54 protein-coding genes, 1 riboswitch and 1 other annotated feature (2 of these 56 cut by a window edge) are annotated in these 57671 nt (G+C 41.7%); of the genes, 9 read left to right on the top strand and 45 right to left on the bottom strand.

All coding sequences use genetic code 11. The features are described 5' to 3' along the window. Positions 1–1028, bottom strand: partial view of a stage IV sporulation protein A gene (spoIVA, locus tag PG418_RS03000; RefSeq protein ID WP_498837037.1) — the 5' portion only. It extends 445 nt beyond the left edge of the window; 1028 of the gene's 1473 nt are visible here — the first part of the coding sequence; the start codon lies at positions 1026–1028; its stop codon lies beyond the left edge, outside the window. Positions 1029–1240: 212 nt separating this feature from the next. Between spoIVA and PG418_RS02995 the strand changes: the two genes are divergently transcribed. Continuing rightward, entirely contained in the window at positions 1241–2224 is a 984-nt protein-coding gene (locus tag PG418_RS02995; protein ID WP_055155642.1) for a cation diffusion facilitator family transporter, read from the top strand. Positions 2225–2275: 51 nt separating this feature from the next. Here the strand turns inward: PG418_RS02995 and PG418_RS02990 are convergent, their stop codons facing one another. The 4 genes from PG418_RS02990 to der all read right to left on the bottom strand — a co-directional run bounded on the left by PG418_RS02990 (position 2276) and on the right by der (position 7808). Continuing rightward, complete coding sequence (locus PG418_RS02990) at positions 2276–4726, bottom strand: cation-translocating P-type ATPase (protein WP_349123048.1); 2451 nt, start codon at positions 4724–4726, stop codon at positions 2276–2278. Between the two features lie 84 nt (positions 4727–4810). After that, positions 4811–5821, bottom strand: coding sequence for an NAD(P)H-dependent glycerol-3-phosphate dehydrogenase (locus PG418_RS02985; protein ID WP_173689841.1), 1011 nt, complete (start codon positions 5819–5821; stop codon positions 4811–4813). 6 nt (positions 5822–5827) lie between these two features. Beyond that, complete coding sequence (gene plsY, locus PG418_RS02980) at positions 5828–6478, bottom strand: glycerol-3-phosphate 1-O-acyltransferase PlsY (RefSeq protein ID WP_055155645.1); 651 nt, start codon at positions 6476–6478, stop codon at positions 5828–5830. Between the two features lies 1 nt (position 6479). After that, positions 6480–7808 (bottom strand): ribosome biogenesis GTPase Der, encoded by a 1329-nt coding sequence (der, locus tag PG418_RS02975; protein ID WP_498837036.1) that lies wholly within the window; start codon positions 7806–7808, stop codon positions 6480–6482. A gap of 172 nt (positions 7809–7980) precedes the next feature. On the opposite strand from der, the gene PG418_RS02970 reads away from it, so the two are divergent. Next, positions 7981–9153, top strand: coding sequence for a ribose-phosphate pyrophosphokinase (locus PG418_RS02970; protein ID WP_008374954.1), 1173 nt, complete (start codon positions 7981–7983; stop codon positions 9151–9153). Between the two features lie 259 nt (positions 9154–9412). On the opposite strand, the gene PG418_RS02965 is transcribed toward PG418_RS02970, so the two are convergent. The 18 genes from PG418_RS02965 to PG418_RS02880 all read right to left on the bottom strand — a co-directional run bounded on the left by PG418_RS02965 (position 9413) and on the right by PG418_RS02880 (position 32039). Beyond that, complete coding sequence (locus PG418_RS02965) at positions 9413–9775, bottom strand: type II toxin-antitoxin system HicB family antitoxin (protein ID WP_055155646.1); 363 nt, start codon at positions 9773–9775, stop codon at positions 9413–9415. Next, positions 9759–10016 carry a toxin HicA gene (locus PG418_RS02960; protein WP_055155647.1) on the bottom strand — a complete coding sequence of 86 codons (258 nt, stop codon included), beginning with the start codon at positions 10014–10016 and terminating at the stop codon, positions 9759–9761. The genes PG418_RS02965 and PG418_RS02960 overlap by 17 nt, the downstream gene beginning before the upstream one ends. Before the next feature lie 136 nt (positions 10017–10152). Next, positions 10153–11211 carry a 3-dehydroquinate synthase gene (gene aroB / locus PG418_RS02955; RefSeq protein WP_498837035.1) on the bottom strand — a complete coding sequence of 353 codons (1059 nt, stop codon included), beginning with the start codon at positions 11209–11211 and terminating at the stop codon, positions 10153–10155. A 28-nt stretch (positions 11212–11239) separates the two neighbouring features. After that, entirely contained in the window at positions 11240–12253 is a 1014-nt protein-coding gene (gene aroF / locus PG418_RS02950; protein ID WP_008374949.1) for a 3-deoxy-7-phosphoheptulonate synthase, read from the bottom strand. Between the two features lie 102 nt (positions 12254–12355). Further along, positions 12356–12626 (bottom strand) — a binding site (T-box leader). A 78-nt stretch (positions 12627–12704) separates the two neighbouring features. Further along, positions 12705–13574, bottom strand: coding sequence for a shikimate dehydrogenase (locus PG418_RS02945; RefSeq protein WP_008374948.1), 870 nt, complete (start codon positions 13572–13574; stop codon positions 12705–12707). 278 nt (positions 13575–13852) lie between these two features. After that, positions 13853–14878, bottom strand: a complete 1026-nt coding sequence (gene gap / locus PG418_RS02940; RefSeq protein WP_498837034.1) for a type I glyceraldehyde-3-phosphate dehydrogenase — start codon at positions 14876–14878, stop codon at positions 13853–13855. A gap of 221 nt (positions 14879–15099) precedes the next feature. After that, entirely contained in the window at positions 15100–16260 is a 1161-nt protein-coding gene (locus tag PG418_RS02935) for a phosphoglycerate dehydrogenase (RefSeq protein WP_498837033.1), read from the bottom strand. A 1-nt stretch (position 16261) separates the two neighbouring features. Beyond that, positions 16262–17344: a 3-phosphoserine/phosphohydroxythreonine transaminase gene (gene serC, locus PG418_RS02930; protein ID WP_022220362.1), complete on the bottom strand. Its 1083-nt coding sequence runs from the start codon at positions 17342–17344 to the stop codon at positions 16262–16264. 47 nt (positions 17345–17391) lie between these two features. Then, the gene (gene ilvB, locus PG418_RS02925) at positions 17392–19083 is read right to left on the bottom strand and encodes a biosynthetic-type acetolactate synthase large subunit (protein WP_022220361.1); all 1692 of its coding nucleotides are present in this window, start codon (positions 19081–19083) and stop codon (positions 17392–17394) included. 28 nt (positions 19084–19111) lie between these two features. Continuing rightward, positions 19112–20782, bottom strand: coding sequence for a dihydroxy-acid dehydratase (gene ilvD / locus PG418_RS02920; protein ID WP_008374941.1), 1671 nt, complete (start codon positions 20780–20782; stop codon positions 19112–19114). Positions 20783–20885: 103 nt separating this feature from the next. Beyond that, on the bottom strand, positions 20886–21971 hold the full coding sequence (leuB, locus tag PG418_RS02915) for a 3-isopropylmalate dehydrogenase (RefSeq protein WP_342999655.1): 1086 nt from the start codon (positions 21969–21971) through the stop codon (positions 20886–20888). Between the two features lie 142 nt (positions 21972–22113). Continuing rightward, the gene (locus PG418_RS02910; RefSeq protein ID WP_498837032.1) at positions 22114–23430 is read right to left on the bottom strand and encodes a Na+/H+ antiporter NhaC family protein; all 1317 of its coding nucleotides are present in this window, start codon (positions 23428–23430) and stop codon (positions 22114–22116) included. A 232-nt stretch (positions 23431–23662) separates the two neighbouring features. Further along, a complete protein-coding gene (locus tag PG418_RS02905; RefSeq protein WP_498837031.1) occupies positions 23663–25921 on the bottom strand; it encodes a glycogen/starch/alpha-glucan phosphorylase in 2259 nt (752 codons plus the stop codon). Continuing rightward, positions 25906–26952, bottom strand: a complete 1047-nt coding sequence (locus PG418_RS02900; protein WP_022220358.1) for a LacI family DNA-binding transcriptional regulator — start codon at positions 26950–26952, stop codon at positions 25906–25908. The genes PG418_RS02905 and PG418_RS02900 overlap by 16 nt, the downstream gene beginning before the upstream one ends. Before the next feature lies 1 nt (position 26953). Next, positions 26954–28498, bottom strand: a complete 1545-nt coding sequence (gene malQ / locus PG418_RS02895) for a 4-alpha-glucanotransferase (protein ID WP_055246970.1) — start codon at positions 28496–28498, stop codon at positions 26954–26956. A 130-nt stretch (positions 28499–28628) separates the two neighbouring features. Then, entirely contained in the window at positions 28629–28907 is a 279-nt protein-coding gene (yajC, locus tag PG418_RS02890) for a preprotein translocase subunit YajC (RefSeq protein WP_008374927.1), read from the bottom strand. 86 nt (positions 28908–28993) lie between these two features. Further along, complete coding sequence (tgt, locus tag PG418_RS02885) at positions 28994–30127, bottom strand: tRNA guanosine(34) transglycosylase Tgt (protein WP_022220357.1); 1134 nt, start codon at positions 30125–30127, stop codon at positions 28994–28996. Between the two features lie 22 nt (positions 30128–30149). Further along, complete coding sequence (locus PG418_RS02880; RefSeq protein WP_349123041.1) at positions 30150–32039, bottom strand: L,D-transpeptidase family protein; 1890 nt, start codon at positions 32037–32039, stop codon at positions 30150–30152. A 305-nt stretch (positions 32040–32344) separates the two neighbouring features. On the opposite strand from PG418_RS02880, the gene aroC reads away from it, so the two are divergent. Then, complete coding sequence (aroC, locus tag PG418_RS02875) at positions 32345–33463, top strand: chorismate synthase (RefSeq protein WP_498837030.1); 1119 nt, start codon at positions 32345–32347, stop codon at positions 33461–33463. Positions 33464–33769: 306 nt separating this feature from the next. On the opposite strand, the gene PG418_RS02870 is transcribed toward aroC, so the two are convergent. From PG418_RS02870 to PG418_RS02795, 16 genes are all read right to left on the bottom strand, one after another. Next, positions 33770–36637: a transporter substrate-binding domain-containing protein gene (locus PG418_RS02870; protein WP_498837029.1), complete on the bottom strand. Its 2868-nt coding sequence runs from the start codon at positions 36635–36637 to the stop codon at positions 33770–33772. A 36-nt stretch (positions 36638–36673) separates the two neighbouring features. Next, entirely contained in the window at positions 36674–38698 is a 2025-nt protein-coding gene (locus tag PG418_RS02865) for an ATP-binding protein (protein WP_498837028.1), read from the bottom strand. 30 nt (positions 38699–38728) lie between these two features. Continuing rightward, positions 38729–38932, bottom strand: coding sequence for a hypothetical protein (locus tag PG418_RS02860; RefSeq protein WP_175305276.1), 204 nt, complete (start codon positions 38930–38932; stop codon positions 38729–38731). Between the two features lie 57 nt (positions 38933–38989). Further along, complete coding sequence (locus PG418_RS02855) at positions 38990–41146, bottom strand: response regulator (RefSeq protein ID WP_498837027.1); 2157 nt, start codon at positions 41144–41146, stop codon at positions 38990–38992. Then, on the bottom strand, positions 41130–41945 hold the full coding sequence (locus tag PG418_RS02850) for a substrate-binding periplasmic protein (RefSeq protein ID WP_195479739.1): 816 nt from the start codon (positions 41943–41945) through the stop codon (positions 41130–41132). Before PG418_RS02850 ends, PG418_RS02855 begins: the two co-directional genes overlap by 17 nt. A gap of 87 nt (positions 41946–42032) precedes the next feature. After that, a riboswitch (cyclic di-GMP riboswitch) is annotated at positions 42033–42108 on the bottom strand. 134 nt (positions 42109–42242) lie between these two features. Beyond that, positions 42243–42419: a hypothetical protein gene (locus PG418_RS02845; RefSeq protein WP_175305286.1), complete on the bottom strand. Its 177-nt coding sequence runs from the start codon at positions 42417–42419 to the stop codon at positions 42243–42245. Positions 42420–42801: 382 nt separating this feature from the next. Continuing rightward, positions 42802–42915: a zinc ribbon domain-containing protein gene (locus tag PG418_RS02840; protein WP_498837082.1), complete on the bottom strand. Its 114-nt coding sequence runs from the start codon at positions 42913–42915 to the stop codon at positions 42802–42804. 8 nt (positions 42916–42923) lie between these two features. Then, positions 42924–43907, bottom strand: coding sequence for an RNA-guided endonuclease TnpB family protein (locus PG418_RS02835; protein ID WP_498837026.1), 984 nt, complete (start codon positions 43905–43907; stop codon positions 42924–42926). Next, entirely contained in the window at positions 43904–44311 is a 408-nt protein-coding gene (tnpA, locus tag PG418_RS02830; RefSeq protein WP_175305288.1) for an IS200/IS605 family transposase, read from the bottom strand. The genes PG418_RS02835 and tnpA overlap by 4 nt, the downstream gene beginning before the upstream one ends. A gap of 122 nt (positions 44312–44433) precedes the next feature. Further along, entirely contained in the window at positions 44434–44796 is a 363-nt protein-coding gene (locus PG418_RS02825; protein ID WP_175305289.1) for a flavodoxin domain-containing protein, read from the bottom strand. Then, the gene (locus PG418_RS02820) at positions 44793–45290 is read right to left on the bottom strand and encodes a YaiI/YqxD family protein (RefSeq protein ID WP_117556194.1); all 498 of its coding nucleotides are present in this window, start codon (positions 45288–45290) and stop codon (positions 44793–44795) included. The genes PG418_RS02825 and PG418_RS02820 overlap by 4 nt, the downstream gene beginning before the upstream one ends. 55 nt (positions 45291–45345) lie before the next feature. Continuing rightward, positions 45346–45639, bottom strand: coding sequence for an ADP-ribosylglycohydrolase family protein (locus PG418_RS02815; protein WP_498837025.1), 294 nt, complete (start codon positions 45637–45639; stop codon positions 45346–45348). Between the two features lie 320 nt (positions 45640–45959). Continuing rightward, on the bottom strand, positions 45960–47084 hold the full coding sequence (locus tag PG418_RS02810; RefSeq protein WP_498837024.1) for a tyrosine-type recombinase/integrase: 1125 nt from the start codon (positions 47082–47084) through the stop codon (positions 45960–45962). A 14-nt stretch (positions 47085–47098) separates the two neighbouring features. Continuing rightward, a complete protein-coding gene (locus PG418_RS02805; protein ID WP_349095870.1) occupies positions 47099–47491 on the bottom strand; it encodes a hypothetical protein in 393 nt (130 codons plus the stop codon). A 3-nt stretch (positions 47492–47494) separates the two neighbouring features. After that, a complete protein-coding gene (locus tag PG418_RS02800) occupies positions 47495–47701 on the bottom strand; it encodes a hypothetical protein (RefSeq protein WP_349095871.1) in 207 nt (68 codons plus the stop codon). A 4-nt stretch (positions 47702–47705) separates the two neighbouring features. Continuing rightward, on the bottom strand, positions 47706–47987 hold the full coding sequence (locus tag PG418_RS02795; RefSeq protein ID WP_498837023.1) for a hypothetical protein: 282 nt from the start codon (positions 47985–47987) through the stop codon (positions 47706–47708). Between the two features lie 141 nt (positions 47988–48128). On the opposite strand from PG418_RS02795, the gene PG418_RS02790 reads away from it, so the two are divergent. Then, positions 48129–48275, top strand: a complete 147-nt coding sequence (locus PG418_RS02790; protein ID WP_173686461.1) for a ribbon-helix-helix domain-containing protein — start codon at positions 48129–48131, stop codon at positions 48273–48275. Between the two features lie 261 nt (positions 48276–48536). Here PG418_RS02790 and PG418_RS02785 read toward each other — a convergent pair whose 3' ends face one another. From PG418_RS02785 to PG418_RS02760, 6 genes are all read right to left on the bottom strand, one after another. Further along, positions 48537–49004 carry a hypothetical protein gene (locus PG418_RS02785; RefSeq protein WP_173686460.1) on the bottom strand — a complete coding sequence of 156 codons (468 nt, stop codon included), beginning with the start codon at positions 49002–49004 and terminating at the stop codon, positions 48537–48539. 16 nt (positions 49005–49020) lie between these two features. Next, on the bottom strand, positions 49021–49764 hold the full coding sequence (locus PG418_RS02780) for a sigma-70 family RNA polymerase sigma factor (RefSeq protein WP_498837022.1): 744 nt from the start codon (positions 49762–49764) through the stop codon (positions 49021–49023). A 1-nt stretch (position 49765) separates the two neighbouring features. Continuing rightward, positions 49766–50566 (bottom strand): hypothetical protein, encoded by an 801-nt coding sequence (locus tag PG418_RS02775; protein WP_215686014.1) that lies wholly within the window; start codon positions 50564–50566, stop codon positions 49766–49768. Between the two features lie 526 nt (positions 50567–51092). After that, positions 51093–51359, bottom strand: coding sequence for an HNH endonuclease (locus PG418_RS02770; RefSeq protein ID WP_498837021.1), 267 nt, complete (start codon positions 51357–51359; stop codon positions 51093–51095). A 183-nt stretch (positions 51360–51542) separates the two neighbouring features. Continuing rightward, positions 51543–51944, bottom strand: a complete 402-nt coding sequence (locus tag PG418_RS02765; RefSeq protein WP_498837020.1) for a hypothetical protein — start codon at positions 51942–51944, stop codon at positions 51543–51545. A 17-nt stretch (positions 51945–51961) separates the two neighbouring features. Beyond that, positions 51962–52135, bottom strand: a complete 174-nt coding sequence (locus PG418_RS02760) for a hypothetical protein (protein ID WP_498837019.1) — start codon at positions 52133–52135, stop codon at positions 51962–51964. A 157-nt stretch (positions 52136–52292) separates the two neighbouring features. Between PG418_RS02760 and PG418_RS02755 the strand changes: the two genes are divergently transcribed. From PG418_RS02755 to PG418_RS02735, 5 genes are all read left to right on the top strand, one after another. Beyond that, positions 52293–53036, top strand: coding sequence for a helix-turn-helix domain-containing protein (locus PG418_RS02755; protein ID WP_498837018.1), 744 nt, complete (start codon positions 52293–52295; stop codon positions 53034–53036). 335 nt (positions 53037–53371) lie between these two features. Continuing rightward, positions 53372–53911, top strand: coding sequence for a helix-turn-helix domain-containing protein (locus tag PG418_RS02750; RefSeq protein ID WP_008374904.1), 540 nt, complete (start codon positions 53372–53374; stop codon positions 53909–53911). 21 nt (positions 53912–53932) lie between these two features. Continuing rightward, positions 53933–55006 carry an ABC transporter ATP-binding protein gene (locus PG418_RS02745; protein ID WP_117556198.1) on the top strand — a complete coding sequence of 358 codons (1074 nt, stop codon included), beginning with the start codon at positions 53933–53935 and terminating at the stop codon, positions 55004–55006. Further along, complete coding sequence (locus PG418_RS02740) at positions 54996–55814, top strand: ABC transporter permease (protein WP_022220522.1); 819 nt, start codon at positions 54996–54998, stop codon at positions 55812–55814. Before PG418_RS02745 ends, PG418_RS02740 begins: the two co-directional genes overlap by 11 nt. After that, positions 55814–57671 carry the 5' portion of an extracellular solute-binding protein gene (locus PG418_RS02735; protein ID WP_055297068.1) on the top strand. Its footprint extends 26 nt past the window's final position, so 1858 of the gene's 1884 nt are visible here — the first part of the coding sequence; the start codon lies at positions 55814–55816; its stop codon lies off the right edge, out of view. The genes PG418_RS02740 and PG418_RS02735 overlap by 1 nt, the downstream gene beginning before the upstream one ends.

The raw sequence follows: 57671 nt of genomic DNA, 5'->3' as shown, positions 1-57671 counted from the left end.
GCAAGATTACGCACTGTATGGATCAGATCATATTCCCCGCTGATCTGCGTTCCGGTCAGATCACTTAACATTTCATAATAACAGCCATCTTCTACCTTGATTTCAACCGAGATCTCACCGGTATCCATGGACACACCTGTTACATTTACTGCATTTATGTAGGTACTCTGCTCCGGCTTCCGGATCTCCATCGCATCCCGGATTTCTCCGATTCTGCCCATGACTTCTCTTGCATAAGATACCAGTTCTTCCCGGACCTTGTGATCTGCTGTAAGTATTTCCACCCATTTTGGAAGGAAAAATTTTACTTCTGTGACCGGAAATGCAAAGAGCACATTTTCCATGATCCGGTGGATATCTTCTTCCCGGAGCTGTTCACAGTTGACCGGAAGTGCCGTTACCTGATATTCTTTCTGGATTTCTTCTGCCACGTTTTTTGCCTCTGCGCTGTACGGTTTCCGGGTATTGACCAAGACCACGAACGGCTTGCCAATGCTTTTCAGCTCCTGGATCGTTTTCTTTTCTGCCGCCCGGTAGCTGTTTCTGGGAAGCTCTCCGATACTTCCGTCTGTCGTCACAACAATCCCGATCGTGGAGTGGTCATGGATTACCTTTTTCGTCCCGATTTCTGCCGCCTTTGTAAACGGAATTTCTTTTTCGTTCCACGGCGTTTTCACCAGACGTTCTGCTCCATTTTCCATGTAACCGGCGGCTCCCTCCACCATATAACCCACACAATCGATCAGACGCACCAGCACACTCACATCCTTTGCGAGCTGGATTTTGGCAGCTTCTTTTGGCACAAATTTCGGCTCCGTTGTCATGATGCTCTTCCCTGACGCAGACTGCGGAAGCTCATCCACCGTCCGCTCTTTTGCATGCTCATCGGTCATTTTCGGCAGCACCAGCACATCCATAAAACGCTTGATAAAGGTTGATTTGCCACTCCGTACCGGTCCTACCACACCCAGATAAATCTCTCCATTCGTCCGGCACTGTATATCCTTGTATAAATCAAATGTATCCATACACTGTCCCCCTTTGATTGCTGATACAGTGTATGCGGGCTTTCCCCGGTTTAGAACAACTATACTGCCAGTTCACTTTTACTTTCTTGCCATCAATTTCAAAATCGGGTATGATAAATGGTAACAAAAAAGCGTATTACAGGCACGTAATGCCTTTCATTTATCAGAAAATCCTATCGGGATTTTCTTACAGTCAAAAAAGGAGGTATCCTATGCACGTAGGAAGAAAAGCACAAAAAAGAGAAAAAAAAGCCATGTCTGTCTCCCTGTACGGGAATCTGTTTTTCGTTATCGTTGAGATCGTCATGGCAATCTACACCAGTTCCCAGGCAGTTCTTCTGGACGCAATCTATGACGGAGTCGAGTTCTGCATGCTCCTGCCGTCGCTTTTTCTGATTCCGCTACTTTACAAGCCATCCAATGAAAAGCACCCGTTCGGTTATATGCAGATTGAATCTATGTTTGTCGTTGTCAAGGGCATTACCATGACTGGCGTTACCGTCGGGCTGATCCTGAACAATATCGAAATCATGATCCATGGTGGCAGAAAAGTCGCTTTTGATACCATTGCCTGGTTTGAATTATTTGCATTTTTTCTGGGAATTACCGTATCCATTTATCTCAAATATAAGAATCGTCTGATGGATTCCCCACTGATCACAATGGAAATGGAAGGCTGGGAGATCGACAGTATTGCCTCTTTCGGTATGGCAATTGCCTTCTTTCTTCCGGTTCTGCTGCCTTTTCCATGGTTCAGACCCATAACACCTTATCTTGACCAGATCATTACCGTCACCCTGTCCATCTTTATGCTGCCGACGCCGATAAAGACGGTAATAACCGGACTTCGGGATCTGTTCCTGATCCCGCCGGAGGAAGAGACTGTTGATGAAATTAAAGAAACGATCGAACCTGTCCTAAATGCCTATGGTTACAAAAAACTCTACTATGACATTCTCCGTACCGGAAGAAAGCTCTGGATCAGTGTTTACATCACCTTTGACAAAGATCTGGTTTCCATTACCCGGTTTAAGATTGTACAGAATTTCTGTATCCAGGCTCTTGCGAAAAAATATACGGATTTTTATTTTGAACTTCTGCCGGATATTGTGTTTACCACGGATGATGAGGCATTGACCAATCATATCGTAAACCAGTCGGAAGAAGTGGATCAGAATGCAAAATTTGCAGACTGAATTATCTGATCCTTATTCTTTAAAAATACTCATTTTCCAAGAAAAGCTGCCTTAAACGGCAGCTTTTCCTTTAAATTCTTTGATTGGATTCTTGATAAATTTTATGTACTGCTTTCTCAGCCATTCGATCAGCTTCGTCAGATACCGAAGTACCGGCTCGGTCGCAATAGAGAATATTACAAAAAGCATAATGCATTTTCTGGACATTCCCGTAATCGCAAATAACTGTGGCAGGAAGATACTGCATCCTAACAGTCCGATCACGCATCCGATCCAGACGATCATACGCAGTGCATTCATCGGCTGGCAGATCCGGTAAAGGATCATGAATCCGACAATTGCAAGCAGCATCGTCGCCGCCGTAGAAATATCTTTGGATGCAACTCCGAACGTCTGTCCAAATACAACCAGCGCACCAACCGCAAATACATCCGTAAGTCCTGCCGGAAGTGCCTTTAAGAACACATTGGTCAGGAAGTGTCCCTTAATGATATCCCGGTTCGGCTGCAGTGCCAGGAAGAATGCCGGAATACCGATCGTATACATGCTGATCAGCGATACCTGGGATGGCTCCAGCGGATAGGTAATCATAAAGACTGCCGAGAAAATTGCAAGCAGGAAGGAAAAAATATTCTTCACCAGGAACAGACTTGCTGAACGCTGAATGTTATTGACAACTCTTCTTCCTTCCAGAACAACCTCCGGCATCCTTGAAAAATCGGATTCCAGAAGTACCACCTGGGACGCCTGGACCGCCGCATCGCTTCCTGATGCCATCGCCACCGAACAGTCTGCATCCTTCAGGGCAAGTACATCATTAACACCATCACCGGTCATAGCGACCGTCATTCCCTGCTTTTTCAGTGCCTGCACAAACTGTCTTTTCTGTTCCGGGATTACCCTTCCGAAGACCGTATATTTGCTCACCGCAAGGGCAATATCTTCTTCGGTCTTTAATGTTCCCGCATCCACGTAATTCTCTGCGCCTTCAATTCCGGCCTGCTTCGCAGTCTCCGATACGGTGATCGGATTATCACCCGAAATAACTTTTATCGCAACACCCTGGTCCGCAAAATATTTGAAAGTCGCAGGCGCTTCTTCCCTGACTTTATTGAGAAGGAGGACATAACCAAGCGGCGTTACCGTTCCAGTCAGCGGCTTACCATCCGGCTCTCCATCATAGCTTCCAAATACCAGTACACGGAACCCCCTGGACGTATACTGTTCTATTCTTCCCTGATACTTTGTATAATCCTCACGCAGGACAAATTCCGGTGCACCAAGAACATATGCCTGATCTTTGAAAATTACTCCGCTGTATTTGACCGTGGAAGAAAAAGGAATCACTTTTTCCGGCACTTTATCTGAATGCTCTGTAAAATGTTCTTGCATCGCATGCATCGTGCTGTTATCCGCGTCCATTCCTTTGACAAAATCGCCGATCATCCGGTTCAGATCCGGCATCTTTTCTTCGTCATAGGCCTTGGCTTTCACCACTTCACTGACACACATACTGTCTTCTGTGATCGTACCTGTCTTGTCAACACAAAGCACATTTACCCGCGCCAGAGTCTCGATACTCTTCATATCATGGAGCAATACCTTTTTCGATGCAAGACGCATTGCACTTACCGCAAGTGCCACGCTTGCAAGAAGATATAATCCTTCCGGGATCATGCCGATCACTGCAGCAACCATGGAGATAATACTCTGCCGGAAGCTGTCGTGATTATAGAAATAACTCTGCACAAACAAAATGATTCCTATCGGGATCAGTGCGATTCCGACCATTTTTACCAGCTTATCCAGGGAACGGATCATCTCCGACTGTTCCCCCTGCTGCATGGATTTTGCTTCCAGAGTCAGCTGTGAAATATAGGAATCCGCTCCAACCTTGTCCAGGCGTGCATGACAGCTTCCTGATACCACAAAACTACCTGACATCAGACGGTCTCCACGCTTTTTCGTGATCTCATCAGATTCACCGGTAAGTAAAGATTCATTGACCTGAACCTCTCCAGCCTCAACAACCGCATCTGCACAGATCTGGTTCCCTGCACGAAATACAACAATGTCGTCCACAACCAGCTGATCCGCCTCCAGATTCAGCGATACCCCTCCACGGATTACTTCCGCGTGCGGTGCATTCAGCATGGTCAGCCTATCCAGTACTTTCTTGGAACGGATCTCCTGAATGATCCCGATCAGTGTATTGCAGATGATGACTGGCAGGAATGTCAGATTTCGAAAAGAACCTACCAGGCACAGCAGAATCGCCAGAATCAGAAAAATCAGGTTGAAATAGGTAAATATATTATTATGAACAATCTCTTTTGTCGTAAGTCCCGGTGGAGCAACCTCATCATTAGTCCAGCCATTCTCTTCCCTTATCCGGATCTGCTCGGGATTAAGACCTACCCGGTAGTCCGGAACCACACGCTGGATCTCGCCTCGAACGACTTCTTCCTCTTGTGTTTCTTTTTCTTTTTTTCCGAATTTCATACAAAAAATCCTCCTGTATACACGCCATTATACGCCTATACGGAAGGATTTTCCATTAAGACTTTATGAAATTTCTTTGAAACTTTAATCCCACGGAAGGTTACTGTATTCGCTGCGCCCGTCACGCATCATCAGTTCACTTACCGCATCCTTTGCGGGTTTGCCTTCAAAAAGTACCTGATTGACCTTTTCCACGATCGGCATGGATACCTCATATTTTTCAGCCAGCTCTCTTGCCGCTTTTGCTGAATACACACCCTCAACTACCATCTTGACCTCAGCCATCGCTTCTTCCATCGTCATTCCCTCACCGATCAGAACACCTGCCTTACGGTTACGACTGTGCTTACTTGCACAGGTGACGATCAGATCACCGATTCCGGTAAGTCCGGTAAAGGATTCCAGCTTTCCGCCCATCTTTACACCAAGTCTTGTGATCTCCGCAATTCCTCTGGTGATCAGTGCAGCTTTGGTGTTATCCCCGTATCCTAGTCCATCTGCAACTCCGGCTGCAAGTGCAATTACATTTTTCAGAGAACCACCAAGCTCAATTCCTTTAATATCCGGGCTTGTGTAGACACGGAATACATCATTCATGAAAATTTTCTGCAGATAAATGGCGGTTTCTTCTGTCTCTGCTCCGACTACAACCGTTGTCGGAAGTTCGCGGCTTACTTCTTCTGCGTGACTTGGACCAGAAAGAACAGCTACATTTGCCTGCGGAATCTCTTCTTCAATCTGCTCAGAAAGTGTCTTTAAAGTACCCTCTTCAATTCCTTTTGCCACATTGACCAGAATTTGCTCTTCCTTTACATACGGGCACATTTTCTTCGCCGTAGCTCTGGTTGCCATAGACGGAACTGCAAGAACGACCACATCTTTTCCTTCCACACTTCCCTGCAGATCTGTTGTGATCTCGATCTCCTCCGGAATATGAACGCCCGGAAGCTTACTTGGATTTTCCCGCTTTTCTCTGATCTCATCTGCTTCTTCTTTTAAATAAGACCAGATGGTTACATGATGTCCGTTTTTATTCAGTACCAGGGCCAGAGCCGTTCCCCAGCTTCCTGAACCGATAACTCCGATTTCTGCCATAAATTATTACCTCTTATTTTTCTTTTTTGAAAAACTGATCTTGCTCTCTGTACCATTTCTCAGACGTCCGATATTCGCACGGTGACGGATAAATGCAGAGAGGACAAAAAGTGCTCCGATTCCATACATTTCAAACAGATACTTCTGCGCCATTCCAAACATTCCCATCTGTCCGTCAACAACGAGTCCGACAAGGAACAGTACGGAAATCACCAGCGATCCCAGTGATACATAACGTGTCACGGCAACAATTACGATAAACACGATCAAACATACTGCCGCAATCCGAATATCTGTAGATAAGATCATACCTGCCGTAACTGCAATTCCCTTTCCGCCCTTGAACTTCAGATAGAATGGAAAATTATGTCCGAGCACTGCCCCAAAACCTGTATACAGCGAAAGGAGCGGTAAAATATCTGCGTGAGACTGTCCGTAAATTCCGCGGACCACCAGAACTGCGATCACGCATTTGAAGCAGTCACCTAGCAGGGTGATCATTCCGGCTTTGATTCCCATGGTGCGAAGTGCATTGGTAGAACCTGCATTTCCGCTTCCCATCTTGCGGATATCTACCCCCTGAGTTTTTCCATAGAAATAGCCGGTCTGAAACAGACCAAATATATAGCCGATCAGCAAACATACAAGACGTTCCATCTTATTTGTCCTTCTCCTTTCTCTCCCTGATAAAGAATTTAAGAGACGTTCCACGGAAGCCAAACGCTTCACGGATCTTATTCTCCAGATATCTCGTATAAGAGAAATGCATCAGTTCTTTATCATTTACAAAGATGACAAATGTCGGCGGTTTGACCGCTACCTGGGTAATATAGTAAAGTTTCAGCCGTTTTCCCTTATCTGACGGTGGCTGCTGCATTGCAACAGCTTCGGTCATGATCTCGTTAAGGACACCCGTAGCCACACGGAGTGTCTGGTTCTCAATAACGGTGTCGATCATGTCAAAGAGCTTCGGAAGTCTCTGGCCTGTCAGTGCAGACACATACATGATCTCTGCGTAAGGCAGGAAAGACAGCACCATCCTGATCTGATGCTCATATTCCCTCGTGGTCTTATCGTTCTTTTCAATGGCATCCCATTTATTTACAACGATGATGACACCTTTTCCACGCTCATGTGCGATTCCTGCGATCTTGGCATCCTGCTCGGTTACTCCTTCTGCCGCATCGATCACAACCAGGACCACATCCGCTCTTTCTACTGCCGTAACTGTACGGATAATACTGTAGCGCTCCAGTTCCTCTTTGATCTTATTCTTACGGCGAAGTCCTGCTGTATCAATGAATACATACTCTGTTCCATTGTGCACTACTTCCGTGTCAATGGCATCTCTTGTAGTTCCGGCAATATCGGATACGATCACACGGTCTTTTCCGATCAGACGGTTGATGATCGAAGACTTCCCAACGTTCGGCTTCCCAACGATTGCAACTCTCGGACGGTCATCTTCCTCTTCCTGGCCTGCCCCTTCCGGAAAATGTGCCAGAACCTTATCCAGCATATCTCCGATTCCAATTCGTTCCGATGCTGAGATCGGAACCGGATCTCCGATTCCCAGATTATAAAATTCATACACATCCGGCATCATCTTGTTAAAATTGTCCACTTTATTGACAACAAGGATGACTGGCTTGTGGGAGCGGCGGAGCATATCTGCCACTTTTGAATCGGAATCTACAAGTCCCTGCTTTACATCTGTCATAAACAGGATCACATCTGCAGTGTCAATGGCGATCTGTGCCTGCTCTCTCATCTGGGAGAGGATCACATCACGGCTGTCCGGCTCGATTCCACCGGTATCGATCAACGTAAATTCTTTATCGAGCCAATTCACTTCTGCATAAATTCTGTCGCGGGTAACACCCGGCGTATCTTTAACGATTGCTATCTTTTCTCCTGCCAGTGCATTAAAAAGCGTCGACTTTCCAACGTTCGGCCGCCCTACAATGGCAACAACTGGTTTACTCATATTTTCTTCCTCCTGATATTTATTCGGAATTCTGCTTCTATATCATACTAGATTTCTTCAAAAAATGCAATTTTTTAACGCCTCTTTCTTGTCATTGCTTTTAAATAATGGTATAAAAGATAAGTAAGATTAGATAAAAAGCACTTAAAACGCTTATTATAAGGAGGCACTCATGACAAATATCGAACTTATGGAAAAAGCTCTTCCGACAGCACCACTTAAAATTGCTGCCCTGGAAAGCTGCAAGGATCTGGCAGAAAAAGTGGATCAGTACATCGTATCGTTCCGCAAAAATTCTCTGCATGATTTTCTGGATCCTGCAATCTATTCATCTTATGAAGCAGATTCTTATCTTGCAAAGAACAGTTGCCCACGTTTTGGTTCGGGGGAAGCAAAGGGAATGTTTGGCGAAAGTATCCGCGGAAAAGATCTCTTTATTATGGTGGATGTCTGCAACTACAGCCTGACATACACAGTAAACGGACATATCAATCATATGTCACCGGATGATCACTATCAGGATCTGAAGCGTATCATCTCCGCTTCTACAGGAAAGGCACACCGTGTAAATGTAATTATGCCATTCCTTTACGAAAGCCGCCAGCACAAGAGAACCAAACGCGAATCTCTAGACTGTGCAATGGCTCTGGAAGAATTAACCGCAATGGGTGTATCTAACATTCTTACATTTGACGCACATGATCCGCGTGTACAGAATGCGATCCCACTCAATGGTTTCGACAGCTTCAACCCTCTGTATCAGTTCATCAAAGCTCTGTTTAAAGCAGAACCGGATCTGAAAGCAGACAAAGACCATCTGATGATCATCAGCCCGGATGAAGGTGCAATGCAAAGAGCCGTATACTTCTCCAACGTACTCGGTGTTGATATGGGTATGTTCTACAAACGCCGTGATTATTCTACCATCGTAAATGGTAAAAATCCGATCGTTGCACATGAATTCTTAGGTGACGATGTACATGGAAAGACCGTTATCATCATCGATGACATGATTTCTTCCGGTGAAAGTATGCTGGATGTTACCAGGCAGTTAAAAGACCGCGGTGCTGAGCGTGTATTTGTATGTACTACTTTTGGTCTCTTCACAGAAGGTCTTGACAAGTTCGATGAATATTATGAAAAGGGCTATCTGGACAGACTGATCACAACTAATCTGACCTATCTGCCTCCTCAGCTTCATGATAAACCGTATTTCATTGAAGCAGATATGAGTAAGTTCCTTGCACTGATCATTGATTCGATGAATCATTCTACATCTATTAGTGCGGTTATGAATCCGACGGATAAGATTCATGATTTGCTTGCGAAGAGAAATATGAGATAAATTTTGTTGGCGGGATAGTAAGGATATATTAGCGAACAGACGCCGCAAAAGAACCATAAAACAGGACAGCTTCCTTTGTGCAAACCATTCCGATGAGCCTCTGAAAGCGAAAATCGTGTTCAGCAATGGCTTCCACGATTTTTGAGTCTCATCTCCATTGCACAAAAATGGAATCTGTCCTGTTTTATGGTTCTCTTGCGGCTGTTTGTTAGTATATTTTTACTTTTCCGGCAAACAACAAGCTCTTTTTTATATCATATTATTTTGAAAATACTGCATCATTTTTTGTAAGAAGATATATACAGTATTGATTCATACTAATTCCTTCTTTTTGAGAGTGTTCTGCTAGAGATCTATGGAGACTTCTTGGAATCCTTAATTTGAACTGTCCAGAATAATTTTCCAAGCTGTCTGGTTCATATATCTCAATTCTTTCTTCTAATGCTGCTTCAATCCAAATTCTTTTTGCATCTAATGCATTTTGCACTGCACTTTCTATTGTCTCGCCACAGGTAATACACCCTGGCAAATCTGGATATGAAACTACAAATCCACCTTCCTCTTCATCCTCTACAATTTCCATTCGATAAGGCATTTTCATATATTCATTCAGCGTTTTCATCTTTCCTCGTCTCACTTTCTACTATCTGTCTTACCATTTCTACATATACTTTTTTGATCGGTTCATGCTTTGGTATTGTAACTGGCATACAGCCACACTTTCTGAATGTATAATGACTGCTTCCTCCCTTGGGCGAATTCATTTCATCACCATAGCTTTCCAACACTTTCCGCAGTTCATCAAACCGGATGTCTTTTGATAAATTACATATCTGCATTATCAGTTTATCCCATTTTGACATTATTTATCTCTCCTTTTATTATGAATGGTGTCATATATGGTGTCAAGCTATTATGGCATATGCGCAGAAATTAACTAAAATGCCGTAAAACCAATATCTTTCATGGTTTTACGGCATTCTTATTTATCGTATTTACTTATACTGTCCTATCCCCATCAAAGAATTCCTGTCCGGTCGGGTATGTATAGGAATCTCCGATTTCATGGAGAAGGACGACTTTTAATTTATTATTCAGTGTTTTTTTATCCAGCTTGATTGCTTCGGTAAGCTGTGGGAGTGGGACATCGGCTTTTACCGGAAGTTTATAAGCTTCCAGGACTTTACGGATGTGCTCGGCTTCGCCTTTTTTGGTGAGTCCTTTCTCTTCAGCAATCTTTGTGATCTGGTACATTCCGATGGCTACGGCTTCACCGTGGCTTTCTCTTTCATAGTGGAAGTGCTGCTCAATGGTGTGGGCAAGGGTATGTCCGAAGTTCAGGAGAATCCTCTCTCCGGTATCAAACTCGTCTTCTTCCACAACGCGGCGTTTGATATCGACACAGGTTGCGATCACATCAGTTAAATGCTCTTTCAGATTCTCATAGCATCCGCATTTTTCCAGAAGCTCAAAAAGCTTGCGGTCTTTGATGCATCCGTATTTGATAACCTCCCCCATGCCATCCGTCACATAACGCTCCGGCAAGGTTTCCAGCACATCCGGATCGATCAGTACCATCTTCGGCTGATAAAAAGCACCTACCAGGTTCTTACCCTGTGGAAGATCGACTGCAACTTTTCCACCAACAGAAGAATCTACCTGTGCAAGAATGGAAGTTGGAATCTGTACGAACTTGATTCCTCTAAGAAAGGTCGCTGCCACAAATCCGGCAAGGTCTCCTACCACTCCACCGCCAAGTGCAACGATCAGGTCTGTTCTGGAAATCTTTGCTTCCAGAAGAGAACTGTATACCCCCGGAAGGGTTTCGAATGCTTTTGACGGTTCTCCATGTGGAATCACGGTTTCCGCACACTCATATTTTTCAGAAAGATTTTTCTTAAGCGCTTCTCCGTAATAAGAATAAACTCTGTCATCGGAAATGATCATGATCTTTGATCCCTGATATACTTCCGCTATTCTTTCTGCCGCTTCTTTCAGAATTCCTCTTTCAATATAGATCGGATAGCTGTGTTCCTTTAAATCTACCGTCATTTTCATCGTTTTGTTCCTCCCAGGCTGCTGTTTTTTACATTTCTTTACCGACTGCTTTTGCGATTCCGGTAATCTCTTTTAACAGTGTATCATATTTTTCCGGTTTCAGCGACTGTGCTCCGTCACAAAGTGCCGTTTCCGGACTGTTATGTACTTCGATGATCAGCCCGTCCGCTCCTGCTGCAACTGATGCTTTTGCCATCGGATCAACCAGCCACCATTTTCCTCCTGCGTGGCTCGGGTCTACAACTACCGGAAGATGGCTGAGTTTTCTTACTACCGGAATAGACTGAAGATCCAGTGTATTTCTGGTATAAGTCTCGAAGGTACGGATTCCTCTTTCGCAGAGGATAACATTTGGATTTCCAGATGCCATAATGTATTCTGCTGACATCATCCATTCTTCGTAAGTTGCATTAAGTCCTCTCTTCAAAAGGATCGGTCTCTTTGTCTGTCCGAGCTGTTTTAACAGGTCATAGTTCTGCATGTTACGTGCACCAATCTGGATCAGGTCTACCTTTTCATCGAAGATTTCCAGATATTCCGGTGACATCAGCTCTGTTACGATCGGAAGCCCTGTCTCTTCTCTTGCTGCACATAAGATTTCCAGACCTTCAAGGCCCAGTCCCTGGAATGAATATGGGCTTGTTCTCGGCTTGAATGCACCACCACGGAGCATATTTGCACCGGATGCCTTAACAGCCTTTGCGATCTCGATCACCTGCTCTTCTGACTCCACAGAACAAGGTCCGGCGATCAGTGCCAGATGTCCGCCACCAACTTTGACACCAGATACATCTACGATGGTATCGTCCGGATGGAATGCACGGTTTACAAGTTTATAAGGTTCCTGTACATGCATAACTTTCTCAACAGAAGAGTCTACTTCGAAAAGCTTTGGATCCACACGGACCGTATCGCCGATACAGCCGATAATTGTAAGATCCTCACCTTTTACAGTATGTACTTCCAGTCCCTTTGCACGGACCATATTCTCAACTCGTTTTACGTTTTCATCACTTGTTCTTGGTTTTAATACGATAATCATAATCTTTTTCCCTTTCTCTTCTCTCTACTAATCATCGAATATGTCTTTTAGAAGTTCCTTCGGAATTTCCTATGAAACAAAAAACCCCCGTCTTCTGTAAAAACAGAGGACGAGAGTATTATATACTTCGTGGTTCCACCTCATTTTACAATTGTCTCACGACAACTGCCTCGTCAGGTACGTCGTTCATAACGGTTATACCCTTGCAGATAACGGCTGCTACCGGAAATACCTATTAACAATTCTTCAAAAGAATGCATTCAGTATCCTACTCCAAGAGGAATTCAATATAATCTTCGGTATCCTTCTTCCACCGATAAAGGACTCTCTGTGACGTCTTATTATATTTACTACTTCTTTTCATTGTATTTTGATAGTAGAATATGTAATTTTTAAAATCTATAGCTTATGTTACACGAATCAATAGGCTTTGTCAATCATTTTCAGCATATTAACGTGAGAAATATTTTTCTTTGATAATATCAACCGGCATTTCTTTTCCTGTCCAGAGTTCAAATGATGCAGCACCCTGATATAACAGCATATTCAGACCGTTCAGTGTCCGACATCCTGCTGCTTTTGCTTTCTTCAGAAATAACGTCTCTTCCGGATTGTAGATTACATCAAATACAAACAGATCTTTTCTGAACACACTGTCATCTGTGATGATACATCTGTCTGTCTTCGGTGCCATACCGATAGAAGTTCCGTTTACCAGAATTGCACTTTCTGCGATCTCCTTTTTGAGGACTTCCGGGTCAGAGAAGTCATAGAGGTTGATCTTGCAGTCTGTCTTCTCATGAAGTTTCTCGATTGTCTTCTCCGCACGTGTGAAGAATTCATCACGGATGTTGAATACCGAAATCTCTGCTACTTTGTCAAGTGCTGCCTGGATCAGAATCGCTGCTGCGGCTCCACCCGCTCCAAGAAGTGTCATTTTCTTGCCAATGATATCAACGCCTGTCTCACTGACTGCACGCATGAATCCAATTCCGTCTGTCGTATAACCTGTCAGGACACCGTTATCATTTACAACAGTGTTGACCGCCCCACCGATCTCAGATGCCGGTGAAAGTTTATCAACCAGTGAGCACATCAGATTCTTGTCAGGCATAGTCAGGTTGAATCCTCTGACTCCCATGACTTTCAGACCATCTACTGCTGTCTTTAAGTTATCTGTTCCAACATCAAATGCCAAATATGCGTAATCCAGCTCCAGCTGGCGAAATGCCTCATTATGCATCATTGGGGAAATGCTGTGTGCTACCGGACTCCCCAGTAATCCGGTAAGGACTGTATGTCCTGTAATCTCGTATGCCATTATCTCTTCCTCCTGCGTTACATTTTCACACTGTAAAGTGCTACTTTTGTCCTTTATCATACCATATTTTTCAAAATACGCAAGTATCGTTATAAAAAAGACGATATTTTCTGCCTTTGAAAAAACATTTTGAAAAATTTTGAATACCAAATCAGAATGAATGTTCCTATGTAACAAAAAGAGTATCACGTTTCTTCTTGTTCACGTGATACTCTTTCTTTCATGGCTTCTGACTGTTACTGTTGATATACGTTTTACTTTTTCATTTACAATCTGTTTTATTTTACACCATGGTCCACCTGGTACATATGCGAAATCATGCGGAAGATCTGACTGGTATATCCCCATTCATTATCATAAAAACTGATCAGTTTGAAAAAATGACCGTTTACCTGGATTCCTTCCCTTGCATCAAAAGAGGATGCGTGATTATCTCCGATAAAATCGGAAGAAACAACTTCATCATCCACATAATCCAGAATCTCCTTAAGAGTTGTTTCGGAAGCTTCCTTCATTTTCTTACAGATATCTTCATAAGTGGCTTCTGTCTTCAACGCGACATTCAGATCCACAATGGATACATCTGAAGTCGGTACACGATAAGAAATTCCATTCATACGGTCCTTTAACGCCGGAATAACAAGTGAGATTGCTTTTGCAGCTCCTGTTGAAGATGGGATCAGATTTCCGAATACAGCACGACCTGTACGCCAGTCTTTCAGCGAACGGCAGTCAACTACCTTCTGTTTTGCTGTAGCTGAATGGATGGTAGACATCAGACCATACTCTATTCCATAATTATCCTCCAAAACCTTACAGATCGGTGCAAGACAGTTTGTTGTGCAAGATGCATTTGAAACGACCTGCATAGATGACTGATAAAGTTCATGATTCACGCCCATTACAAATGTCGGTGTGTCCTGATCTTTAGCCGGTGCAGAGATGATCACTTTCTTTGCTCCACCCCGGATATGTGCCATTGCTTTTTCTGTCGTACAGTAAGCACCTGTCGCATCTATAATGTATTCTGCTCCACACTCTCCCCACGGAATGTCAGCAGCATCATTTTCTGAATACACTCGGATCTTCTCGCCATTTACAACAATTCCATCCTCATATTTTTCCAGACTTCCCTGGAAACGTCCAAAGATCGAATCGTAACGGATCATATAAATCATATAATCCAGATCTGCGTTTCTCACATTGATCCCACAAATTTTAAATTTTTCCGGCTGATTGATGGCAATGCGGAATGCAACTCTTCCAATACGTCCAAATCCGTTTATGCCGATTGTTATTGCCATATTAAATACCTCCCTGTATATGACATATTGATACTCTTTGTATCTTCTTTCCTTGCAATAACAGTCCGCCACAATCTATTGCGAGTGTAACACACTTTTTTTTGAAATGCTACCGAAATGGCAGTAATTAATCATTTAACAGGATTCTTATTTTTTTAACAGGATTCTTATTTTTTTAACAAAAAAGGATGCGCTTTTCCAAACGCACCCTCTGTCATTTTTTATGCAATTACTCTGACTTTCAGAACACCCTCGATCATTTCCAGACCTTTTATCACGTCTTCTGCCACATCATTATCCACATCGATCATCGTATATGCATAGCTGCCACGGCTCTTATTCGTCATATCATCGATATTGACATTATCCTTTGCCAGAAGCGCAGTAAACTGACCGATCATGTTCGGAATATTCCTGTGCAGAATCGTAATTCTTGTCTTATCCCTTACCCCCATATCGCATGCCGGGAAGTTGACAGAATTATGGATATTTCCATTTTCCAGGAAATCTTTCAGCTCTTCTACTGCCATCTTTGCACAATTGTCTTCTGATTCAGCAGTTGACGCTCCCAGATGCGGAATAACAATCGCATGCTTCACTCCTGCGATCTCCGGTGTCGGAAAGTCAGTTACATAGCGTCCGACTTTTCCACTAACAAGTGCATCCACAATGTCTTCACTGTTCACCAGTACATCTCTTGCAAAGTTCAGGATCACAACGCCCTCTTTCATCAGACTGATGGCATTCTTATTGATCATACCCTTTGTATCTTCCAGTGCCGGTACATGGATTGTGATATAATCACACTCCTTGTAGATCTCATCTACATTCTTAGTGTGATGGATACTTCTTGAAAGTCTCCATGCAGAATCTACAGAAACATATGGATCATAGCCATACACTTCCATCCCAAGATGCGTAGCCGCATTCGCAACCAGGACACCGATTGCACCAAGACCGATCACACCAAGCTTCTTTCCCTGGATCTCACAGCCTGCAAATGCTTTTTTCGCTTTTTCTGCATCTTTGGCAATATTGCCATCCTCTTCGTTCTCCTGTACCCAGTTGATACCGCCAAGGATATCTCTGGATGCAAGCAGCATACCGGCGATCACCAGCTCTTTTACACCATTAGCATTTGCCCCTGGTGTATTAAATACAACGATTCCCTGTTCCGCACATTTGTCCAGTGGAATATTATTTACACCGGCTCCGGCACGGGCAATCGCTTTTAAATCTTTATCAAATTCCAGTTCATGCATTCCGGCACTTCTTACAAGTACCGCATCTGCTCCTGCCATCTCACCGGCAAGTACATAGTCATCACTGAATTTCTCCAGTCCAACAGGAGAAATCGGGTTTAAGCAAAAATATTTATACATATTACAGATTCTCCTCCTCAAACTTCTTCATAAATGCAACAAGGGCTTCCACACCTTCGTATGGCATTGCGTTATAAATACTTGCACGCATACCCCCAACAGTACGGTGTCCTTTCAGATTCTCAAGACCTGCTTCTTTTGCCTCTTTTACAAATTTGGCATCCAGCTCGTCACTGCCTGTCACAAATGGTACATTCATAAGAGAACGGTCTTTCTTTTCTACCGTACCTTTGAACAGTTTGCTCTGATCCAGGTAGTCATAGAGCAGTTTGGCTTTCTTTTCGTTGCGTTCTTTCATAACTTCCAGTCCGCCCATCTTTTTGAGCCATTTAAATACCTTACCGCAGATATAGATTCCGTATGCCGGCGGTGTATTGTAAAGAGAACCTGCGTCTGCATGTGTCTTGTATGTAAGCATGGTCGGTGTTCCAGGAAGTACATCCTCTGTAATCAGATCTTCACGGATGATCGCGATAACAACACCCGCTGGTCCGATATTCTTCTGGACTCCGCCATAGATGAGACCATATTTTGTCACATCTACAGGCTCAGACAGGAAGCAGGATGATACATCCGCTACCAGTGTCTTGCCTTTCGTGTTCGGAAGTTCCTTGAATTTGGTTCCGTAAATTGTATTATTTTCGCAGATATATACATAATCTGCATCTTCATCAACCGGCAGATCCGAACAGTCAGGAATGTACGAAAAGGTTTTATCCTCGGACGATGCGATCTTATTCACCTTTCCATATTTGGATGCCTCGGCAGCTGCCTTTTTAGCCCACTGCCCGGTAACAATATAATCCGCTACTTTGTTCTTCATCAGATTCATTGGAATCATTGCAAACTGCTGGCTTGCGCCACCCTGAAGGAACAGTACTTTGTAATTATCCGGGATTCCCATCAAATCACGAAGATCCTGTTCAGCGGTTTCAATGATTTCAGCAAAAGCTTTCGAGCGATGACTCATCTCCATAACGGACATTCCACATCCTTTGTAATCCAGCATCTCATCTGCTGCTTCTCGTAAAACTTCTTCCGGCAGTACTGCCGGTCCTGCTGAAAAATTGTAAACTCGTTTCATATTACTCCTCCATTCCTGCTCTGCGTATCTGTCGCTGCATATGTTTTTTAGTTTGTCTGCTGTTTTTCCTGCAGATCCTTCTCGTCAAAAGCTTCACTGATCGGAGCACCCGGAGCAACCATCGGCCATACCTTGTCATCGCTGTCGATCTGGCAGTCAATCACCACCGGACCGCCTGCATTTAAAGCAAACTTAAATGCATCTGCGAATTCTTCTCTGGTCGTAGCTCTTACCGCTTTCGCCCCCATCGCTTCTGCGAGTTTCACAAAATCTACTGCATCATTCAGAACAGTTGCTGAATAGCGCTGTCCGTAAAACAGATTCTGCCACTGTCTTACCATACCAAGCACATGGTTGTTCACTACAACCTGGATGATCGGAATGTTATAACGCGCCGCTGTTGCAACTTCATTCATATTCATACGGAAGCATCCGTCTCCGGCGATATTGACTACCGTCTTCTCCGGTCTGCCCATCTTGGCTCCGATTGCGGCTCCAAGACCGTATCCCATGGTTCCAAGACCACCTGACGTAAGCAGTGTTCTCGGTTTTGTGAATTTATAATACTGCGCTGCCCACATCTGATGTTGTCCAACTTCTGTGACGATGATCGCATCACCTTCTGTCTGTTTGTAAATCTCTTCGATCACATACGGACCAGTCAGACTTTCCGGATGATAGGCAAGCGGGTATTTTGCTTTATATTCCTGGATCTTTTTGATCCATTCGGTGTGTTCCTGCTGTGGCAGTTTTTCATTAACTGCCGCAAGCACTTCTTTGATATCTCCAACCACACCTTCATCGATAATGACATTCTTGTTCATCTCTGCCACATCAATATCAAACTGGAGAATTTTTGCATTACTTGCAAATTTATTTGGATTACCTGTGACACGGTCGGAGAATCTTGCACCGACTACGATCAGAAGATCGCTTTCACTGACTCCAAAGTTCGATGTCTTGGTACCATGCATACCAAGCATTCCTGTATAAAGTTCATCAGTTCCCGGAAATGCACCTTTTCCCATCAGGGAATCACATACCGGACACTGTACCTTGTCTACGAATGCACGGAGTTCTTCACTTGCATCAGATAATATAGCTCCGCCTCCGACGAATACAAACGGACGCTTTGCTTCTTCGATCATCTCTACTGCCTTGTCAATATCTTCCATGCAGATTTCTTTTTTGTATTTTACGATTGGCTGGATTTTGACAGGCTCATACTCTGCTTTATTGCCTGTCACATCTTTCGGGATATCGATCAGCACCGGTCCCGGTCTTCCGGACTGTGCAATCTCAAACGCCTTGCGGATCGTCTTTGCAAGATCATTGACATTCTTCACAATAAAATTATACTTTGTGATCGGCATCGTAATACCGGTAATGTCAATTTCCTGGAAGCTGTCTTTTCCAAGAAGCGGTACCCCTACATTACAGGTGATCGCAACGATCGGAATAGAATCCATAAATGCGGTCGCGATTCCTGTTACGAGATTTGTTGCTCCAGGTCCACTGGTTGCAAAACACACCCCAACCTTACCAGTGGCACGCGCATATCCGTCTGCCGCATGAGAAGCTCCCTGCTCATGCGATGTAAGGATATGTCTGATTTCATTACTATGCTTATATAATTCATCATATACATTTAAAATTGCACCGCCCGGATATCCGAATACGGTATCCACGCCTTGCTCTTTTAAACACTCTATCAGTATTTCTGCACCATTTAACTGCATTGTACATTCCCCTTGTCCAGATTTTATTTTATTTGTGTGGAACTTCCAGAACTGCTCCACGGTTTCCTGAAGTTACCATTGCTGCATATCTTGCAAGATATCCTGTTGTAACTTCCGGTTCTCTTGGCTGCCATTTTTCTTTTCTTCTTGCAAGTTCTTCATCTGAAATTCTTGCATTTAATTTCAGGTTCGGGATATCGATCTCGATGATATCGCCTTCCTCGATCAATGCTACCGGACCACCGACTGCCGCTTCCGGTGATACGTGTCCGATAGAAGCTCCACGGGATGCACCGCTGAAACGGCCGTCTGTAATAAGTGCTACCGATGAACCAAGTCCCATACCTGCGATTGCAGAAGTCGGATTCAGCATTTCCGGCATACCAGGACCACCCTTTGGTCCGACGTAACGGATAACTACAACATCTCCCGGATGGATATCTCCGCCTTTAATTGCCTTGATTGCATCATCTTCACATTCAAATACTCTTGCAGGTCCTTCATGTACCAGCATTTCCGGTACAACTGCAGAACGTTTTACAACACTGCCATCCGGTGCGATATTACCTTTGAGGACTGCAAGTCCACCCGTCTGGCTGTATGGATTGTCGATCGGACGGATTACTTCCGGATTTTTGTTTTCGCATCCTGCGATATTTTCTCCAACTGTCTTTCCGGTTACTGTCATGCAGTCTGTGTAAAGAAGACCTTTCTTATTCAGCTCGTTCATAACAGCATATACACCACCCGCTTCATTCAAGTCTTCCATATATGTCGGACCTGCCGGTGCAAGGTGACAGAGGTTCGGAGTCTTTTCGCTGATTCCGTTTGCAAAATCAATCTCAAAATCCATACCGATCTCATGTGCGATCGCCGGAAGGTGAAGCATACTGTTGGTTGAGCATCCAAGTGCCATATCAACAGTAAGGGCATTTAAGATGGCTTCTTTTGTCATAATGTCTCTCGGACGGATATTTCTTCTGTACATTTCCATTACCTGCATACCTGCATGTTTTGCAAGACGGATTCTTTCTGAATATACAGCCGGAATTGTTCCATTTCCCTGAAGCCCCATACCAAGTACTTCTGTCAGACAGTTCATGCTGTTAGCTGTATACATTCCGGAGCATGATCCGCAGGTAGGACATACTTTATTTTCAAATTCACATACATCACATTCGTCCATTGTTCCTGCTGCGTAGGATCCAACTGCCTCGAACATGCTGGAAAGACTTCTCTTCTGTCCTTTTACATGTCCCGCAAGCATTGGTCCGCCACTGACGAACACTGTAGGTACATTAATACGGGCTGCTGCCATCAAAAGACCAGGTACATTTTTATCACAGTTCGGGATCATAACAAGGGCATCAAACTGATGCGCCATTGCCATTGCTTCTGTCGAATCTGCGATCAGATCTCTCGTTACCAGAGAATACTTCATACCGATGTGTCCCATTGCAATACCGTCACAGACTGCAATCGCCGGGAACATGATCGGTGTTCCACCTGCCATGGCAACTCCCATCTTTACTGCATTTGCAATTTTATCCAGGTTCATATGTCCCGGAACGATTTCGTTATAAGAACATACGATTCCGACAAGCGGTCTCTCCAGTTCTTCTTTTGTAAGACCAAGCGCATTGAACAATGATCTGTGCGGCGCCTGCTGCATACCTGTTTTTACATTATCACTTCTCATGATTTTATAATCCTCCTGTAACTTTTGGCTCTATTCTATTACAGTTCCGTCCTGCTTCTCTTTCCCCATAGCAGTACGGAACTGTATCTTTCCCAATCCTTGACTATCGAATTCTTTCGCAGATCAGATCTCCCATCCGGGCTGTTCCAACCTTTGTACATCCGTCTGACATAATATCCCCGGTTCTGTATCCATCTTTTAACACCTGGGAAACTGCTGCTTCAATCGCATCTGCTGCTTTATCCTGATCCAGGCTGAAACGAAGCATCATTGCTGCTGAAAGAATTGTTGCTATCGGGTTTGCAATTCCCTGTCCTGCTATATCCGGTGCCGAACCGCCACTTGGTTCATACAGTCCAAACCTGGTTTCATTCAGACTTGCACTTGCCAGCATTCCGATCGAACCGGTTACCATGCTTGCTTCATCAGAAAGGATGTCTCCGAACATATTCTCTGTAAGAATGACATCAAACTGCTTCGGATCTTTTACAAGCTGCATTGCACAGTTGTCAACCAGCATATGCTCCAGTGTAACTTCCGGATAATCTTTCGCAACTTCTTCTACTACTTTTCTCCAGAGTCTTGAAGAATCCAGTACATTCGCCTTATCGACGCTTGTCACTTTCTTTCTTCTCTTCATTGCAATGTCAAACGCGCGGATCGCAATCCTGCGGATCTCATCCTCATTATAGGTAAGTGAATCGAATGCAGTCATCACACCATCCACTTCTTCTGTCTTCCTCTCTCCAAAATAAAGACCGCCTGTCAGTTCACGCATGATCATCAGATCAAATCCGCCTTCTGTAATCTCTTCTTTCAGAGGGCATGCACCCTTCAGTTCATTATACAAAACTGCCGGACGCAGATTTGCGAACAGGTTCAGTTCTTTTCTGATCTTCAAAAGACCGGCCTCCGGTCTCTTTGACGGTTCCAGCTTATACCACGGGGAAGTCTTTGCATCTCCTCCAATGGATCCCATCAGTACGGCATCACATGCTTTTGCTTTTGCTACCGTCTCATCTGTAAGCGGGACTCCATGTACATCAATGGATGCGCCCCCAAGAAGCAGCTGTTCATAAGAACAGTCAAATCCGTATACCTCTCCTGCTTTATCAAGAACCTTCATCGCTTCCGTTACAATCTCCGGACCGATTCCGTCACCTTTAATTACTCCGATTTTCAGGCTCATCTTTGTCATTCCCTTCTATGTATCTGTGATTTTTGTACCATTTTTTGTTCCAAAAATCTGTTAAACACTATAATACCGTATTTTTCGTCAGGTTTCAACCCTTTAATCTGTAAAAGTATAAAAATCCAGAGTGAACTCTGTTTTATTTTCCTGTTTTCTGTGGAATCACAAAGATAAAGATCAGCGAACTGACAAACAGCATTCCCGGATAAAAAAGCTTCGGAATGATCTGAAATGCAGAAATCTCACCGCCGAGCTCATGCACTGCCGAAATTGCCACCAGCATCTGCGCACCATACGGGATCACCCCCTGTGAAATACAGGAAAAAGTATCCAGAAGGGAGGCCGTCTTTCTCGGTGTGATCTGATAATCGTCTGCCATTTCCTTTGCAATTGGATTAGCCATCACAATTGCTACGGTATTGTTCGCTGTTGCCACATCCAGGAGCGCTACCAAAATACCAACACCCAGCTGACCACTTTTCGATCCCTTAAAGACACGGTGGATCACATCCAGCAATACATCAAAGCCACCATTTTCCCGGATCAGCGCACACATTGCAGCAACCAGCACCGCCACCATACAGGTTTCAAACATCCCGGATACACCTGATCCCATGGCAGCAAGCATTTCATACGGTGTTACCTGCCCCATTGCAAGCATGATCACCGCACCGGACACAATTCCCGTCAAAAGTACCAGAAAGACGTTGAACCCTGCGATCCCGCCGACCAGCACCAGCACATACGGAATGATCTGCATCAGATTGTATTCGTGCGTAACTGCCGTTCCGATCTCTGCCCGGAAAGAGCTGATCAGGATCAGAATCAACGATACGATCGCCGCCGGAAGTGCAATCCAGAAATTTTCCCGGAATTTATCTTTCATCTCACATCCCTGCCCGTTGCAGGCAGCAATTGTTGTATCTGATATGAAAGAAAGATTGTCCCCGAACATGGAGCCTCCCATCACCGATGCCACGCAAAGTGCCAGGGAAAAACCGGACGTCTGCGAAACTGCCGCCGCAATCGGAGTCAGAAGGGTGATCGTCCCAACCGAAGTTCCCATTGCTGTTGAAACAAAACATGCAACCACAAACAGAACGGCAACCGCAAACCGTGCCGGGATGATCGATAGCATAAAATACGCCACACTCTCTGCACTGCTTCTTCCAACCACTCCCACAAAAGTTCCCGCCGTCAGGAAAATCAGCAGCATTGTGATAATATTCTTATCTCCGATTCCCCGTCCCATGATCTCCAGCTTCTCATCAAAGCCAACCTTTCTGTTCTGCAGACACGCGACCAGGAGTGCCGCCAGAAACGCCACTACGATCGGTACATTATAAAACCCCATTGGAATTTTCATTATGTATTCAAATAAAATACCCAGTCCCAGATAAAATATCAGAAATACACCGACCGGCAAAAGTGCTGCACTTTTTCTTCTTTTTTCCATATATTCACCTCTCATCTGCTTCTATTGCTTCCCGGATCTTCCCAAAAACTTTTCCATATCCGGAAAACAAACAGCAATATTTCTCCTTATCATAGCATATCCTTCTCTTTTCCCGCAATAAGGGAAATACAGGAAGTTCCCGCAGAAACCGTATAAAAATACACTTTTGCACAAAAAACAGAAGTCTGTCTCTGTTTTTTCAGGACAGACTTCTGTTTTTTACATATACATTTTACAGATGCCAGATGTCTCTGTTGTATTCAGCAATGGTTCTGTCAGATGAGAAATATCCTGCTTTCGCGATATTCACAACCATCTTCTTTGCCCATGCCATGCGGTCTTCATAATCTACGTAAGCCTGTTCTTTCTTCTGGATATAATCTTTCACATCAAGAAGTGTCATGAACCAGTCTTTACGGATCAGTTCTGCATGCAGTTCAAGAAGCAGGTATTTATCTCCGATACGGAGAAGTTCCGGGCTGATGATAAAGTCTACCAGTCTGCGGATCTCTTCATCATTGATATAGTAATCAACTGCATTATAATCCATCTTGCGGTAATGCTCGATAACCTGTTCACTGGATTCTCCGAAGATGTAGATATTTTCATCCCCTACAAACTGATGGATTTCTACGTTGGCTCCATCTTCTGTTCCCATTGTCACAGCCCCGTTCAGCATGAATTTCATGTTACCTGTTCCACTTGCTTCTTTGGATGCAAGAGAAATCTGTTCAGAAATATCACAGGACGGGATCAGCTTTTCTGCCAGTGTCACGTTGTAGTTTTCTACCATAACCACTTTCAGATACGGTGCAACTTCCGGATCGTTATCAATCAGCTCCTGCAGGCAGAGGATCAGATGAATGATATCCTTTGCAATAATATAAGCCGGTGCAGCCTTAGCTCCAAAGATTACCGTGATCGGAGTCTCCGGTTTCTTTCCGTTCTTGATCTCCAGATATTTATAGATCACATATAATGCATTCATCTGCTGACGCTTGTATTCATGCAGACGTTTTACCTGAATATCAAAAATTGAATTTGGATTGATTTCCAGTCCCTGTGTTTCTTTTAAGTAAGCTGCCAGATCCTCTTTCTTTTTCTGTTTTACTACAAGAAGGCTCTTTAAAGTTTCCTCATCATTTACATAATCAAGCAGTTTTTCAAGCTTTGTTGCATCTTTTCGGTAATCCGGTCCGATCTTCTCATCCAGCCATGCAGTCAGTTCATGGTTGCAGTGCAGCAGCCATCTTCTGAACGTAATACCATTAGTCTTGTTGTTGAATTTCTGTGGGTAAATGTCGTAGAACGGTTTCAGTTCTTCATTTTTCAGGATCTCTGTATGAAGATAAGCAACTCCGTTGACACTGTATCCATAATGGATGTCCATATGAGCCATGTGTACACGATTCTGGTCATCGATAATATGGACTCTCGGATCTTTATATCTTCCCTTAATTCTTGCATCCAGATCACGGATGATCGGAACAATCTGCGGTGCAACCTGCTCCAGATAATCAACCGGCCATTTTTCCAGTGCTTCTGCAAGGATGGTATGATTTGTATAGGCACAGGTCTTCTGGACGATCTCAATTGCCTCATTGAAATCGATCTGCTTCTGGACGAGAAGACGGATCAGTTCCGGGATAACCATAGACGGATGGGTATCATTGATCTGGATTGCCACATGCTCATGGAGCTTTCTAAGGTCATATCCTTTTTCCTCACATTCACGAATAATATACTGTGCTGCATTGGAAACCATAAAATACTGCTGGTAAATACGGAGCAGATTTCCTGCCTTGTCGCTGTCATCCGGATAGAGGAACAACGTCAGGTTCTCACGGATATCGTTCTTATCAAAATTGATTCCGTTTCCAACGATTGCATCATTTACCGTCTCTACATCAAAAAGATGAAGTTTGTTGCTTCCACCTTCGTATCCGGTTACATCAATATCATACAGATGGGAACGAAGACTGAAATCCTTGAACGGGACTTCAAATGAAATACCGGTATCATTGAGCCAGCTGTCTTTTTCAATCCACGGATTCTTCTGTTCATCCTGTTTGTGGTCGGTAAATACCTGTTTGAACAGACCCATATGATAGTTCAGCCCGATTCCGTCTCCCGGAAGTCCGAGTGTTGCAATGGAATCCAGGAAGCAGGCTGCCAATCGTCCAAGTCCACCATTTCCAAGAGACGGTTCCGGTTCAACTTCTTCGATCTCTGCAAGATTTTTCCCATGCTTTTTCAGCACCTCTGCTGTCTCATCATAAATTCCAAGGTTGATCAGGTTGTTGGATAAAAGCTTTCCGATCAGGAATTCTGCGGAAATATAATAGAGTTTTCTCTTTCCTTCGTTCTTCGGTCCTTCTTTGATCCGTTCCTTTGTCAGTGTAAGCAGCGCATAATATACCTGTTCATTCGTTGCCTGTTCAAGTCCTGTCTGGAATTTCTCCTGTAAAATCTCTGTCAGTCTTGCTTCCATGTTCTTCTACCTCCTGTAGTTGATTCTCTTTCTTTCAGTGTTGCCGGAAGATATTTTCCTTCCTGGCTTTTCTTTGTTTCTATCATGTCAAACAGAATCCCGACAGACTGTCTCGCGATCTCTTCAACCGGCTGCGCCATCGTAGTGATCGCCGGCTGATAAAATCCGGTATAGTCAAGTCCGTCAAATCCTGCAACCGCCACATCTTCCGGAATCCTTTTTCCCTCTTCCAGAAGCGCCTTGCATGCACCAATCACCATCAGATCGGAAATTGCAAATACTGCGGTAAATTCTGTTTCTTTTTTCAACAGTTTTTTCATCATCCGATATCCGTTTTCCATCGAATAAGTGGTATCTTCTTCATCCAGATAACAGATTCTTTCCTCATCCGCTTCCAGGCCATGTGCCTTTAGTGCTTCCCTGTAACCTTCCAGTCTGAGTTTTCCGATGTTCTCATCTTTCTTATCCGAGGCAAGGATTGCAATCTTTTTATGTCCGGTCTCGCACAGATAATCTACGATCTTACGGCTTTCCGCACGGTCGTCAATTGATACATAGGATGCGATACATTTCTCCGGCAGTTTATCAAACGCTGCCGTACTTACAACAAACGGAACCTTTATCTTTGCAATCCGCTCTTTGTTCTTCCTGAAATCCCCACCCAGGAAAATAATCCCTCTGAGCTTTTTTTCTTTGATCAACTCCAGTGCGGTATCGACCTCATCCTGATCCTTTCCCATATGCTGGATAAAAAAGGAATATTTCTGTCTGCGGATCTTTTTTTCCATTACCCGCATCATCGTCGCGAAAAATGGATTATCAATCTCCTTTACCAGAATCGCAATGGATTTCGAATCGGTCCGTTTCAGATTCCTCGCACTGTTATTCGGCACAAAATTTGATTCTTCAACCGTCTTTAAAATCATCTTTTTGGTCTCAGGATTGATATCCGGATGATTGTTCAGCGCACGGGACACGGTGCTGACTCCGACCCCGCACTTCTTCGCAATATCTTTAATCGTCATTCCCATTTTATTTCTTTTCTTCTCCTAAGTCCTCTGCATCTTCAGCCTTAAGGAGCATCTCTGTCTTCTCCGGGATCCTGCAATAAAGTTCTGTCATCCTGCGGATCTTTTTCACAAGTTTTTTTGAGATCTCATCCCTATGAAGTCTCCAGATCCAATTACCGCCAAGGGTTGACGGATGATTGATCCTCGCTTCATTACCGAGGCAGAGATAATCCTGAATCGGAATGATACAGGTATCCGCCACGCTCGACTGCGCAAGACGGATGATTTCCCATACTGCTTCATTGACACTGAGTTTCTTTCTTCCCATATAGCGAAGTGCGAACTTCTTATCTTCTTTTTTTAATTCTCTGTACCATCCTGCCAGTGTTTCATTGTCATGGGTTCCCGTGTATACTACACAGTTCTTATCATAATTATGTGGCAGATAGTTGCTAGGCTCTCTGGAATCAAATGCAAACTCCAGAACTTTCATTCCCGGATATCCGGACTCTTCCACCATCCGGATCACACTGTCTGTCAGGAATCCAAGATCCTCTGCAATAATTTTCACATCACCCAGAGTCTCTTTTACCGTCCGGAAAATATCCATTCCCGGTCCTTTTTCCCAATGTCCGAATTCCGCTGTCAGATCTCCGTATGGAATGGAATAATATTCATCAAATCCACGGAAATGATCAATTCGGATCACGTCATAAAGTTCGACACAATGACGGATTCTCTTCATCCACCATGCATATCCGGTCTTTTTATGATATTCCCACTTATAAAGCGGATTGCCCCAAAGCTGTCCGGTTGCACTAAATGCATCTGGCGGGCACCCTGCAACACCAGTCGGAAGTCCGTTCTCATCAAACTGGAACAGTTCCGGATGCGACCAACTGTCTGCGCTGTCGAACGCTACATAAATCGGGATATCACCAATGATCTCAATCCCTTTTTCATTCGCATATGCTTTCAGTGCACCCCACTGTGTTGCAAATTCATACTGCATAAACTTCTGGAACAGGATGCCTTCCCGATTCTCTTTGGCGAATTTTTCCAGCGCCAGCTCATCTCTCAGACGATATTCATCTTCCCATTCACTCCAGCTCTTCCCATCATTCGCGGCTTTGATCTCCGTATAAAGCGCATAATCATCCAGCCATTCTTTATTCTCCTTACAGAATTTCTGAAAATCTGCATCATCTGCGATCTGGCTTCTTTCATATGCTTTTCTTAAGATCTCATACCTGCAGTTATAAATCTTTTCATAATCCACATATCCCGCATTATCACCAAAGTCATATGCCTTACATTCATCTTTTGTAATCCAGCCCTTTTTTATCAGCTTTTCCAGGTCTATAAAATACGGATTTCCTGCAAAAGTTGAGAAAGACTGATACGGCGAATCTCCATACCCTGTCGGACCTAACGGAAGGATCTGCCAGTAGCTCTGACCTGCCTTCTCAAGTGTATCTACAAACTTGTATGCTTCTTTCGAAAAAGCACCTATTCCATATTTTGATGGCAGACTTGCCACCGGCAGTAATATACCGCTTGTTCTCATAATATGCACCTCATATCTTTCTACAGCAACGGTTTCGGTATCGGTATCGGTAACGTTTCCAATAATTGTATTATAAAAGCATTGCATATAAAATGCAATGCTTTTTTTCAACTTTTTCAAAAAATTTGATTTAGTTGTTCTCCGGCTTTTCAACCTGCATGATCGCAGATTTCTGCATCGGGATACGGCAGTTCTTGTTGCTTCCGAATTCAACGATTACGTCTTCATCTGTAATATCAATAACAACTCCGTAAAAACCGCTTGTTGTAAGAACAGTATCTCCTACAGCCAGTTCAGATAACATCAGCTGTACTCTCTTCTGTTCCTTTTTCTGTGGTCTCATCAGTAACCACCAGAATCCTCCGATAATTACAACGTAAAATAAAATAAGTACGATTGGATTATTCATTTTTCTTTCCTCCTGCTAAAATAGACACTGTTACCATCATACACAATAATAGGACATTCATCAAGACATTTTAGAATTTTTTTATCCTAATCTTCTTTTTCTTCCATTTTTGCCAGTGTCTCTTTCTTAAACCTGGCATATCTTCCCTCTTCGATCGCCTCTCTGATGTCTTCCATAAGATGATTATAATAATATAAATTGTGGAGAACGCAAAGCCGCATTCCTAGCATCTCTTTTGCTTTCAGCAGATGACGGATATAAGCTCTTGAATAACGGCGGCAGGCCGGGCACTGACAGCCTTCTTCGATCGGGCGTTCATCCAGTTCAAATTTTGCATTGAACAGATTCAGCTTACCATGCTTTGTATAAACATGTCCATGTCTTCCGTTACGGCTTGGATATACGCAGTCAAAGAAGTCCACACCTCTGTCTACCGCTTCCAGAATATTTGCCGGCGTTCCGACTCCCATCAGATAGGTCGGTCTGGCAACCGGAAGACACGGAACTACTGCATCCAGGATCCGGTACATCTCTTCATGTGTCTCACCAACTGCGAGTCCGCCGACTGCGTATCCATCCAGATCCATCTCTGCGATCTGCTGTGCATGCTCAATACGGATATCTTCATAGACACCACCCTGATTGATCCCGAAAAGCATCTGATGTTTGTTGATCGTATCATCAAGAGAATTGAGTCTTGCCATCTCTTCTTTACATCTTGCGAGCCATCTCGTTGTACGCTCTACCGATGCCTGCATATATTTCCTTTCCGCTACGCTGGACGGACATTCATCAAATGCCATTGCGATCGTAGACGCCAGATTCGACTGAATCTGCATACTTTCTTCCGGTCCCATAAAAATCTTTCTTCCGTCAATATGGGAATTGAAGTATACACCCTCTTCCTTAATCTTTCTGAGTCCGGCAAGAGAAAACACCTGGAATCCGCCGGAATCAGTAAGAATTGGCTTATCCCAGGCCATAAATTTGTGCAGCCCGCCAAGCTTTTTCACTACCTGATCCCCCGGACGCACATGCAAATGATAAGTATTAGACAGTTCCACCTGTGTTCCGATTTCTTCAAGATCTGCGGTAGAAACAGCCCCTTTGATCGCTGCAATTGTTCCTACATTCATAAATACAGGAGTCTCGATCACTCCGTGTACGGTATGGAAGCGGCCGCGCTTGGCGCGACCGTCCCTTTTTATCAGTTCATACATAAAATTGACCTCTCTCATAAATTTAGTAATGACATACAACCGGTGTTCCGGAATCTACATTGTTGAACACCGTCTCTGCAACATCATACTGTAGATTGACACATCCGCGTGACCCATGTTCCAGATACCAGTCCCCGCCAAAGTTCGTCTGCCACGGTGCATCATGCAGTCCGATTCCACCGTTAAATGGCATCCAGTAAGTAACCGGTGATTCCCATTCGTAACTTCCATCTTCCTTCTTTGGTCCACGAAGGGTTGTATCTTTTTCTTTGTATTTCAGAATATATACTCCCTGCGGTGTAGCATCTCCTCTGCTTGGCTTACCGGTAACGATCGGTCCCTGTGTCACAATTGCACCATTTACAAAAAGATACATATACTGGTTTGTCAGATCGACTTCAACATAAGTATTCCCCCAGTCTGCTCCGTCATGACTTGCTGCAGTCTGTGAATAATTCGCCTCTCTCGTTACAGTTTCTCCATTGCGGATATTCGCTTCAAGGGCTGCAATCTCGGCAGCTTCATCAATGATCCATCCATAGTCTCCACCTTCAACCGTTGCACTGTTGCCGCCTCCGGTTGTAAATGTTCTCTTTGTCTGGTAAGTGTCATACTTACTCTCCAGCTGCTGTACATATTTTACAACTGCATCACTGTTAAAGGTAACTGCCATGTTATCATCTACCGTTACCCACTGGGAAATCAGATCTTTATCTACAACTTCTGTATTCGAACCAAAGGTATAAGTGATACTTGCCTTCAGATACTTATTCATATCGTCACATGCTTTCTTCACTTCTTCTGACTCGATTGTGTATTTTGGTTCTACATAGCAGTCTTCAGCGGTCATATCAATCTCGCTTTTGAAACCTTCGATTGATTCTTTCACTACCTTTTTGAAATTCTCGGTATCAATCTTACTTCCGGTCTCCCCAGCTTTGACTACATACGAATTGCCGTCATACTCCGGATGTGCATTTACCGGTTCAACCTGCTGATCTGCCTGCATACACTCGAGACCGTTAATCAGGGTATCCAGCTGGTTTTCATCATATGTAACACCGACAGATGCCGTAATTATCTGTGTCTTTCCAAGGCAGACCGGCCACAGAAATGCATTCTGCTCTTTTACAAGCTTCTGCAGTTCATTTCCTGCTTTGTACGCAAGAGAAATATCTGTTCCGGCAATCTTCTCTTCTGTTCCGTCTGATTCCTTCATCGTGAGAACATATCCATCTACCTGACTCTTCATGTATGACTCTACTGCCGAAACTGATTTCCCGGAGAAGTTCACACCGTTGATCTTCGTATTAAAATAAAAATGATTCATGAAATATACGGAAAATCCAAGGTAAACAACCGCTGCCACTCCAACTACAGCGCCAACTACAATTTTAACCACTTTACCGGACTTTTCTGATCCTTGCTTTTTCTCCCGTTTAGTTCTTCTATGCGGCTTTTCCTCTTCTTCATCAAAGAAAGAATCATCAAAAATTTCTTCCTCATCCGGATTGAATGCTTCTGCATCTTCACTGCTTAAAATATCTGCACTTTTAATAACCGGTGGTACTGCTGTCTCTTCTTCATCCCGCCATTCTTCTGCTCCATCCAGATCCAGAAGCCCGGTCTCTTCACGAACTACTTTCTTTTTCCGGCGCGGAGCCTTTTTCTTAACCGGTCGATCTTTGTCTGAGGCTGCTTTATGATCCACACCATCGCCAGATACGTGATGGCCTGAAGGACGTTTTGTTTTAGTGACTTTCTTTTTCCGCGGTCTTTCTTCGCTTTTCTGTTCTTTTTCATTGATGTCCTTCACCTCACTTACAGTCTGCTCTCTGATCTCTTCCATGATTTCATCTACTGTGCTGTCAAGATTTCTTTCGTTTTTTTCATTCATACTTTTTTCACTCATTTATACTATTGACTTCCTTTTTTCACTCAATATGTAGTCATTATAATACGAAGGGGCGTGTAAATACAATACATAACTTTAACTTTCATATTTTTATCACTTGTTGGGATGGGAATCTTCTATTATAATAATGAGGTGATTTGGGGGAATGAATGATTTGCGTTGTGATGACAAATAGAATAAACGAAACGTTTCAAATCCCATCGCGCAAGTGTTCTTCTGCTTTATTGTTCGTTTTTTCATTTTGACTGATTCACAAATTAATTCTTTATAAATAAAAGCTTACAGAAAGGATGATATATAGTATGGCAGGATCTATTTATGGAAGATTGTTTCAGATTTCTACATGGGGGGAATCGCACGGAAAGGGGATCGGTGTTGTGATCGACGGGTGTCCGGCAGGGCTTTCTCTTTCAGAGGAGGATATCCAGGTTTATCTGGATAGAAGAAAACCCGGACAAAGCCAGTTTACAACCGGACGTAAGGAAAGTGATATGGCACAGATCTGGTCCGGCGTATTTGAAGGCCGGACGACCGGAACTCCGATTTCAATTCTCGTACAGAACCAGGATCAGCGTTCCCGTGATTACGGAAATATTATGAACACATACAGGCCGGGACACGCAGATTATACATTTGATGAAAAGTATGGTTTCCGTGATTACAGAGGAGGGGGACGCTCTTCCGGAAGAGAAACTACTGCCAGAGTTGCAGCAGGTGCAGTTGCTGCTAAGATTTTGAAAGAACTTGGCATTGAAGTACATGCTTATACGAAAGCAATCGGTCCGGTATCTGTTCCGGAAAATGAATACCATCCGGAAGAGATTTTCCAGAACCCGATTTATATGCCAAGCAACGCATATGCCCAAAAAGTATCTGCCTATCTGGAAGAATGTATTAAAAATCAGGATTCCTCAGGAGGCATCATTGAATGTGTTGTTACCGGTATGCCGGTAGGAATCGGTGATACTGTATTTGAAAAACTGGACGCCAATCTTGCCAAAGCAATGCTGTCCATCGGAGCAGTCAAAGGTTTTGAGATCGGTGACGGCTTTAAAGCTGCAGATACAAAAGGAAGTATCAACAATGATTCCTTCCATATAAAAGATGGAAGGATCACCAAAGACACCAACCATGCAGGCGGTGTCCTCGGCGGTATGAGTGACGGAAGCAAGATCATCTTCCGCGCGGCAGTAAAGCCGACTCCGTCCATTTCACAGCCACAGTCCACCGTCACCAAAGATGGAGAAAACACCGAAATGATCATTAAAGGACGTCACGACCCGGTCATCGTCCCACGCGCCGTCGTAGTCGTAGAATCCATGGCCGCAATCACGATCCTCGATCTGCTCTTCACCAACATGAGTGCCCGAATGGACAAACTCAAAAGCTTCTACGGCACTGATGTGGTGGCCTTATTTTGATATCTGATTTCCAAGATAAAACTTCATGTATATTTTGTATGTTTTATCTGCTATTGTACCGTCAGACTTCTATTCCATAGAGTTCCTCCTTATTTTTTATAATAACTGTCTGGGCTTTGAAATAATTTCTGACACACAAAAAGCCACCTCAGTCAGGTGGCTTTTTATAACCGATTCCATTCTCCAATAACATCTTGAAAATATACTCTGACGTTCCTATCAGAATTATGATTTCTGTATCACAATGCATCTCTCCCTGCTTTTGCATATTTTCCAAAATGACACTCCATTCAGTATAACATGAAATCAGCAATTTTCTTGTTGCCTTATTACTTCCGATAACATCGACAGCAGTTTATCAAGCTCAATGGGTTTTGCGATATGACCATTCATACCAACTGCAAAAGCATCTCTCTTATCTTCTTCAAATGCATTTGCTGTCATTGCAATGATAGGTATGCATGCTTTATCCTTATCCAGCAGGCGTCTGATTGCCTGTGTTGCTTTATAACCGTTCATTTTCGGCATCTGAATATCCATCAGGATCATATCATATGTATCTGCCGGCATCTTTTCTATCATATTTACACATTGAATGCCATCCTCCACACGTTCTGTTTTAATGCCGGCACGCTCAAGAATTGCTTCTGTAATCTCTGCATTCAGATCATTATCCTCTGCCAGAAGGATATTCCTGCCTTCAAGGATTTCGCTGCCTGTTCCAGACTCTTCAATATGTTTTTTTACATAATAGCTTTCATCGGCTATCTTATGTTTAAGTGTAACTGTAATGGTGCTGCCCTTTCCGAGTTCACTCTCTACATCTATTGTTCCACCAAGCAGATCAACATATTTCCGGACTATCGACATTCCCAGTCCGGTTCCTGCGATTTTGCTCTTTGTAGTGTTCTGTTCACGTGTAAATGCGTCGAAAATCTTCGTCATATAATCCTGACTCATGCCAATTCCTGTATCACTCACTCTGTTCCTCACGATCATGTACCCTGGCTCGTCGCATGGCAATTCATCTACGCTCATCATAACAGAACCACCGGACGGAGTATATTTTATAGCATTGCTCAGGATGTTGACAAATATTTCTTTCACCTTGGTAACATCTGTCAGTACATGCTCATGTTCTACATTCATCGTGTAATGAAGCACAATATTCTTTTTCCTTGCTTTCTCATCAAATACTGCAAACAAAGACTTCCTGACATCTTCAATCCGGCAGTAATTCTCATCAAGCTCCATCCTTCCACTCTCGATCCGGGCCATATCCAGTACATTATTTATGATTGACAGGAGAAGATTCCCCGACTGCTGCATTTTTTCCAAATGTTCTAAGGTTTCAGGCATGTCTTTTCCTTTCAGTTCATTCTCCATAAGCTGTGCATAGCCCAGAATTACATTCATAGGCGTCCGGATGTCATGTGACATATTGTTAAGAAAACGAGTCTTTGCGAGACTGGCATCCTCTGCTTTTTTCAAAGCAATCTCCAATTTATCATTGAGTTTTTGTGTATTATTTGCTGCAAGCTTTGCAACAGTTTCTGCTTTTCTTGCCTTTCGTAAAAGTACGAGGATAATACTAATTATACTGAATGCAAAAAATATTGCCGTAATAAAAAAAGCAATCAGATTATCTTTTACAAAGTCAGAAAATGTTACCTTATCTGCCGTACTGTCATAGATAGCAAGTGCACTTGTAAGCATATCAGACGGCATGGCCTTTAAGGTTTTATTCAGTATTGATAAAAGGCTACCCGCTCCACCTCTTACCGCAAAGCATGCCTCCATTGTTTTTGTAAGTGGAACACTCTTGAAATTTCTACTGTTATCATATATCATCGCCTGGCTTGCTCCCATGAGAAAACAGTCTGCCTTTTCATTCAAAACCATATCTGCTGCATCATCAAGCGAATCACAATCTACCAGCTCCCATTGTGGATAACAGAAAGCAATATGCTGTTTTAAGGCTTCTTTTTCCTTTTGCACAGCTACTTTATACACATTATGCTCATCAAAATTTTCTTCATCAGTTACCGCCATCAGGCTGTAAGTCCAGGCTGTGTTTGTAAGTGCATATCCTTTTTCTTCTGCAAAACAGGGATTTCTGCCGGTATAAAAAATCATGTCAATCTCACGCTCTTGTAAAGCCTGTATCATTTCGTCATAATCATTGTATTCCTGTATATTAAATTCCAGTTTCTGATTCCCCAGACAGTCTTTGGCATAGGATACATATTCTGCCAGCATTCCGGTAAGTTTTCCAGTTTCTTCGTCCATGGAAAATACCGCCGGATCATTGCTCTGAAATCCGATCCGGATGTTACCATGTTCTTCCACCCAGGACTTTTCTTCACCTGTAAGAATCTGACTATATTCAAGCGTAAAATACTTCTTATACAAATCTGCCTTAAAAAATGGACTATCTTGATCTAGCTTGCGCATTGCCCAGTCCAGCTCCGTCTTGATATCGCTGCGCTCTTTATTTATTGCAAAATATATGCCTGATTTGCCAATCGTGGTAACAGATGATATTCCCTGTTCAGACCAGACGGATTCCTCCAAAGATACAAAAGCATCAATCTCATGATTCGCTAATTTCTTTTCGACATCATCGTTATTATTCACATTTACATGCTCTGTATGTATGCTATTCTTATTTTCCCATTCTGTCAGCATAATTTCCGGTTCTGTATCCATGAGCACACCTACTCGTTTCCCGTCCATAGATTTGAAATCGGACATTCCCAGATCCATGTTTGACAAATCAGCATAAAGAATATATTTTTCTTCACCCATCGCTTCATCTGAAAAAAGCATCCTTTGTTCACGTTCATCGGTATAAGAGATATCGCCCATGATATCAATCTCACCATTTTCAAGCTTATCAAAGCAGTTGGACCAGTCACATTTCACGTACTCAAATTTCCATCCGGTATAGCCTGCCAGAGCCTGCAGGAGTTCATACCCATATCCTCGTCTGACACCGTTTTTATCGATATAATCAAAGGTATCTTCAAAGGATCCGATACGGACGATCTGTGACTGTTTTTCATCATTATTCTTTTCAGCGGCCCGGCAGTGTACTGATAATATCATCCACATTCCTAAAATCACAAATATACCTGCAAATAGTACGTCTGATTTTTTTCTACTTTTGTACATTGTTCTTTTCTCCTTAAATCACCAGATTATTACACGTCACAAACCCAAAAATTTCAGCATGGTTGGGACAAGAATATTCATATCAACAGGCTTTGCAACATGAGCATTCATTCCAACAGAAAGACCCTTTTGTGCATCTTCTGCGAAAGCATTGGCAGTCATCGCAATAATAGGGATCCTGGCTTTTTTCGTATCCTTCATCTTTCGGATAGCTAATGTAGCATCATATCCATTCATAACCGGCATCTGGATATCCATAAGGATCATCTTGTAATAATCAGCATCAGCCTTTTCAATCATGTCAATACATGCAACACCATCATTGGCAGTCTCAACAATACATCCTTCTTCCTTCAATAATTCCGTTGCGATTTCAGTGTTGATCTCATTATCTTCGACCAGTAAGATCCGAACACCGTTCAACCAATTCTTATTGCTCAAATTACTGTTTTTCTTCACCAGAGAATCGTCTTCTGACGCTTTTCTGCAAGGAATAGTTACTGTAAATGTGGAACCTTTACCCTGCTTACTTTTCACTTCTATTGTGCCATCCATGAGCTCTACAAGCTTTTTTGTAATGCCCATTCCGATGCCGCTGCCCTCAATATGACTGGATGTAGTGTTACGTTCTCTTTCAAAAGTTTCAAAAACACGCTTTTGGAATTCTTCAGACATACCAATTCCATTATCGGTAATACTAATGATCATATTGCACCAGTCTTCTTTTTCACAGGATTTCTGTACAACATTACAGGATATCCAACCTCCTGTATTTGTATACTTTATTGCATTGCTTATTATATTAAGACAGACTTCTGACAGGTGAGGTTCATCCATATACACATATGGATACATGATTTGTTCTGTCAAAGAGATCGTCTGATTTTTACTTTCTGCCTGTTGTTGGAACATAATGACACAATTTTCAAAGCACTCATGGACATTTGAAACAGTGTATTCCATCTCAACCTTATTATTCTCAATTCTTGCAAGATCTAAAACATTACCAAGCATCGACAAAAGTTCTTTTCCGCATATTTGGATTTCTTCAAGATATCTGCCAAGCTTATCTGTTTCCTGCAAATGTCTGGATGCCAGTTCTGCATAACCAATGATTGCATTCATAGGAGTTCTGATATCATGAGACATATTTAACAGAAATGATGATTTTGCTTTGTTTGCACATTCCGCTTTTAATTTAGCTTCCCGCAATTCTTCCTCTTGTTTTAATTCCCTCAATTTTTCATCTGTCACATCTCTATTTGCAAACAACACGGATGTCACATTTCCATTTTTATCATAACTCTGAGGAACAACCATGGAAAGAAACCATGATCCATCCTTCTTTTTGAATTCGGAAGACATAGATTCTTTATTATGAAGACGTGCCGCCATGGTTTGTATGTCAAAAAATTCCATATACTTCTGCACAAATGGTTCTGCTATAATATCTTCGATAATCTTGAACTGAGGATCCCAATCTGAAGTATTCTCTTTAATACCCATATCCATTTCTCGAGATCTTTTAACAAGTTCTATCTTCTTTGTTTTTAAGTTCAGCCTTGAGATATGATAATAAGCAGTACCTAATGCATGAAGGGCCTGCCGGGTTTTTTTGACCTGCTCCCCCAATGCGAGAGGGAACTCTTCACCGTCCATCTGTTCCAGATCCGGTGTTGAATGATGCAGATGCTGAACCATCCATTTTCCATTCGTCCACTTATAGATAATCGTAAATCTTGTCTCCATTTTAAAACAGATTGAACCATCTTTAAACAGACCAGTAAAATCTACTGTTCCATGTGCAAGAACATGGTCATCATCAAGTCTTTCTTCTTCCTGATGTAAATTTCTTACTTCGAGTCTGATTTTTCCTCTTCGTTTTACATCAAATTTGAATGATTCTAAAAACTCATGCAGATTCGTGAATAACTCATGTTTCCCAGTTCCAATCAGACTGATATTTTCATCAAAATAATTTTCTATACCAAGATTACTTACTGATCCGGCATTAATATATATTTTCAAAAGTTGTTCTGTGAGTTTTTTAAAATCATCCATACGCTACCCTCTCTTTAAAAAACTTAACTATCAAAATATCCAATGATCCCGATGTATCCATCCTTCTTTAAAGGCGACCATAATTATAGTTAACTGACCTGAAATTGCATTGTAATCAATGGAATTCATGCCACTGTTCAGTTCATTGGTTTCTGCATCTTCTTTTTCCGCATTTTTGCTGCCACAGCCTGACAGAAGCGATATGCTCATCACCATCATTAAGAGTACAGCCAAAACTCTGTTTCATTTTTTCTTTTTCATTACGAATCTCCCATTTGAAATTATTTTCCGCTAGTTCAACGATTCATGAATTACCTTTACCAGTAAATTCCCATCAACAGGCTTGGAAATATGCTCATCCATCCCTGCTTCTTTTGCTCTTATTCTGTCCTCTGTGAATGCATTTGCTGTCATTGCAATGATCGGTATTTCCTTAGCATCCTCTCTGTCCATAGAACGGATCCTCTTTGTGGCATTATAACCATTCATGACTGGCATCATGATATCCATCAGAATCACATCAAATTCACCAGGTCTGCTTTTTTCAAATATTTCAACAGCCTCCAGTCCATTCCATGCTTTGGTCACTTCAGCGCCTTCATTCTGAAACATAAATTCTGCAATTTCCATGTTCAGCTCATTATCTTCCGCCAGAAGAATGTGCAGCCCCTTTATCGTTTTTTCTGATGCATCCTTCTGTTCTTTCCGTTTATCCGTAGCCAGATCTATTCTGAATGGAACCTGGATCACAAATGTTGTCCCAACACCTTCTTTACTTTTAAACATAATGGTTCCACCCATTTTTTCAACCAGCTTTTTGGTAATTGGCATTCCCAGACCTGTTCCGGCAAATTTTGTGCGGCTTCCTGCATGTTCCTGTGCAAATGGTTCAAAAATATGTTTTTGGAACTCTTCTGCCATTCCGATTCCGGTATCCCGGCAGACAAATTTCATTATCGCCGTTTCTGGCTGTTCGGATGGAATTTCTACGCAGCTGATATAAATATGTCCGTTTTCTCGATTATATTTCACCGCATTCGACAGAATATTCATCATCACACGTTTCACATACCCCGAACTTCCGATAAGATTCCGGTGTATGATTTCTTTTTTCTCCCACGCAATCCGGATATTCTGTTCTGCTGCAATCTGTTCGATCACAACAAATACTTCCCTGAAAATACTGCTCAGATTGAATGGTATTTCTTCCAGAATCACTTCATCTGACTCCAGCTTACTCATATCCAGGACATCGTTTACCAGTTCCAGAAGCAGATGAGAGGCCTCTTTGACTTTTGCCCTGCATTCCGTCTGTTTTTTCATATCGTCTGCATAATGATCTGCCACATTGAGCACACCGCAAATTCCATTAATCGGAGTCCGGATATCATGGCTCATTCGCTGAAGAAACTCTGTTTTTGCCTCATTGGCGGCTTCTGCCTTTTTTGCAGCTATCAGAAGTTCTGCTTTATATTTTTCATCTTTTTCCTGTTCCAGTTTCTGATGTGTCAGATTGGTTTTATATGTCCAGAACCAGAATAAACCGAACATCAAAAAATAAAGAAAAATAACACTCATCACATTTAATGGAAGGTTGTGGAATACTTCCGTATCCAGAAGATATGCATAGATATAATAATCACGCTGCTTCAGCATGATTCCGTAACATCCGATTCCTTCTTTCTTAAAATGATAGATATGTTGACTGTCTGTATGCTTTTTCATTGCCTGAACCACTTCGTTGTCGGCTGTATTCTGCCCCAACAGGCTCTCATCATTGCAGGCAACAACTGTCCCATTGTCTGCAACAAGAATCGTTCCATCTTTCTGAGTACTATAACCGTTTAAAAGCCTCTGTATCGTCAGTGTATAGTTTCTGGCAAATTCAGGAGAAGTGTAATAGTAGATTGCGACGATGCCCGGTGCATCTTTTCTGGCACAGGCTGCAATATCGATATGTGCCCCATCTTCCCTGGTAAACCGTTCCGAATAGCTTCTTTCTTCATATCTGGCAAAATCCATGATGATGTCTTTTTGCAGATACTCCGTAATCTCATTAGTCAGAGACTCATCTGTGCTGTATTCACAGTCCGTCTTTCCATCTGCATCCAATACAAGGATACCATCCACCCAGAGAGTCTGCAGATTTTCCTTCAGAAAATCCCGGCTTAGCTGCCCGCCGTTTTCTGTTTCCGTTTTAATATTTGTACTCATCTGTCTGGCACTTTCAATCGCACGGAGGAGACTTTTGGATTCCGATGATTCATTATAATGGGTGTAGGTGGAACACTGCACTTTCACATACTTTACAATCTCCACCATTCTTTTCTCTGCTTCCGCTTTTTCTGAGTGGAAGAAATAAAACAGGGAGACTACCGCCACACAGATTCCAAGCAGACCGCCGAGCAGCTGGATTCGTTTTTCTTTTTTCTTAATATCCAAGATCATCCACCTCCAGATACTTCTGGGGATCATCCAGATATTTTTCAATGATTTTCAGGGATGTGCCATCCTGGCGCATTTCTTCCAATGTCTGTTCCATCTGCTCACAGATTCCTCTGTCATCATCTTTTGCAAAAGCAACACCTATCCCGGTGATCATCAGAGGCTCTTCCAGGATACGGAAGCTTGTATCATAATCCTTCATATACTGGACAACAGATTCCTCATGTGCGGCAACTGCATCCACATACCCTTTTCCCAGAAACGTATAGATCAGTTCCCGATGTCCAAGACTGATCAGATTGCCCAGTTTTGGGATTCTCTCATCCATCCTGTCCAGAAAGATACCTTCCGGTTTGGTTGTGGACTGGACAGCCAGATTCTTTCCCTCCAGATCACTCAACTTATAAATATCGTTGCTCTCGTTTACGGCTACCACCTGTCGACTTGCTATGTATGGTCCTGCCCAGCGGTAATCATCAAGGCGTCCTTCCATGGAAAAGCAGCCCATGATACAGTCAATCTCTCCGCTTTCTACCAATTCTTTTTTCTTCTCCCAGTTGATCTGGACAACATCCACCTGATATCCCATTCTTTTGAAAGCTTCTGTAGCAAGTTCTACATCTATGCCCGTAGGTACACCATCCTCATTCAGATAATTGTATGGTGGGTAGTTATCGCTGCCGAGTGTAATGACCGGCTTTTCTGTTTCTTCTCTGGTGTTATCTATGTTTTTACACCCTGCCAGGGTGACTGCTAAAATTTCCGCAAGCAGAATGCCTGCAATCACTCTTTTCCCTTTCATTTTCCTCCTATTCCTAACCATCCTTTTCGTTTTTTTCATATATCTATGAAATAAAAAAACACTGTCCTACAGACAGTGCATCTCATTTCATGCAACTGGCTGCCATTTTACAGGCCCTGTAGCTTTGCGTCCCAGATTTTCATCTGGTTTGCCGATCATCCTATTATAGTTTTTAAACTTATGCAAAAATATTGATGTTATTATACTCCCACAATCTATCGTGCATAAGAAAAACCTCACCGCTTTAACGCTGAAAAATAAAAAAGAACAGCCGATACATATACTCGAACTGTTCTCCTACTTCCAAAGTCCACGCAGCATTGACATTACTGTTTCCTGCTCATTTGTACTCAGATCATTCCATCTCCTTAAAACTTCTTTCTGTTTTTCTGTCAGATTCTCCGAATTACTTTCCTGAAAAAACTGCGATAATGTCACACCCAATGCTGTATATATTTTTTCTAGTGTAATCAATGACGGCAGTCTCGTTTCTGCAAAAGTCTTTTTCGCTTATATCATCTTTATAATATCACAGACAGCTACGTTTGTCACATAAAAGTTTTGAAACTCAAACAAAAAAAGCAACAATTTAGCCTTAACTTTTTATTTGCAGGCTACATATAATCTTTTTACAAACTCAACTGCATTTTTTAGATCTTCCTCATCCGGATGACCTTTGCAATACCACCTACCAGTGTGACATGCTCCCACCACTTAAATCACAGATTTTGAAGTGAGGGCTTCTTGCTCAATGGCTCTACTGAGCCAAGTATCTACAAGCTATCCTCGAGTGCCCCGCGATTCATTTTACCCAGTTATGGGATATTTTCATTGTCTGGATACAGACACTTTCCATTTATCCTGCTAACAACATACGGCGTGCTTCTTCACGTATATTGATTGCCGCATTCAGATCCCGATCTATCCGATTTCCACATGTACAAAGATATACTCTGTCCGAAAGTTTCAGTTCTTTCTTTATATTGCCACATTTACAGCATTTTTACTGGAAGGGAAAAAATGGTCTACACATACCAATCTCTTTCCTCTCCATGTCAGCTTATATTCCAGCAATTCCCGGAACTTTCCATAACTGTTGTCCATGACACTTTTTCCAAAATGCATACACTGGCTCATTGCTTTCATGTCAATATCTTCTACTGCAACAACATCATATACCTCTGCTATTTCATGACTCAGTTTATGCAGAAAATCTTTCCTCTGGTTTCGGATTTTTTCATGACATAATGCAACACGTTTTTTCTGTCGGTAATAATTGTTGCTTCCTTTCACGCAATGAGATAACTTTCTCTGTTCCCTTGCCATCCGCTCCTCGCTTTTTCTGAAATATCCTTCATTTTCTCTCTGTATATCTTCAGAAAACACAGCCATTCCATGCATTGCATAATCAATTCCAAGTATCTTTGCGTCTTCATAATCAAATTCTTCTGCTTGGTTTTCACAGTCAGATTTTTCATATAATAAACTTGCATAATACTTTCCGGATGGTTCCATACTGATTGTTACAGATTTCAGGCAATATTTTTCTAGAATATCACGATGTTTTTTCATACGGATCCATTTCAGTTTCGGAAGTTTTATCCGATGGTCTGCTACCTGAATATTTCCATTGACCACATTTGTCGTATAGCTTTTTCTGCTCCTGTGTTTTGATTTGAATTTTGGAAAGCCAATCTTTGGATCCCTGAAAAAATTCTTATATGCCTTTTCCAGATGCAGCTGCACATTTGCAAGTGCCAGGGAATCCACTTCTTTCAAAAATGGATATGCTTTTTTATACATCGCCGGTGTATTTCGTAGCATTTTTTTCGATGCTTCATATTCCCGTATCTTATCATTCAACATCTGATTATATAAAAAACGACAGCAGCCAAATGTTTTTGCGAGCAGAACTTCCTGTTCTCTGTTTGGATATATACGAAAACGATAAGCTATATTCATCTTTTTTTCTCTCCCTGCGTCTCGATATAATTACGGATAACATCAATCGGTGCCCCACCCGCTGTCAACAGGCAGAAACTTTGGCTCCAGAATGCTTCCTTCCAAAGTCTTTCCCTAATCTGTGGATATTCCTTTTTTAACAAACGGCTGCTTGCACTTTTATACGCATTGATAAATTTACTGAGTTCTGATTTTGGCTGTGCCCGAAACATAACATGCACATGATCAACATCATGATTCCATTCTTCCAGTGTGATTCCATAATCAGGTGCAATACGTTCCCAAATCTCTTTTGCACGTTTCGAAATCGGATCATCTATTACTTTTCTTCGGTATTTTACAACCATGATCAGATGATAATACATCAAATATACTGAATGTGCATTATGATCCATTTTATCCATATAATCAGTCCTTTCTATTCTTTCGACTGATTATAGTATACCATACTTCACGATGTAGAACAAGTGTTCTGCATTCTTTTTCTGCAATTCATCTCCAACCTGTAGAGGAAGGATAATTCTTGCTAACTTTTGTTAAATGGACCAAATGTGTCATAACCCTTGCATCCGAATTTTCCTATCACTTTAGAACGCTTCTCGTCCAAAATCTGCTCTATAGATTTATAATTCGCACTTCCACCATAAGTACAGATCAGAAATACCTTTTTATCGTCCGGTAGATTCTTCTCTACAAATCCCAATATCGACTGATGAAATTTTGAAAAATAGATTCCTGATGCAAATCCAATCATATCATAACTGCTCAGATCTACATCCGGCTGTTTTACAGCATCAATCAAATCGACCTGGCATTCTTCTGCTATGCCCTTTACTAGTTTTTCTGTATTTCCATGATGTACAGATGCATATACGATTGCTTTTCTCATTTGTTTTCCTTTCTGCCTGTCTCCATTGTTTTAGTATTCTTTTGAAATTTCTCCTGTACCATCATGAGCATTTTTTCAAAAGACTGTGCAAACCTTACATCATCTTCTTCTGTTCGTTTTTTCGGTCCCTTGATATGATTCTTATGGGAACTTCTTCTGGCTTTTTTATTCAAATGACGTTCCATGAGCATCTGATCAATATTGTCATTCGTGTACCATTTGCCCGATTGATGAATGGCATAAGCACCTTTTCCCAGTGCCATTGCTGCAACACCATAGTCCTGTGATACGACAATATCTCCTTTATGGCAGATACTGATCAGTTTATAATCTACTGCATCTGCTCCTGCCCCTACTACAATCACTTCGCTATAATCAGAATACAAAATATGATTCGTATCACACAGCAATGTAGTTGGAATATTATATTTCTCTGCTATTGTCTCGATAATATCTACTACCGGACATGCATCTGCATCTACAAATATCTGCACTAGTGCCTCTCCATTTCTTTTTATATCTAAAATCTACTATAATAGAATTATACCACTATTCCCTCTTTTCACCAAACACTATTCTAGCACCACATCCCGCCGCTGACACTCTCATAGCAGAACCATTCCCATAACTTCCGTATGGCTTAGGATTTCTTTCTCTAAACCAATACCTGAATCTTCCACCATAACCTGCATATGGATATCTTTTTCCCCAATCCTGCATGTTAGTTACTACCGCTTCTTCTATTTTCTTTACTGTAGCTTCCGTTCCGACTGCAAGAAGAGCTTCTCCAACTGCTATTGTCATAACAGAATCATCTGTAAAGCTACAGCCTTTACTAAACAAATCAAACTTTTTTGTAATTAACTAAAATTAGTCAATTCTTACCCGCTTTTTATTTTTCAAAAAAGCCTCCATTTTCCTTATAAAACGGTTGCTTTTTCTCTAAACTATAGTATAATAAACCTTGTCGTGTGTATAGAAATACTAAACTCTAGGTTTACAAGTTTACTGTCCGTCTACTTCCATAGTTGTTCTTTTCGCCCCGAATTCTGCAATTTTTCGGGGTTTTTTGTTTGTCTATATCCGCCAACGTTTATTCAGAGGTGGGCTAAAAGTGGGCTAAATTTCTGCACAAAAAGAGCAGCTTCAACGGCTGCTCTCTCCTAAAATATACTTGCTATTTTCTGCATTTCTTCCGCTTTTGTATCTGGTAGTACATGGCTGTACAAATCCATTGTCATGGCTAAAGAACTATGTCCAAGAATAGTTTTAAGTACTTGCGGTTTCATTCCGGCTTCAATGGCTCTTGTAGCGAATGTATGACGAAATACATGGCTTGTGATCCGTGGAAAATCTTGCCCAGCTTCATGTATTTTTCCAACAACATTATCAATTTCCGTTTGTAACATCTGGACACTGATCGGGTTTCCATCTACAGTGCAAAATAAATACCTGTCGATTTTCTCTACCTTAAATGACCAGTAATTTTTCTGGTTTTCCAAATAATTCATTGTATCAGCCATTAACGGTACATCTCTGACTGATGTTTTTGTTTTTGCTGTATCATCCATAAATCCTTGTCCATTGATATACTTTAGAGTTCTTGTAATGTGTATTACATTTTCTTTTCTGTCAATATCACTCCAACGAAGCCCCCGGATTTCCCCGGAACGCATCCCAGTTCTAAGCATAACAGCAAAAAGATTATACAAATAGCTATCCTTTGCATATTCCATAAACAAGCTCTGCTGCTCTCTGGTCAATGCTTTTCTTTCCTTTTCTGGTTTGGTATTGCGTGGTAAATTGGTAGCATCAAAGGGGGTTCTAACTATTATTCCATCTTTTACGGCTTGTTTAAAAGCATTACTCATAAAAGCCTTTATAACCTTAATTGTAGCTAGTTTATGATTGCTTTTCACAAGATCATTATAAAATGCCTGAATATCTGCACCCTTTATTTTATCAAGCTTCACATTTCCGAAACGCTCTTTTACACATGAATTATAATAATTGCGATACGTTTGGATTGTTCCGATCTTAACAGAATTCATTTTATAATTTTCAATCCAGAAATTGAACCATTCATCAAAAGTATAACTTGTCGGTTTGATATATGTTCCATGCGCAAGCCGGTATTTTAAATCAACTCTCTTTTTCTTTGCTTCGGTGAGAGTCGGAGCATATTCATAATATGTTTTTCCATCATGTTTCACTCTGATTTCAAAGGAATTTGTATTTTTCTTTCTGATCCCTGTTGGTAACTTCTTCCCCTTTGTAACTGCTGTCATAATATCACATCTTCCTACCTTAATTCTTTACTTACCCTGTTTATTAGTGTTTCCATCTTTTTCCAGAAAATCAGATTTTTTCCGGCTGCCGGAGCTGTCGGATTATCTTTCAGACTTTCCCATACTTCAATTTCATCTGTGATTCTTTGATGTGTAAGTGCAAAATACATTTTAAGATCAACAGCTTCTTCAGTAGTTAATGCGATATGCTTCATTAGCTGTTTTTCTTCCTTTGCTTTGCCGTTGGTATATGAAAATATTGTCTTACTGTTTTTTAGTGGCTCCTGCTTAGGATTTTTTTTGTTGTTTGACACATCAACTTTTATCTTTTTTGGTTCTTCCTGCATCAAAACATATTTTACAGGCTCTTTCTTTTCTGGTTTTTCATATTTTACTGTATAACTCATAAATTATTCTCCTTTCTCGCCGTTGATTTTTTCTGCTTTAGCAGCTTTAAGCCCTTGTCCATATCCGAGACAAAATGCAGCCGAAGCAATTTGATATTTAGTAGGATATTTTTCCGTTATCTCTACCAATGTATGAAAACTGATATCGTATCTTGAGGATATATTTTTCCGGGCTTCTTCAATCGCATTCATTACATTTATCCTTGCCATGTTTTTACTCCTTTTCTACACTTTTACAAATATTCTCTGCACTTTCGCAATACACTCTTGCAGTACGCACAAGCCACATGATCCGATCATGTTCAAAAAGAACTCGACAGCTTGCTTCTCCAACTTTATTACCTGTATCCCCTCTGTAAAATTTTATAGCTTCTGTCATGTTTAAATTCCAATACGTGTCGTACCTGTCTGTGATTTCGTTTAATGCCATTTTGAGTTCGCTTAACTCTGCCTTTACATCAGATAAAGCATCTTCAAGTCTTTTTTCATTTTCCATTTTGAATCTTCCTTTCTTAAAAAAGTATTTATTTGTATTCGCTTGTATTCATTCTACCATCACTTTTTATAGATGTCAATATGAATACAATTGTATTCATATTGCTTTCATGCTAAAATAAATTTGAAAGGAGCTGTTTTTATGGGAAATACCATTCCAACAACTGTGAGAATTCCAGAAGAGTTAAAATCTAATCTGGAAGAGATTGCGAAACGTGAAAACCGAAGTTTAAACAACTTAATCAACATTATTTTGCAGTCATACGTCAATGAAGATAAAGCAAAATGATAATTTTAAAGGCAAGGTCTGTTTTCCCTTGCCTTTTTGCTGTCTCATTTTCAATTTCTGTGGCAATAACTCCATGGATAGGACACTAGTTATCAATTTCAATGCTTTCAGTGGTAAATTGTTCGGCTGGTGGTCTGTGTCCCATTCTAAACGGGAATAGAGGGCAAGTTTTTAAAAGGCATTCCCGAACCTCTAACCGTTGCCCGGCGCAGCATTCCAAACATTTTCGCCTAATTGCTTTCAGTGGTGTAATTTTAGACATTATTTTTCGCCCCCATTGACCTGATAGAGCGAATCCATAGCATAAATTAGCTTTGCCTTGCTGCCATCTACGGTATCAAATTCAATCAGTATGCCGTTTTCGCCCCCAATCTTTATATCTTCGATGCTTATAACTTTTGCACCGTATAAAGACGGGATAGCATCTGCGTAGTCTACTTCCTGCATCTCTTCTGTAATTTCTTCTGTATCATTTTCTTCTGGAAATACTTCCGTAGAACCATCAATTATTTTCTGAAGTTCACGCAAATTGTACATAGCATCACAAAGCTTATCTGAAATAGCATCTGTTAAATCATTTATTTTTTCAATTGATGCCTGATCTCTAGGCTCGTCCGCTGAAAAGATATTTCCAGTGGCAAGCTGATAATTAGCAAATTCCAAAGAATTCATTATATTTTCAAGATTCGCTTCAACTTCATTCATTTCAAAATAACAATTATCACTCATGTTAATACCTCTTTCTTCAAATAATTTCTTTGATTTTCTTTCTCATTCTCAATTTTTTCAGTGCTTGCTGTTGTAATTGCCGGACTTGTTTTTCTGTATCTCCCGTATTCTCTGCAATTTTTGCCACTGTTAAATTATCCAGATAAAACAATTTGATAACTTCACATTCAGCAGGCAATAAAACATCATTGAGAATTTCCCAAAACTCCGCTATAGACAACCTTTTTACAGTTTTCTCTTCCAGATCAGTTACACCCGGCAGCAGTTCCGCTAATGTGCTTTCATTATCTTCACCGATTGGAACATCTATGGAAGTGACTTTTAACTCCTTTAAAATGTCCAGTTCCCGTAAATAATCCCTTGAAATAAAGAATTCACGCATCACAAGGGCATTATCTGGCATACGTCCATGTTGTTTTTCATAATTCTCCCTGAACTTTTTTATTTGCAGTATCAATGTCAGTTGGTTTTCCGTCACATTAGAATGCTTTGCGATTACTCTGGTTAAGTGCCATTTCACACAACTGTATAAATACGTCTTAAAACTTGCTTCACGCTCAAAACTATAGCTGTTTGTGGCACTTTCCAGAGCTAAAAAGCATTCTTGCAGTAAATCATCGACTTCCAGAACATTAGAATAATCTGCACGATTACGGCATAGTTTTTTGAATAACGGCAAATATTGATTGTACAAGGCTAGCAGAGCGAGCTTGTCACCCTGCTTTGCCTGTGTAATAGTTTTGATTTCTGATAAATCCATTTTACTGATCTACGTTTTCGCTTTCCTCTTCTGGACTCACATTTTCAGTTGCATCATCTTCCGGCTTGTAAAAGTTTGTATCTGGTTCTTCTGGATCAACACCAAACCCGTTAAGAAATTCGCCGTCTTTGTCAGCATTTTCGGCTTTTTTCTTTTCATTTTCTGCAATATCTCTTGAAATTTCTTCATCAATAGACTTCGCTACTGTACGAATTTCCATATTTTCCGGCATAATCTCCACAGAAGAAAGCTGATTTCCAACGAAAATATCAATTTCAGCATCTGGAAGTCTAAGCCAGTTTTTTCCGTCCTCATCATCTGCAAATTTTCCGAACGTTTCATTCATCTTGTGGAACTTTTCAATTTTCTGATCTGGTGAAACATAATTTTTAAGCTCATAACCGTGAGATTTCGCATAATCATGTAATAAGCGTGCGTCAGCTTGATTATTTCCGGCTTTTTTGGCAAGATACAACAGTTCCTGCGGACTGTAACTAATTCCAGAAGAAAGAGCTGTTGCAAGCTTTCTATCAAGCCCCTCGCCTGTCAGATCGGCAAATTCAAACGCCCAATCCGCAAAATCATTTTCCAGATTAGATAAAAGTGTTTTCATGCCGGCTCTTTTTTCAGAAATTTCATGCTGAATCTTCTTAGTCTCTCTTTCTTTTGCTTCATTTGTTAAATCTTTAAGTGAATTGGTTTCCGCAATCAAATCATTTAACTGTTTCTCTTTCTCAACATATGCTCTATAAATTCTAGTGCTTTCTCTCATAAAATCGCTTTCACATTTAAATTTTCTCATAATTTTTTACTTCCTTTCTTTCTACCTGTTCTAGGTAAGTCCCTTTTTTATTTTTTCTTTGTTTTTGGGGGTGAGGTTGCCCCGGGGGGACGTTTCCACCATAACCCCGGCACGGTATCCAGCAGCAGTCAGCGTAACTATATTCCTTTACCTGATCTGCTATTTCCATAATACTAAATTAGTGATTTACTTTCACAACTCCATAGAACCGCTATTTTACAAGCTTTCTCAGCTTTTCACTCAATGAAGTATCACTTTTTAGACCACTTTTGATTTATGATCCAGACATTCCAAACAGAATTTCAATAAAAATACCTTGAAATCACAACTGTTTTGCTATGTCCTTTTTATGTACCTCAGACGATAGCAGTTTAACCGCTATTTTTTATTCGTCTTGGAGTCTCTGCAAGTCACTCTTTTTTTACTACCTCGAACGATGCTGTTGTTCAGCCTTTTTTACCGTGAGGGAGTGTGTCTGCAAGTTACCCATTTTTTAACCGTGTCGAAGTATCTCTAGGTCAGCTATTTAGTTGTTCTTTTTCATGTTCTCTGGCTTACGTCTTCCGGTGATTCCATGCAGTTCCATGTGACATCGAGGACAAACCACGATTAGATCATCTAGCTTCTCATTTCCAACATTGGAATAAGTCAGATGATGCACTTGCAAGCCGTTAGGTTTCCAAGGCTGATAACCGCATTTTTCACAACGTCCATCTGCCCGTCTTAGAACTTCTTGTCGAAGCTGCTGCCAGTGTCGTGTACGAAGATATCGCTTGTATGTATTTTTATCCATGTGCTACCCTTTCAGAAAGATATACCATATGGTATATATAGATAATGTGTATACACCGTATAACGTAAATTCTTAAATCAAGCCTATTTCGTTATATGGTGTATAACAAAATCTCTTTACAGTTACATTTTGTTATATGCTGTATAACAGTCTGTTATATGCCGTATACACAGTAAAATGTTTTTAACTGCTATCTTTCCACTTGCTACTGAACCGGTAAACATTTACTTTTTTTCTATGTTTATTCGATTCATATTTTTCTATAAATCCTTTCTCTATTAGTTCTTTGAAGTATCTTTGTGAATTTGTTCGTTGTAATCCGTATTCTAATTGCTGCTTAGCCGGAAATACAAAACATGAGTCTGGATATTTCACGCCAAATTCTTCACTGTGATTATGCAAGCAAGCTTTTCCTGCGCTGCTTTTATGCTGAATCCTACATAATACATATAGCATTCTTGCCGGACTGCTCAATGCTTTAAACTGTTCAGACTTCACCATGCTTTCATATATCGAACCAAAATTTTCATGCTTGTTATTACCTATGCAGGCGTTATAATCCGGCTTAAAACTCTTTTTAGCCATTTCTTGCCTGCTTTCTGCTATTCAGCTATTTTGCTAATCTGTTCATCAGCTTTCTTGATATCATAAAGGACTCGTCTCCCTATCTTTACACGGCAGCCAATGTCTTTTCCAAACTTTAACGCTGAATTTCTTCCAAGTCCTGTATATTTCATAAATTCCGAAATATTGACTAATCTTTTTTCTTGTTCCATACGATTGTTTATCCTTTCTGTTTGAACTTGTTTTTTATGCGCATAAATGTTACACTAAAATTATATGTGACAATTATTTATTTTTCAACCGTTTTTGTGACACTATTTTTTTATGTAACAATTTTAGACATGTAAAGAATTAAAGGAGATTACTGATATGAAACGTAACGGAAAAATGCCAAAAGAGGAACTTGAATATTATCAATCATTATTTACAGGAAACACTTTATATTCAGATGCAAAGAAAAATCTAGGTGAAAAATTATCTGAATTAAGGGAAAACGCAGGATTTCAGCAAGCAGATGTAGCTGCAATTGTTGGAATAAGTAGACCAACATTAAGTTATTATGAAAGTGGTGAAAGAAGTGTAGACACTGAAGTGCTGCTCAAGTTAGCTACACTATACAATGTTTCTATAGATTATCTTTTCGGTTTATGTAAAACTTCAGATCCGCGAGTTAATTATGAAGAAACTGATGAAATGAATGGCTTAGGTTATTCTCAAGAAGTATATAACCTATTATGGGAATCTCCTAGCTTCAATCAATTACTTAACGATATGGCAAAGCATCCTTTATTTGAGACATTAGAAAAATTAACATATAATTCACGCTATACTGAATACGATGAAATTGATTCTGGATATCGGTCATTTTTAGTTAGTAAAGTGCTATACGAAATGATTTCAGATATTTTTGATAATTGGTATTATGACAATCCTGGTAACATTCAAATGTTATCTAAAGCAGAAAAAGCCAAAATTTCAAAAGAAATTCAAGATTATTTAGAACAAAAACAATCACTTGATGATATTGAAGAACCCGATTTATTATTAAAAACTGAATATGAGGTTCACCGCAAATTAGAACAGTTATACATCAAGTTAAAAAAATATTTATAGCTTAGTTCAGTATTATCTGCTATCCTATCATTGTCGATTCCAAGCATAAGAGATCGACAAATCATAACTTTTGTAATCAGCTAAAGTCCCTCGAATTTCCTTTCGGTTCGGGGGATTTTTTTCATATAATTTTCGCAAAGTGGTCTAAAGGTGGTCTAAACAAAAATTAGTCAATTCTTACCCGTTTTCTATTTTTCAAAAAAGCATCCATTTTCCTTATAAAACGGTTGCTTTTTCTCTAAACTATAGTATAATAAACCTTGTCGTGTGTATAGAAATACTAAACTCTAGGTTTATTTTTATTTTTACAAACAATTTACAGAAAGGAGCTATTTATGAACATCGGACAGAAAGTAAGGGAGCTCCGTATTGCGAAAAATCTTACCCAGGAAGAACTTGCAGACCGGAGTGAGCTTTCGAAGGGATTCATTTCCCAGCTGGAACGGGATCTTACTTCTCCTTCTATCGCCACACTGGTTGATATTCTGCAGTGTCTCGGCACCAATCTGAATGAATTTTTCAGCGATGACGAGGAAGAACAGGTTGTCTTCGGTGATGAGGATTATTTTGAAAAAAAGGATACTGATCTGAAGAATACGATTGAATGGATCATTCCGAATGCCCAGCGCAATATGATGGAACCGATCCGTCTTACCCTGGCTCCGGGCGGTGCAACCTACCCGGATCTTCCACACGAAGGTGAGGAATTCGGATACGTGCTTCAGGGTTCCGTCAAAATCCACGTAGGCAATAAGGTCTACAAAGCTAAAAAGGGAGAATCCTTTTATTTTACTCCCCACGCAAAGCATTATATAGAAGCATCGTCTTCTTCCGGGGCACGCCTGATCTGGGTCAGCACTCCCCCAAGTTTTTAAGTACACAGGAGGATTATACATATGCCAAACAAACTGATTGACATTGTTGGTGTTTCCAAATCATATGGAGACAATCTGGTTCTGGACGACCTGAACCTTTATATCAGAGAAAATGAATTTCTCACACTTTTAGGACCTAGCGGCTGCGGAAAGACAACGCTTCTGCGTATCCTCGGCGGATTCGAAAATCCGGACTCCGGAAAAGTAATTTTCGATGGAAAGGACATTACATCCCTTGCACCGAATAAACGACAGCTCAACACTGTTTTCCAGAAATATGCGCTTTTCACCCATATGACCATTGCTGAAAATATTGCTTTTGGCCTGAAGATCAAAGGGAAATCAAAATCTTACATCGATGATAAGATTCATTATGCATTAAAACTGGTCAATCTGGAAGGTTACCAGAACCGTTATCCGGATTCTTTAAGTGGGGGTCAGCAGCAGCGTATTGCCATCGCCCGCGCCATTGTAAATGAACCAAAAGTTCTTCTTCTGGATGAACCTCTCGGTGCCTTGGATTTAAAGCTCCGCCAGGACATGCAGTATGAACTGATCCGTTTAAAAAATGAGCTGGGAATTACATTTATCTACGTTACCCACGATCAGGAAGAAGCCCTCACCATGTCTGACACGATTGTTGTCATGAATCAGGGATACATCCAGCAGATCGGTACACCGGAAGATATCTACAACGAGCCGGAAAATGCTTTCGTAGCCGACTTCATTGGCGATAGCAACATTTTCAATGCCATCATGGTACGCGATAAGCTGGTCAATATTGTCGGTGCCGAATTCCCGTGTGTGGATACCGGATTCGGAACCAACAAACCGGTCGATGCGGTCATCCGTCCGGAGGACATCGATCTTGTAAAACCAGAAGAAGGCACATTAAAGGGTGTCGTTACCCATCTGATTTTCAAAGGAGTCCACTATGAAATGGAAGTCCTTGCCAACAACTATGAATGGCTGGTACACAGCACCGATATGTTCCCGGTTGGCACTGAGGTTGGAATCCATGTTGACCCGTTTGATATTCAGATCATGAAAAAACCGGAATCTGAAGATGAGGAGGCTGTAGGAATTGAAGAATAGCAAACGTCTCCTGGCTGGGCCATACCTTTTCTGGGCAGTTTCTTTCATTATCATTCCTCTGATCATGATCTTCTATTATGGTCTGACTGACAATGACGGAAAATTCACCTGGATGAACCTTGCCAAAATCACAACACCTGAGAATTTAAAGGCTCTGGGGCTTGCACTTCTGCTTGCATTTGTCAGCACAGTGATCTGCCTGATCCTTGCCTATCCTCTGGCAATGATCCTTGTCGGAAGAAATGTAAACCAGTCCAGCTTCGTAGTACTTGTTTTCATCCTTCCGATGTGGATGAACTTTCTGCTCAGAACTCTTGCATGGCAGAACCTCCTGGAGAAAAACGGTGTCATCAACTCCGTTCTCCATTTCTTCGGGCTGCCTTCATGGAACATTATCAACACACCGACAGCGATCATCCTCGGTATGGTCTACAACTTCCTGCCGTTCATGGTGCTGCCGATTTACAATGTACTTGTAAAGATTGACAAAGATGTTATTTCCGCAGCCAGAGATCTCGGTGCCGGAAATATCCAGACATTTACCAAGATCATCCTTCCGCTTAGTGTTCCGGGTATCATCAGTGGAATCACTATGGTATTTGTACCTGCACTTACAACCTTCGTCATTTCCAACCTCCTCGGTGGAAGCAAGATCCTTCTGATCGGAAATGTCATCGAACAGGAATTCCAGCAGGGAAGCAACTGGCATGTAGGAAGTGGACTTTCACTTGTCCTGATGATCTTCATCATTGCAAGTATGGCTCTGATCGCCAAATACGATAAAGACGGGGAGGGCACAGCATTCTAATGAAAAAGAAATTACAGAATTTATATTTACTGCTGATCGTGATCTTCCTCTATGCTCCGATCATGACACTGATGGTTCTGTCCTTTAACAGTTCCAGAACCCGTGCCAAATGGGGCGGATTTACCGGAAAATGGTATGTATCCCTTTTCCAGGATGAAGCGATCATGAGCACCTTGTACAACACCCTGATCATCGCACTTCTTTCTGCGCTGATTGCAACCGTGATCGGAACTTTGGCTTCCATTGGAATCCAGAGTATGAACCGCAAGTTCCGTACCTTTATGCTGGGTGTCACCAACATTCCGATGCTGAACGCAGATATTGTGACTGGTGTATCTATGATGCTGCTGTTCATCGCATTCCGTATGACCATGGGATTTTCGACAATCCTGATTGCACATATAACCTTTAATATCCCGTATGTCATCCTAAGTGTCATGCCAAAACTAAAGCAGACCAACCGGCGGACCTATGAAGCTGCACTGGATCTGGGTGCTTCTCCGATCTACGCTTTTTTCAAAGTCGTATTTCCGGATATCCTTCCAGGAATTCTTTCCGGTTTCCTGCTTTCATTTACCATGTCGTTGGATGATTTTGTGATCACCCACTTTACCAAAGGACCTGGAATCGATACCCTGTCTACCAAAATTTACAGTGAAGTACGAAAAGGAATCCGTCCGGAAATTTACGCACTCTCAACGATCATGTTTGTAACAGTGCTCTTCCTTCTCTTCCTGGTCAATTTAAAACCGGAAAAAGAAGTTCACGAAAAAGACGGCACGATCCGCAAGCCATCCCGTGCACGCCACACGATGCGTCTCGTCGTAACACGTGTCGTACCGGCACTGCTCGTGATCGTCATTACAGCCGGAGGATTTTTCTACAATTCAAAGACAAAGATTTCTGGCTCCGAAAAGGTAATTGTCTACAACTGGGGCGAATATCTGGATCCGGATGTTCTGGATATCTTTGAAGAAGAAACCGGTATCCAGGTAGTTTATGAAGAATACGAAACCAATGAGATCATGTACCCGAAGGTGCAGTCCGGCGCCATTTCCTACGATGTGGTCTGCCCTTCTGACTATATGATCCAGCGTATGATCGAGAATGATCTCCTCGCCGAGATCAACTGGGATAATATTCCGAATATCAAAAATATTGGACAGACTTACATGGATCAGTCCAAAGCATTTGATCCGGAAAATAAATACTCTGTTCCTTATTGCTGGGGAACTGTCGGGATCCTTTACAACAAAACCATGGTAGACGAACCAATTGATTCCTGGTCTGTTCTCTGGGATCCAAAGTACAAGGACAGCATTCTGATGCAGGACAGCGTCCGCGATGCATTCGGTGTTACCTTAAAATATCTTGGATATTCCCTGAACTCAACCGACCTGGACGAGCTGAACGAAGCGAAGAATCTTCTGATCAAACAGAAACCACTGGTTCAGGCATACGTCGTTGACCAGGTGCGTGACAAGATGATCGGAAACGAAGCAGCCATCGGTGTTATTTACTCCGGTGAAGCCATTTACACACAGAAAGAAAATCCAAACCTGGAATACGTGATCCCGAAAGAAGGATCCAATATCTGGATCGACTCCTGGGTAATTCCGAAGAATGCAGAGCATAAGGAAAATGCAGAAAAGTTCATCAACTTCCTCTGCCGTCCGGACATCGCACTGAAGAACTTTGAGTACATCACCTACTCGACTCCAAATGAAGCAGCACGGGAACTGATTGAAGACGAGTCCATCCGCAACAGCAAGATTGCATTCCCGGATGCAAGCGAGCTCTCCGGATGTGAGACCTTCAAATTCCTTGGAGATAAAAACGATGCTGTCTACAATGAAT

Origin of the sequence: Bariatricus sp. TF06-38A, assembly GCF_027690675.1 — a bacterium.
Classification (GTDB): Bacteria; Bacillota; Clostridia; order Lachnospirales; family Lachnospiraceae; genus Allocoprococcus; species Allocoprococcus comes.
Note: the sequence above shows the minus strand (reverse complement) of the source record. Positions and strands in the feature narration are given on the sequence as shown.

What these genes read in the sequence shown, in the direction of transcription:
- PG418_RS02810 (WP_498837024.1), bottom strand. Translation starts at nt 47,084, where the DNA reads ATGACAGCAGTTACAAAGGGGAAGAAGTTACCAACAGGGATCAGAAAG.
- PG418_RS02935 (WP_498837033.1), bottom strand. Translation starts at nt 16,260, where the DNA reads ATGTATAAATATTTTTGCTTAAACCCGATTTCTCCTGTTGGACTGGAG.
- PG418_RS02805 (WP_349095870.1), bottom strand. Translation starts at nt 47,491, where the DNA reads ATGAGTTATACAGTAAAATATGAAAAACCAGAAAAGAAAGAGCCTGTA.
- PG418_RS02965 (WP_055155646.1), bottom strand. Translation starts at nt 9,775, where the DNA reads ATGAAAACGCTGAATGAATATATGAAAATGCCTTATCGAATGGAAATT.
- PG418_RS02960 (WP_055155647.1), bottom strand. Translation starts at nt 10,016, where the DNA reads ATGTCAAAATGGGATAAACTGATAATGCAGATATGTAATTTATCAAAA.
- PG418_RS02985 (WP_173689841.1), bottom strand. Translation starts at nt 5,821, where the DNA reads ATGGCAGAAATCGGAGTTATCGGTTCAGGAAGCTGGGGAACGGCTCTG.
- plsY (WP_055155645.1), bottom strand. Translation starts at nt 6,478, where the DNA reads ATGGAACGTCTTGTATGTTTGCTGATCGGCTATATATTTGGTCTGTTT.
- PG418_RS02785 (WP_173686460.1), bottom strand. Translation starts at nt 49,004, where the DNA reads ATGAGTGATAATTGTTATTTTGAAATGAATGAAGTTGAAGCGAATCTT.
- malQ (WP_055246970.1), bottom strand. Translation starts at nt 28,498, where the DNA reads ATGAGAACAAGCGGTATATTACTGCCGGTGGCAAGTCTGCCATCAAAA.
- PG418_RS02825 (WP_175305289.1), bottom strand. Translation starts at nt 44,796, where the DNA reads ATGAGAAAAGCAATCGTATATGCATCTGTACATCATGGAAATACAGAA.
- PG418_RS02865 (WP_498837028.1), bottom strand. Translation starts at nt 38,698, where the DNA reads ATGGATGATTTTAAAAAACTCACAGAACAACTTTTGAAAATATATATT.
- serC (WP_022220362.1), bottom strand. Translation starts at nt 17,344, where the DNA reads ATGAAACGAGTTTACAATTTTTCAGCAGGACCGGCAGTACTGCCGGAA.
- PG418_RS02795 (WP_498837023.1), bottom strand. Translation starts at nt 47,987, where the DNA reads ATGGAAAATGAAAAAAGACTTGAAGATGCTTTATCTGATGTAAAGGCA.
- PG418_RS02900 (WP_022220358.1), bottom strand. Translation starts at nt 26,952, where the DNA reads ATGGGAATGACGATTAAAGATATTGCGAAGAAGTGCGGGGTCGGAGTC.
- PG418_RS02970 (WP_008374954.1), top strand. Translation starts at nt 7,981, where the DNA reads ATGACAAATATCGAACTTATGGAAAAAGCTCTTCCGACAGCACCACTT.
- PG418_RS02835 (WP_498837026.1), bottom strand. Translation starts at nt 43,907, where the DNA reads ATGAATATAGCTTATCGTTTTCGTATATATCCAAACAGAGAACAGGAA.
- PG418_RS02775 (WP_215686014.1), bottom strand. Translation starts at nt 50,566, where the DNA reads ATGAGAAAATTTAAATGTGAAAGCGATTTTATGAGAGAAAGCACTAGA.
- tgt (WP_022220357.1), bottom strand. Translation starts at nt 30,127, where the DNA reads ATGTATGAACTGATAAAAAGGGACGGTCGCGCCAAGCGCGGCCGCTTC.
- PG418_RS02780 (WP_498837022.1), bottom strand. Translation starts at nt 49,764, where the DNA reads ATGGATTTATCAGAAATCAAAACTATTACACAGGCAAAGCAGGGTGAC.
- ilvD (WP_008374941.1), bottom strand. Translation starts at nt 20,782, where the DNA reads ATGAGAAGTGATAATGTAAAAACAGGTATGCAGCAGGCGCCGCACAGA.
- PG418_RS02910 (WP_498837032.1), bottom strand. Translation starts at nt 23,430, where the DNA reads ATGGAAAAAAGAAGAAAAAGTGCAGCACTTTTGCCGGTCGGTGTATTT.
- PG418_RS02765 (WP_498837020.1), bottom strand. Translation starts at nt 51,944, where the DNA reads ATGGCTAAAAAGAGTTTTAAGCCGGATTATAACGCCTGCATAGGTAAT.
- PG418_RS02880 (WP_349123041.1), bottom strand. Translation starts at nt 32,039, where the DNA reads ATGAGTGAAAAAAGTATGAATGAAAAAAACGAAAGAAATCTTGACAGC.
- tnpA (WP_175305288.1), bottom strand. Translation starts at nt 44,311, where the DNA reads ATGGATAAAATGGATCATAATGCACATTCAGTATATTTGATGTATTAT.
- PG418_RS02850 (WP_195479739.1), bottom strand. Translation starts at nt 41,945, where the DNA reads ATGAAAGGGAAAAGAGTGATTGCAGGCATTCTGCTTGCGGAAATTTTA.
- der (WP_498837036.1), bottom strand. Translation starts at nt 7,808, where the DNA reads ATGAGTAAACCAGTTGTTGCCATTGTAGGGCGGCCGAACGTTGGAAAG.
- PG418_RS02855 (WP_498837027.1), bottom strand. Translation starts at nt 41,146, where the DNA reads ATGATCTTGGATATTAAGAAAAAAGAAAAACGAATCCAGCTGCTCGGC.
- PG418_RS02745 (WP_117556198.1), top strand. Translation starts at nt 53,933, where the DNA reads ATGCCAAACAAACTGATTGACATTGTTGGTGTTTCCAAATCATATGGA.
- PG418_RS02790 (WP_173686461.1), top strand. Translation starts at nt 48,129, where the DNA reads ATGGGAAATACCATTCCAACAACTGTGAGAATTCCAGAAGAGTTAAAA.
- ilvB (WP_022220361.1), bottom strand. Translation starts at nt 19,083, where the DNA reads ATGCAGTTAAATGGTGCAGAAATACTGATAGAGTGTTTAAAAGAGCAA.
- PG418_RS02945 (WP_008374948.1), bottom strand. Translation starts at nt 13,574, where the DNA reads ATGGCATACGAGATTACAGGACATACAGTCCTTACCGGATTACTGGGG.
- aroC (WP_498837030.1), top strand. Translation starts at nt 32,345, where the DNA reads ATGGCAGGATCTATTTATGGAAGATTGTTTCAGATTTCTACATGGGGG.
- gap (WP_498837034.1), bottom strand. Translation starts at nt 14,878, where the DNA reads ATGGCAATAACAATCGGCATAAACGGATTTGGACGTATTGGAAGAGTT.
- PG418_RS02905 (WP_498837031.1), bottom strand. Translation starts at nt 25,921, where the DNA reads ATGGAAGCAAGACTGACAGAGATTTTACAGGAGAAATTCCAGACAGGA.
- PG418_RS02750 (WP_008374904.1), top strand. Translation starts at nt 53,372, where the DNA reads ATGAACATCGGACAGAAAGTAAGGGAGCTCCGTATTGCGAAAAATCTT.
- PG418_RS02770 (WP_498837021.1), bottom strand. Translation starts at nt 51,359, where the DNA reads ATGGATAAAAATACATACAAGCGATATCTTCGTACACGACACTGGCAG.
- aroF (WP_008374949.1), bottom strand. Translation starts at nt 12,253, where the DNA reads ATGATTATCGTATTAAAACCAAGAACAAGTGATGAAAACGTAAAACGA.
- PG418_RS02755 (WP_498837018.1), top strand. Translation starts at nt 52,293, where the DNA reads ATGAAACGTAACGGAAAAATGCCAAAAGAGGAACTTGAATATTATCAA.
- PG418_RS02800 (WP_349095871.1), bottom strand. Translation starts at nt 47,701, where the DNA reads ATGGCAAGGATAAATGTAATGAATGCGATTGAAGAAGCCCGGAAAAAT.
- PG418_RS02990 (WP_349123048.1), bottom strand. Translation starts at nt 4,726, where the DNA reads ATGAAATTCGGAAAAAAAGAAAAAGAAACACAAGAGGAAGAAGTCGTT.
- PG418_RS02760 (WP_498837019.1), bottom strand. Translation starts at nt 52,135, where the DNA reads ATGGAACAAGAAAAAAGATTAGTCAATATTTCGGAATTTATGAAATAT.
- yajC (WP_008374927.1), bottom strand. Translation starts at nt 28,907, where the DNA reads ATGAATAATCCAATCGTACTTATTTTATTTTACGTTGTAATTATCGGA.
- aroB (WP_498837035.1), bottom strand. Translation starts at nt 11,211, where the DNA reads ATGAAAATGACGGTAGATTTAAAGGAACACAGCTATCCGATCTATATT.
- leuB (WP_342999655.1), bottom strand. Translation starts at nt 21,971, where the DNA reads ATGAGCCTGAAAATCGGAGTAATTAAAGGTGACGGAATCGGTCCGGAG.
- PG418_RS02870 (WP_498837029.1), bottom strand. Translation starts at nt 36,637, where the DNA reads ATGTACAAAAGTAGAAAAAAATCAGACGTACTATTTGCAGGTATATTT.
- PG418_RS02995 (WP_055155642.1), top strand. Translation starts at nt 1,241, where the DNA reads ATGCACGTAGGAAGAAAAGCACAAAAAAGAGAAAAAAAAGCCATGTCT.